Genomic DNA, 56,690 nt, shown 5'->3' with positions numbered 1-56,690 from the left:
CGTACACGTCGCTCAAGGCGCCGCCTCGCTGCGGGTGCCGCTCGACCCGCCCGCCTCCGCGCGCCTGCGTCCGGTCGACGGCCGCACCGGGCACCCCATCCCCCGGCCGACGACTTCTACGAGATGACCGAACCCTGTCGCAGCGCGTCGTCCAGGTCGGCGTAGACCTCGAACGCGTGCCGCAGCCCCGTGATGAACAGCACCCGCCCCATGACCCCCTGGACCCCGCCCAGCAGCAGCCGTGTCTCCCTGGCCTCGCACCGCTGCAGGACCTCGACGAGCTCGTTCATCCCCAGGGAGTCGCAGAAGGTGATCTCCCGCAGATCCATGATCAGGAAGGGTTTCACCGGTAGTGCCCAGATGCGCGCCATGTGCTCCCGGAAGGCCGGCACCGCAGAGGCGTCGAGATCGCCGCTCAGCCGGGTGATGATGGCGTTTCCCGAGAGGCCGGAGGTGACGACGAACGTCGATTTTCCCGTGGCCCCAGATGACATGGGTGAAGTCCTTCTGTATTTCCCAAGGCAGCCATCGTCTGGTGTTGCCGGTTCCGCTGGTTGTCTAACGATAGGACACGGCGGTGTGACCAAACGCGTAGAGGGGGCCAGAGCATGACGATCTCTGGATCGGCGTCCGGCGTGGCCGTGAGCAGGCTCTTCGCTGCCGTGTCCTAACCGTGACACTTCTCGGGCTCAACGGCCACCCGAACGCCAAGATTTCAGTCGGCCGCCCGGCGATGGAACCGGGCGGCTTCGCTAACGTCGCTGGGTGGCCCACTGGCGGATCTTGTCGATCCGCTCCTGGATCTGGACCGCGGTGGCCTGGGCGATGGGCGGCCCGCCGCAGGCCCGGCGCAGGTCCGAGTGGATGACGCCGTGGGGCTGGCCGGTGCGGTGGTTCCAGGCGCCCACGAGGCCGTTGAGCTCTCGCCGGAGCTCGGCGATCTGCTCGTGCGCCGCCGGCGCGGGCTGGCCGGTCTCGGGCTTCTTCGCCTTGGCCGCCTGCTGGTCCGACTGCCGCTTGCGCAGCAGCGTGGCCACCTGGTCGGGCTCCAGCAGGCCGGGCAGTCCGAGGAAGTCCTCCTCCTCCGCCGAGCCGACCTCCGCGCCGGTGCCGAACTCGCCGCCGTCGTAGAGCACCCGGTCGAACGTCGCCGACGTCTCCATCATCTCGAACGGCAGCTCGTCACCTAGGACGTCCGGATTGTCCTTCTTCCTGTTGGCCTGCTCCAGCAGGCTGTCGTCCAGCCCGTCCTCCGGCGGACGGCGGTTGAGCACGTGGTCGCGCTCCACCTCCATCTCGTTGGCCAGGCCCATGAGGGTCGGCACCGAGGGCAGGAACACCGAGGCCATCTCGCCGCGCTTGCGGGCCCGCACGAAGCGGCCGACCGCCTGGGCGAAGAACAGCGGGGTGGAGGTCGAGGTGGCGTAGACGCCCACGCACAACCGCGGGATGTCGACGCCTTCGGACACCATCCGGACCGCCACCAGCCAGCGGTCACCGGACGCGGCGAACTGCTTGATCTTCTTGGAGGCGCCCGGGTCGTCGGAGAGCACGACGGTGGCGCCCTCGCCGGAGATGTTGCGCAGGTGGCGGGCGTAGGCGCGGGCCGTCTCGTGGTCGGTCGCGATGACCAGGCCGCCGGCGTCGGGGACGCCGCGGCGCACCTCCGTCAGCCGCCGGTCGGCGGCCTCCATGACCTGGCGGATCCAGTCGCCCTTGGGATCGAGCGCGGCGCGCCAGGCCTGGGAGAGCTGGTCCTTGGTGAGCGGCGTGCCCAGCGTGGCGGCGAGCTCGTCGCCCGCGCGGGTGCGCCACTTCATCTCGCCGGAGTAGGCCAGGAAGATGACCGGCCGGACGACCCCGTCGTCGAGGGCCGGGCCGTAGCCGTAGGAGAAGTCGGAGACGCTGCGCTTGAGCCCCTCGGCGTCCTCCTCGTAGCCGACGAACGGGATCGGGTTGTCGTCGGACCTGAACGGCGTGCCGGTCAGCTGGAGCCTGCGGACGGCGGGCTCGAACGCCTCGCGGATGCCGTCGCCCCACGACTTGGCGTCGCCCGCGTGGTGGATCTCGTCGAAGATGATGAGTGTCTTGCGGGCCTCGGTGCGCGCCCTGTGGAGGGCGGGGTGCATGGCGACCGCCGCGTACGTCACGGCCACGCCGACATAGTCGCTGGAGGTGGCGCCCTGGCTGTTCTTGAACTCGGGGTCGATGCTGATGCCGACCTTGCTCGCGGCGTCGGCCCACTGGCGCTTGAGGTGCTCGGTGGGGGTGACGATGGTGATCGCCCGGATCACCCCGTTGGCGAGCAGCTCGCTGGCGATGCGCAGGGCATAGGTCGTCTTGCCCGCGCCCGGCGTCGCCACGGTGAGGAAGTCACGCGGCTCGCGCCTGAAATACAGGTCGAACGCCTCCTGCTGCCAGGCGCGCAGCTTGGGCGCGGTGCCCCACGCGGCGCGGTCGGGATAGGAAGGCGAAAGGTGGGATGCGGCGAAGGTGCTCACCGCATCACCTCTGGGGTTCGTGTGCTTCGCTGTCTCACAGTGACCCAAGAGTAATCGGGCCCACCGACAAGACGTGCCGTGCACCGTGGATCCTGGCCAAGCTCATCCTCGCGTGCTAAGGGGCGTACGGGGCTTATCGCACACTCGACATCACCGCGTCGAGTGCCTGCTTTCGGGTTGTTTCTTCGGGTTGGAGCAGCCCGACCAGCAGTACTGCCTTGCCGCCCCGGTTGAGGAGTGTGACACGTAGGTAGGCGGGTCTGTTCACCACATCCTGGTATTGCGCTCGTAGCGCACGCGTGTGCCCCTGGGGGAGGTCTTTGTCCTCGACGACGTCGACCTTGTCGCCTTTGAGCAGCAGCGTGGAGTACAGCTCCGCCGCGTCCTTGGTGGCCTTCGTCACATCGGCCACCGGATCGGGGATCGGCCTGGCCATGACGAGCGCGCCGTCGCTTCTGGCGACCGAGGTGAATCCGGTCACAGGCGGCACCGCGCCCTCCTGCCACCCGGCCGGCAGCGTGATCGTCACTCCCGCCAGCGAGTCGCTCAACCGCGCCGTCGCGGGCTTCGGGACGGCGAGCCGCAGCACGACCATGACCAGCGCCGCGACCAGCCCGGCGGACAGGAGCAGCGCGATCACCGCCTCGGCGGGCCGTCCCCACCGCCGCACCGATACCCGCCTCGACAGGCCTGGATCGGCGGGCGCCCCGTAGTGACGGGCGGACGGGGGCAGCGACTCCCACGGCACCTGCGGATCGCCGTCATCCCGCTCAAGCCCCCGCTCGGTGGTGCGCCGCGGCCGTGGATTCCACAGATCCTCCGGCTCGTCCCGCTCATCCCCCTCCGGGCCGCTCCTCCCATGCCACGAGAGCCTGTCATCACCACCCACAGACCCACGCCGCACCCGCCCGAGCCCGGCTACGGGATCTGGCCCACTCCCGGAGTCCCGCCCGGTCACCGGATCTCGTCCACTCACGGGATCTCGTCCACTCACGGGATCTCGCCCGCTCACGGAGTCTCGCCCAGTCACGGAGTCTCGCCCGGTTACCGGATCTCGTCCGCTCACGGAGTCGCGCCCGGTCACGGGATCTCGGCGGGCCAGGGGATCCCGCCGGGTCAGGGCCTCTCGCCGCACTTGGCCGGGGCCGTCATCGACGGCCGCCGGCTCGCGCCGCGCCGTCCCGGACGGCCGCGCCTGTGCCTCCCCGTCCCGCCGTCCACCCCGCGGATACGGATCTCCGCCCCTGCGCACCCGGCCCGGCGCCCCATCAGCCGGAGGCTCAGGAGTGTCGGGAGGGTCGGGAGGGTCGGGAGGGTCGGGAGGTGTCCGGCGGTGCCTGGCTCCGGAACTCGGCGGCCACACGCGGCGATCGTCCTCCATGACACCTCCTTGTCCGCTGTCCTATCACTCCTTCTCCCGCGGATCCGGCGTTCCGTGATCGCTGTGACAGGAGGGACAGGAATCGCCCCTGACAGGAGATCAATCGGAGCGAGTACGAGAGGCGAGGAGAGTGGCGGCGAGGGCGACGGCCGACATCAGACAGCAGATGACCACGAAGCCGCGCGCGATCATCCCCGGGCTGTGCCCGATGACGTTGACCAGCGCACCCCCCGCGCCCACCGCCAGCGCCGACCCCAGCATGTCCGTCACCGAGAGTGCGGCGGAGTTGGCCCCCTGCTCGTTGACCGGCGACTGCTTGAGCGCGGTGATGCTGACCGTGGTCATGCCGATGCCCATCCCGAACCCCGCCACGATCCACGCCGGCACCGCGACCCAGCCGGTGATCCCGGGCAGGACCGACAGCAGCCCGAGCAGCACCCCCGCCATGACGCAGGCGGCCCCCAGCCGGATCCGCCGATACGGCTCGACCGAGCGCCTGCTCTGCAGGTAGGAGCCGGTGGACCAGCCGAGGGCGCCGGTCGTGAGCGCGATGCCCGCCGCCGCGGGGCCGAACTCCTTGACCTGTTGGAGGGCGAGGGGAATGAACGAGTTCACGCCGAAGAAGGCGGCCGAGAACATGCCGCGCATCATGATCGTGGTCGGCAGGCCCTGCCTGAAGCGCAGCGCGCCCGGCGGCAGCAGCTTGGACAGGCCGTAACCGAGGCAGGCCAGCCCGGCCAGGACCGCGACGGCGCTCGGCACCGGTGAGATGTGCAGCTTGTCCACGCCGTACAGCAGCACGCCCGCCCCACCGGCGGAGGCGGTGGCGGCCACGGTCATCGCGAACGGCCTGGACCGCGCGCCCTGCGACGACCCCCCGCCCTCGTCAGACGCCGCCCCGTCGGCGCGCTTCTTCAAGGCGGGGACCAACATCACCAGGGCCGGCACCACGAGCGGGATGATCCCGAAGAACACCCACCGCCACCCCCATGCGGACGCCACGAACCCGGCCACCGCCGGACCGACCATGGCGGGCACCACCCAGGCCGCCGACAGCCCCGCGAATATCCTGGGCCGCAGGGCCGCCGGATAGACCCGGGCGATCATCACGTACACGGCGACGATCGTGCATCCCGCGCCCAGCCCCTGCACGGCCCGCGCGGCCAGGAACAGCACCTTGGTCGCCGCCGCCCCCGCCAACCCCATCCCGATCACGAACAGCACCACCCCGAGCAGGAACGGCATCGTGTAGCCACGCCGGTCCGACCAGAGCCCGGACACCACGTTCGCGAACAGGCTGGCGATGAGGAAGGCCGAGAAGCTCAGGCCGTAGAGGTCGAGCGCGTCGAGCTGCCGGGAGACGATCGGCATCACCACGCTCACCGACATGCCCTCGAAGGCGATCAGTGTGATCACCAGCAGGATGCCGATGGTCGCCGCCCGGTAGGCCGAACCGAAGATGCGAGGTTGATCGTATGGAGTGTCGAGTGCCTTCGGTGCTGTCACTCACACATCCTAGTTGTGCCGTTATTTCAGGGTGCGGCCAGCAGGCCCCGGCCCCGGTAGACGGCCCACATCTGGTGCATGCGCTTCGCCTGATCAGGCGTGAACTCCCACATGCACCGGTCATGCGCGTAGTCCATGTAGTTGTGGATGGGATCGCCGCCCTGCTCCGCGCAGGTCTCCTTGGCATCGGGACAGCCTTCCGTGGGCTTGGCCTCGGGCGGGGTGTCGGCGATGCCGTCGCCCGGGCTGGCGCAGCCGTTCTCGAAGGTGTGGAAGAGGCCGAGCCAGTGGCCGATCTCGTGTACGGCGGTGTAGCCGCGGTCGTAGTTGACCATCGAGCCGCCGGGCAGGCTGCGCCAGTCGATGACGACGCCGTCGAGGGCGGGGCTGCCGTTGTACCAGTACGGGTAGGCGGAGTAGCCGAGGACGAGGTCGCCCAGCTGGCCGATGTAGAGGTTGAGGGTCTCGGGACCGCCCTTGCGCAGGGCGGTCTTCATGGCGCCCTCATTGGCGATCGGATCGACGAACCACGTGGCGTTCTCCTTGACCGAGATGCCGTCGAGGCGGAAGCGCACCCCGCTTGGGGCACCGCCCAGCGCGCCGCTGTAGGCGGCGTTGAGCGTGTCGATCTGCGCCTTGACAGCCGCGTCCGAGGCCCGCCGGACGCCGTCGGTCAGCACGTGCACCCAGGTGGGAACGGTGACCGTGTCCGGGACCGTCACCCCGGCGAGCCGCTGGTCGAGCTCGGCCAGCACCTGCTGCACGTCCCGCGGCTTGGGCTCCCGAGGCCCCGGCGACCGCGGATCATCGCCCAGCCCCGAGGCCCCCGTACCCGACGCCCCGTCACGAGCCGTGTGCGGACCAGCCGCACTCGACACGTCGTCGTAGGCCGTGCGTAGACCTGCCGCGCTCGGCACGTCGTCGTGGGCCGTGCGTAGACCAGCCGCACTCGATGCGTCACCGCGGGCCATGCGCGGACCCGCCGCACTTGGCGCGCCGTCGCGGGCCGTGCGCGGGCCCGCCTCGCGCCGCGCGGCGCGGCAGTCGGCCGCGGCCCAGGCCGTGGCGGCAGGGCGGAGCGGCGGTGTGAGCCCGGCCGCGAGCAGGCATGCCAAAGAGACGGCGGTCGCGCGCCGGGCCATGCAATCCCCCGTTACGGTATGAGTACGTCTGCATGCAGACGGTAGCTCTCCCGTAGGTGATCACATGTGATCAACACTCACTCGTTCTTGTCGTCGTCTCCGCCCGACGGCAGCCCCTCGTAGATCTCCTTGCACTCGGGGCACACCGGATATTTCTTGGGATCGCGGCTGGGCACCCAGACCTTGCCACACAGGGCCCGGATCGGCGTGCCGGTGACCATGCTCTCGGTGATCTTGTGCTTGTCCGCGTAGTGCGAGAACCGCTCGTGATCGCCGTCGCCATGCGATGTCCGCGGGGTGGTCTCCTGCTCAGGGAGGATCTTCGTACTCACCCCCCCGAGTCTATGCCCGCCTCCGACCGAGTCTTCCCGGCCGAGACGGCCGAGCCCACCCCTTGGACACGCGTACGGCCCCCGCCACCAGGCGAGGGCCGTACGGACTGCGAAAAGGGTCAGCCGATGTGAACCGGCGCGCCCTCGCTCTTGCGGCCGGCCTGGACGAACAGCGTCAGAATCGCGGTCAGGATCGCGATGCCGGTGCTGACCAGGAAGGCCAGGTGCATGCCGTCCATGAACGCGTTGTGCACGGCACCGCCCACCAGCTGCTGGAGCTGCTGCGGAGTGCCGGCCGGGAGCCCGCCGAAGGCGGCGGCCTTCTCCAGCAGGGACAGCTGCTCCGCCGGGATCGCCTTGGCCGCCGGGCCGAGGTAGCCGGGCAGCTTGCTGGAGATCTCGGAGGCCATGACGGCGCCCAGGATGGCGGTGCCGAGCGCGCCGCCGACCTGCATGGCCGACTGCTGCAGACCGCCCGCGACACCGCTGAGCTGGATCGGGGCGTTGCCCACGATGATCTCGGTGGCGCCGACGAAGACCGGCGAGAGGCCGAACGCCAGCAGCACGAACGGGATGGCGCTCTCGACGAACGAGGCGTCGATGCTCAACTGCGACATGAGGAACATCGAGCTCGCGGTGATCAGCAGACCGGCGGCCATCGTGAACTTCGCGCCGATCTTGCCGATCAGCATGCCGGCCAGCGGCGAGGCCACGATCATGCCGGCGCTCATCGGCAGCATGCGCAGGCCCGCGTCCAGCGGGGACAGGCCGTGCACGCCCTGGAAGAAGAAGCCCAGGAAGAACATCGCCCCGAACATGGCGAACGCCACCATCATCATCAGCACGGTGCCGATGGAGACGGACCGGTTCTTGAACAGTGACAGCGGGACCAGCGGCTGCTTGGCCTTGCTCTGCCAGAAGACGAAGGCGGCGATGAGCACGACGAACCCGGCGATGAAGCTGAGCGTCGTACTGTCGCCCCAGCCCCACTCGGGGGCCTTGATGATCGTCCAGACGAGCGAGAACATCGCGCCCGACAGCAGCACCACGCCGAGCCAGTCGATCCTGGCCAGCGACGGGACGCGGTTCTCCTTGATGAGGAAGATGCCCATGATCAGGGCGATGATCCCCACCGGCGCGTTGATGAAGAAGACGGACTGCCAGCTGACGTTCTCGACCAGGACACCGCCCACGATCGGGCCGGCCGCGCTGGACAGGCCGATGATGGCGCCCCAGGCGCCCATGGCCTGGTTCAGCTTCTCACCGGGGAAGGCACCGCGCAGCAGGGCCAGGGCGGCGGGCTGGAGCAGGGCGCCGAACAGGCCCTGCAGCACGCGCAGGCCGATCAGCGCGCCGATCGGCGACACGCCCGGGATGATGTCCGCCAGCTCCTGGCTGAGGCCGATGCCGATCGAGGACAGCGCGAACCCGGCGACACCGATCAGGAAGACCCGCTTGTGCCCGAAAAGGTCCCCCAGCTTGCCCGCCGTGATCAGGAACACCGCCAGCGCCAACAGGTAACCACTGGTCACCCACTGCAGGTCGGACAGCGATGCGCCCAGGTCGTGCTGGATGGACGGATTGGCGATGCCGACCACGGTGCCGTCGAGCATCACCATGATGACGCCCAGGCAGACCGCCAGCAGCACCAACCACGGATTGCCGCCGGACCCCGTCTCCCCGGGGCCGGGCGACGACGGCGCCTCGACCGTCCTCGCGTTAGCCATGAGATCCCCCTCAGTACGTACCGCCCCACACCGGGGCATAAGTCACTTAAGCCTCAGGTAATCTATGGCAGTCGCTGACAGATGACAAACGGGTTTTATTTGACGGCGTATGACTTATGACACACCATGACAGGAAAGTTTCTAGGGAGTGACGCGTGTGGGTCTAAGGGAACGCAAGAAGGAGAAGACGCGCCTGGCGATCCTCGACGCCGCGCTCGACCTGTTCCTCGAACAAGGGTACGACTCGACCACGGTGGACCAGATAGCGGGGTCGGTCGAGATCTCCCCTCGGACGTTCTTCCGCTACTTCACCAGCAAGGACCATCTCGTGCTGTGGTTCCACGACCACGGCGAGGAGATCATGCTGGAGACCCTCCGGAACCGCCCCGCCGACGAGCCCTCCTTCACGGCGCTGATCCACGGGTTGCGCGGGGTCGTCCGCGACATGGAGGGATCAACACCCGAGGACACGACAAGATTCCTGAAGTTGCGGCGACTCATGGAGGAAAATCCCCATCTAGTGGGTCTGTCCGTCGCCAGGGGCGCGGCGACCGAGCGCCGCCTGGCCGTCGAGATCGCCGCCCGCAGGAACGTCGACGTGACCACCGACCAGCGCACCCACCTCATCGTCGCGTTCGCGATGTCGATCCTGCGGGTCGGGTTCGAATGCCCGCACCGCGAGGTGACGGATGTGCGGATCCTCGTGGAGCGCATGGAGGAGACCCTCGAACTCGCCCAGAACGCCTTCCGCCCCGGCTGGGACGTCTAGTTCAGCGTCGAATCTAGTTCAGCGTCGGATCGTCCGGGCAGGTCGCCACGAAGGCCAGTTCGCCTGGTTGCCGCCGCAGGACGTTGCGCCACAGGGAACCGGGGTCGGTGTGGAAGGTGTCGCCCGCCTCCGAGTCGACGACGTACCAGGCCCCTTCGGCGATCTCGCTCTCCAGTTGCCCGGATGTCCAGCCCGCGTATCCGGCGAAGATCCGCATCTGCGCGATCTCGCCCTGAAGGATCTCGGGCGGCGCGTCCAGATCGACCGTGCCCAGCCGGGAGACCGCGGGCGTGCCCGCGTGCAGCCTGCGCCAGCCCAGCGGCTCCTGACCGCTCGGCACCGCCGCCAGTGCCAGCGCGCTGTCGGTCTGCACAGGACCGCCCTCGAACAGCACCGATGGCCCGGTCACCAGGGGATCCCACACCGGCAGCACCTGCGTCACCGAGATGTCGCTCGGCCGATTCAGGACCACACCGAGAGTGCCGCCGTCGAGGTCGTGTTCGAGGATGAGCACGACGCTACGCCGGAAGTTGGGGTCGTCAAGAAGCGGCGTCGCCACCAGTAAACCGCCGACGTAGATCGCTTCCGCCATACCTCCATCATGAAGGGTCAACCCCGCATCTCGCTCCCCCACCACCCTGTTGTTACTTTATGCAGTAATATAGGCACTAGACGTCACTCTGCGAACGCGCCATTGCGAGCCGCCACCAGAGCGCGCGCCACCGACCGTTCGGCCACCTCCTTGTCCACCGGCTCCTTCGTGACCAGCAGGCGGTAGTACAGCGGGGCCGAGATCGCCCGGATGACCTCTTGGCCGTCGGTGCCCCCCGGGAGCTCGCCGCGCCGGACCGCCAGGTCGATCGACTTGGCCCACTCCCTGATCCGCCGGTCGTAGAAGGCGCTCAGGGCGGCCGCCGCCTCGTCGTCGCAGGTGGCGGCCGCGATGACCGCCTGGAGCGTGGGGCCGAGGCGTTCGTCCGTGATGGCGTTCAGGACGCTCAGGGCGTTGGCGCGCAGGTCCTCCTCGATGGTGCCGGTGTTCGCGTGCGCGGCGGACTGGTCGGCCAACTCCGTCATGAGGTCGGCCACCAAGCCCGCCGTACTGGCCCAGCGGCGGTAGACCGTGGTCTTGCCGACGCCCGCGCGGGCGGCCACCGCGTCCATGGTGAGGCCGTGGAAGCCATGGAGCACCAGCTCGTCCTGAGCGGCCTCCAGAACCGCCGCCCTGACCCTTGCCGTACGGCCGCCGGGCCGCACCGTTCCAGCCAAACGGGAATCCTGTTCCATTAATTCTCCCTAGCGTGCTACCGTCATCCTCATCTTAACGGAACAAGAGACCCATTAAGGGGATGACATGACCGTGACCTCGCAAGCCGTCCGGATGACGGGGCGGCAGCGGCTGGTCCTGGTGCTGTTGCTCGGATCCCAGTTCATGCTCGCCGTCGACTTCTCCATCCTGAACGTCGCACTGCCGGTGATCGGCGCCGGGCTCGGGTTCGAGCTGGCCGACCTGCAGTGGGTGGCGACCGCGTTCGCGCTCGCGGCGGCCGGGTTCACGCTGCTGTTCGGCCGGATCGCGGACCTGTTCGGGCGGCGCCGGCTGTTCCTGGGCGGGATGGCGTTGCTCGGGCTCTCCTCACTGGCCGGCGGACTGGCGACGTCGCCCGGCCTGCTTCTGGTCGCCAGGGTGGCCCAGGGGCTGGCCACGGCCGCTGTCACCCCGGCCGGGCTGTCACTGCTGACCACCACGTTCCCCGAGGGGCCGCTGCGGGCGCGCGCGCTGGGGCTGAACGGGGCGCTGATGTCGGCCGGTTTCACCTCCGGTGCCATCCTGGGCGGACTGCTGACCGACCTGCTGAGCTGGCGGTCGGCGTTCTTCGTGAACGTTCCGGTCGCGCTCGCCGTCCTGGCCGCCGCCCCGGTCCTGCCCGCCGAGAGCCGCCCCGCGGACCGGCCCAGGATGGATCTGCCGGGCGCGGTGACGGTGACCGCGGGCCTGCTGGCCCTGGTGTTCGGGCTCACCCGCGCCGGCGAGCGCGGCTTCACCGACCCGGCCGGGATCGGCGCGCTGCTGGCGGGGGCCGCCCTGCTGGTGACGTTCTGGTTCGTCGAACGGCAGGCGCCCGCACCGCTCGTACCGGTGACGATCCTGGCCAGGCCCACCGTGAAGTGGGGCAACCTGGCGGGGCTGGTCGCGTTCGCCACGGAGACGTCGCTGGTCTTCCTCATGACGCTCTACCTGCAGAAGGTCCTCGGCTACTCGGCCCTGGCCACGGGACTGGCCTTCGGTGTGCTCGGCCTCGGCACGGTGCTCGGCGGGATCGCGGCCCCGCGCGTGCTGTCCCGCCTCGGCAACCGCCGGACGCTGGCGGCGGGCTTCCTGGTGCAGGCGGCGGCGACGGCGGGGTTGACCCTCCTCGGCCCGGAGGCGGGCTGGATCTGGCTCCTCCTGGTGGCCACCTTCATCGGCGGTGTCGGCAACATGCTGGCGATCGTCGCCTTCATGGTGACCGCCACCTCGGGCCTGCCCAGTTCCGAACAGGGCCTGGCCACGGGCCTCGCCACGATGACGCAGCAGATCGGCATCACCATGGGCATCCCGGTCATGAGCGCGATAGTCACGGCCGCCATGGGCACGATCCTCCAGGGAGTGACGACCGCGGTACTGATCAACGCGGCCCTGGTCCTGGCCATCGCCGCCCACACCGCGATCAGAAGAGAAGACCGCTCATGACCACCTCGCCGCACGAGGCCTCGCTACGCCACCTCCGGGACCGCACCCGCGGACAGGCGGGTTCTCTGGGCCGACCGGCAGGCAACACAGAGAGCCGAAGACGCTGACTACCGCATCGTCCCGGCGGTCACGAAAGAGTCGCCACCGGCCCAGAAGACGCCGTAACGGCGCCCCGCCACCATCCGGTCAGCGGCCGTCTTCCTGGAGGCCCTCAGCCCTGGTCGGCGGGTGGCGGTGGGGGCGGCTGTGCCGTAAAAGAAAATCGGTTTTGTGCTGTTAAAAAATCACGCCTCAGTAAATCCCCTCGCCCGCCCGCCCGCCGAGTCGCGGACGGCGGCGGCGACGGCGGTCGCCACGTCCGGGTGGAACACGCTCGGCACGATGTAGTTGGGGCCGAGCTCCTCCGGAGCCACCACGGCGGCGAGCGCGTGCGCCGCGGCCAGCAGCATCTGCTGGCTCACCTCGGTCGCCTGGGCGTCGAGCAGGCCGCGGAACACGCCCGGGAACGCCAGCACGTTGTTGATCTGGTTGGGATAGTCGGACCGCCCGGTCGCCACCACGGCGGCGTGCTCGCGAGCGTCGTCGGGCGACACCTCGGGCTCCGGGTTGGCGAGGGCGAACACCACCGCGTCGTCGGCCATCGTGGCGATGTCCGCGCCGGTCAGGATGCCCGGAGCGGACACCCCGATGAACACGTCGGCGCCCTTGAGCGACCCGCGCAGGTCACCCGCGTAGCCTTCGGCGTTGGTGTGGTCGGCGATCCAGCGCAGCGACTCGTCGAGGTCGTCGCGGCCCTTGTGCACGGCGCCGAGGTAGTCGCAGACGACGACGTTGCGCGCGCCCGCCGCCAGCAGCAGGCGCAGCACCGCGTTGCCGGCCGCGCCCGCGCCCGCCATGGCGATCTTGACGCCCTCGATGGGCTTGCCCACCACGCGCAGCGCGTTGGTGAGCGCGGCCAGCACGCAGATGGCGGTGCCGTGCTGGTCGTCGTGGAAGACCGGGATGTCGAGCAGCTCGCGCAGCCGCCGCTCGACCTCGAAGCAGCGCGGCGCGCCGATGTCCTCGAGGTTGATGCCGCCGAAGCCCGGCGCGATGACCTGGACCGTACGGACGATCTCGTCGACATCTTGCGTGTCGAGGCAGATCGGCCAGGCGTCGATGCCCGCGAAGCGTTTGAACAGGGCCGCCTTGCCCTCCATGACCGGCAGCGCCGCCTCCGGGCCGATGTTGCCCAGCCCGAGCACGGCGGAGCCGTCGGTGACGACGGCGACCGTGTTGCGCTTGATGGTCAGCCGCCGCGCGTCCTCCTTGTTGCGCGCGATGGCCATCGACACGCGCGCCACACCGGGGGTGTAGGCCATGGACAGCTCGTCGCGGTTGCGCAACGGCACCTTCGACACCATCTCGATCTTGCCACCGAGGTGCATGAGGAAGGTGCGGTCGGAGACCTTGTGGATGACGACGCCGTCGACGGATTCGAGCTGGTCGACGATCGCCTGCGCGTGGTCGGTGTCCCGGGCCGCGCAGGTGACGTCGATGCGCAGCTTCTCATGGCCCGCGTTGGTGACGTCGAGCGCGGTGACCACACCACCCGCCGACTCTACGGCGTGGGTGAGCTGGCTGACGGCCTTGCCGCCTGCGGGCACCTCAAGTCGCACGGTGATGGAGTACGACACACTGGGGACGGTCGCCACGTCAAATGCTCCTTCGGGACTGACCAAGAAGTTCTCCCATGGTAGGGGGAGTTCGGTCAGTCGAGTGCCTCGGCTGCGATGGCTATCAAATCCACGCAGGTCGACACAGGAATACTCGTACTATCGATGACCAGGTGATATAGGGAGGGATCCGCCGGGTCGGCGCGGTAGAAGTGGCGCACATAGGCGGTGCGCGCGCGGTCGTTGTCCTCCACGATCTTGCGGGCCTCGCGCTCGCCGATCTCGCCCAGCGTGGCGGTCTGGCGCACCCGGCGTTTCAGCGGGGCGTCGAGCCGGACGTGCAGCGCGCCGGGATGGTCGGCGAGCACGACGGCCCCCGCCCGGCCCAGGAAGACCCCGCCCTGAGCGCGCGCCGTGTCCTTGAGCAGGCGTTCGGTGCGGCGGACGAACTCCTCCTGCGCGATCGGCATCGCACCGGGGACGTACATGTCGACGCCGCCGAAGGTGACCGTCGGCAGGCGCATCGCGCCGGAGAGCAACCGGCCGAGGCCGTGTTCGGCCCGGTCGTCGTGGGCCAGCGCCTCCTCCAGCGTGCAGCCCAGCTCCTGGGCGACGGTGCTGGGGATGGCGCGGTCGACGAAGGGCACGCCCAGGCGCTCGGCCACGGCCGGGCCGATGTGGCTGCCGGCCGTGCCATACGTCGCCGAGATCGTGACGACCCGCATAGGTCCAGGTTAGAACAGCGCGCTGGACAAAGCTCTACGTGCCTTGGCCAAAGAAGGGTCTTCTGCGGGTAGCGCGTCGAACAGGCCGAGCAGGTGGCGCCGGGCCTTGTCGCGGTCGTCGCCCGAGGTGCGCTTGACCACACCGATGATCCGGTCGAACGCCTCGTCGATCGCGCCCGACAGCATCTCCAGGTCGGCCGCCAGCAACTGGGCGTCGATGTCGGCCGGGTCCTGCATGCGACGCTGCACGTCAGCGGGGTCGACGTCGGCCGTCCGCTTGATCAGGCCGACACCCGCCAGCCCCATCTTCGCGTCCTCGTTGCCGGGCGAGCGGGCCAGCAGCCGCTGGTAGGCCGCCTCGGCCGCGTCGAGGTCGCCCTTGTCGACGGCCTCCTCGGCGGCCAGCAGGTCGGGATCGGCGGGCGGCCCTGCGGGCTCGTCCTGCTGCTCCCCCGCCTCCGCCGGCCGGGCGTCGGGGTTGGCCTGGTAGAACTGCTCGACCGCGCCCATCAGCTCGTCGAGCCAGCGGCGCACCTCCTGCTCGGGCAGCACCTGCTGGAAGCCGGTGACGGCCTGCCCCTGGAAGATGGCCAGCACGGTCGGCACCGCCTGCACCCGCAGCGCCTGCGCGATCTGAGGACTGGCGTCAACGTTGACCTTGGCCAGGATCGCCCGGCCGCCCAGCTCGCGGACCACCTTCTCCAGCACCGGGCTGAGCTGCGCGCTGCCGGGCGCGCGCGGAGACCAGAGGTCGAGGACGACCGGCACGCTCATCGAGCGGTCAATGACATCGGTAGTGAACGTCTCCTCGGTCACGTCGACGATCGAGCCCGACGTGGCCGCCTGGGGACCCCCGGCCTCCCGCCGGGCCTGTGCCTCGAGTGCCTGCTTACGCGCGCCCAGGTCTATGGCTCCGTAGAGCGACCCGGGCCTAGAGAAGTCCGCCATGCTCATCATCTTGCCGCATCGACGCCGTGGAGAAGTCACCCGCCGCCACCCGCAGCGTGCGCAACCCGTCGAAGAGCTGCCGCAGCTCGTCCTCGCCGTACATGGTGAGGCCGAAGTCGGCCGCCATCAGATCGGCCGTGGCCCGCCGTACGACGTCGCGCCCCGCGTCGGTGATCTCGGCGAGCACCCCGCGGCCGTCCTGCGGGTTGGGCATCCGGCAGACGAAACCCGACTTCTCCAGCCGGTCGATGGTGTTGGTCACACTCGTCGGGTGCACCATGAGCCGCTCTCCGATCTTCCACAGCGGAAGGGCTCCGGTCCTGCTGAAGGTCAGCAGCACCAGGGCCTCGTACCTGGCGAAGGTCAGGTCGTACGGCTTGAGCAGCGAGTCGAGTTGCGACAGCAGGATCTGGTGCGCTCTCATGATCGAGGTGACGGCGGCCATCGCGGAAGAAGCCCCGAAGTGAGCGCGCCACGACTCCGCGGCGCGGTCGATGGGGTCGAAGGGCAGATTGAGCGGCTTCGGCTGCGACACAGCGCTACGGTAGCGCGCCGCTCGTCCTGATTAGTATGATTACGGAGAGCGATCGGACTCACGGCTTGACCAAGAATCCGGACGCCAATCATCACGCTCCGTTATGGTTCTCACATCGAATGGTGACGCGGAAGCCAAGTTCACTCGCCGTGGGGACCGGCCCGGACTTGCCTCGCTTCCGCCGCACCGACGGGGCACGGGGGGTGCTTGGTGAACTTCAATGGAAAAACGGGTGCGTGAGCACGCGGGCGTTTCACGTGAAGAGTTGAAGCAGAGCGCGGCCGTAACGGTCGCCGTGCTCCTTGCTCTCGGCTTGGTCGCGGCGTGGAGCGTCCTGATACCTGGCGTGGACGCGTGGGAAAATATCGTGGCCGCGGTCATCGGTTCGCTCCGGCTGACCGGGCCCGTGGCCGCCGCCTTCGCCGCGTGGGTGGCGATGCGCAAGCGCAGAGCGCTGCGTGGCCGCTCACTGACGACCTGGCGGGCGCTGAAGGCGCCGCTGGCGATCGTCGTGGTGGTGCTGGGCTCGTTCGGCGCGACCGTGCTGGTCCTGGCCGTCAAGACGGTGCTCACCGAGCAGTCGGGACGGCTGAGCCTGGCCGGGCTCGGCGTGGGCATGGCCGGGCTGGCGCTCTACTCGGTGATCGGCTGGATCGCGGGCTGGCTGCTGCCCAAGGCCTGCACACCGCCGCTGGCCGGGCTGGGCTGCTATGGCCTGTTCACCTGGCTGGCCGGCGGCAACGGCTGGGCCGACAAACTGGCGCCCGGCACGGGCGAGCCCTATGACCTGTTCCAGGGGCTCGGCGGCGCGGCGTTCCTCGACCAGACGCTCTGGTTGCTGGGCATCACGGCCGCGCTGCTGCTCGGCTGGGCGGCGGTGGTCACCAGGCAGGCCCTGGTGCTGGCGTGCGCGCTGCTGGCCGTGCTCGCGGCGGGCACGGGGGTGGCACGGCTGCTGGCCGCGACCAAGCCCGCCGCCGCCCAGGAGATCGCCTACAGCTGCCAGGACTGGCCGATCACGGTCTGCCTGCATCCGGGCATGCGCGCGGGCCTGGCCGAGCTCGGCGCGGCCTTCACCCAGATCGCGTCCCGCCTGGCGGGCACGCCCGCCGCCTTCACCCGGGTCGAACAGCGGCCGCTGGAAGAACCCTTGCAGCCGTCCACCGGACTCGCGCAGATCCACGTGCCCGACCTGTCGGCGGGCTTCGCCGACGAGGCCGTCTACGAGTACGTCGAGTCGCTGGCCGCCCAATGCCCCGACACGCCCGGCGACGGTTACCGCGAGATCGTGGTGGCCTGGCTGCGCGGCGAGCCGCTGCCGGGCGGGCCGCTGCCGGAGCACCAGTACGCGGCGGCCTGGTTCTCCGGGCTGAGCGAGCATCAGCGACGCGAGTGGCTGCGCATGTTCTTCAGCGATTTCCAGGCGTGCAAGCTGTCGAGCACCCACTTCGGCGGCGGGCCGGCGGGGGCGGCGGCGGCCCCGGTGGCGGCCTCGACCGGCTCGCCACAGGTCTATCCGGTCTATCCGAATCCCAGCGACGAAGAGCGGTCTGCCGACTGGGGATCGGAGATGTCACCAAAAAGCTGGCAATGATGATCCACGGTCGGGTAGTCACACTCGCATGACGACTTCCCAAACGGCGCCCCCCGCGGTCACCCCGCGGCGGCGCCGCAGGTGGCGATATCTGGCCGGTTTCCTGGTCGTGGCGGTTCTGCTCGTGGTCGGCGGCCGGCTGGCCTGGACCTGGCTCAACCCGTTCGGCGAGCAGACCATCGACCGCAGCCAGCCGGTGCTCCTGCAGTCCATCAAGGACCTGAGCCGGTTCGAGGCGGCCACCGGCAACTTCCAGGTGGTGGTCGACCTGGAGAAGGACGCCCGGTTCCTGCCCGACGCGGTCAAGGGCACCCGCACGCTGTTCGTGGGGGCGGGCAACGTGGACGCCTACGTCGACTTCTCCGCCATGGGGGCCAACGGCGTGACGGTCTCCAAGGACCGTACGGAGGCCACGATCCGCCTGCCCCGCGCGCAACTGGAGAAGCCGAACCTCGACAACCGGCGCTCCTACGTCTTCGCGCAGCAGCGCGGGCTGCTGGACCGCGTGCAGGGCTTCCTGTCGTCGTCCCCGAACGACCAGCGGGAGCTGTACGTGCTGGCGGAGACCAAGATCGCCGAGGCCGCGGCGTCCAGTGACCTGCGCGCCCGCGCCGACACCAACACCAAGGCCATGCTCGAAGGGATGCTCAAGTCGCTCGGGTTCGCCAAGGTGACGGTGAAGTTCGCCGACCAGCCCTAGGTGCCTTAGGTCCTGCGACCGGCGCCCTAGGTAGCTCCGCACATCGGCCTACTGCCACAGATAGGGCATCCGCCCGATGTGGCGGCAGGGGCCTTAGGAGCAACCTGGAAAGTGCCAGGGAAGAAGACCGAAAGAAACCGGGAGCACTCGGATGAACGCCGAACTCGAATACGTCGTCATGAAGAACCACGCGGAGGAGCTCCGCGAGGCCGCGGCCCAGCACCGCCGGGCCCGCGAGGCGCAGAAGGGACAGAAGGCCGAGCGTCGTCACCGCTCGGTGTTCGCCAAGCTCCTCTCCTCATGACCACCGCAAGAAAGCCCGGCCGCAACCTCCCTCGCGGCCGGGCTCACCAACCTCCATAGACGCACATCAGGGGTGAGAGCCGAGCTCTCACCCCTGATGCGTTACGCGGGTACGCGGATGATGAGCGCGTCGCCCTGACCGCCGCCGCCGCACAGCCCGGCCGCGCCCAGGCCGCCGCCCCGGCGCCTGAGCTCGTGGGCCAGCGTGAGCACGATGCGCGCGCCCGAGGCGCCGATCGGGTGGCCGAGCGCGATGCCGCCGCCGTTGACGTTGACCTGGTCGAGCGGCACGCCCAGCTCCTTCGCCGACTGGAGCACCACGCTGGCGAACGCCTCGTTGATCTCCACCAGGTCGAGGTCGCCGACGCTCAGGCCCTGCTTGGCCAGCGCCTGCTTGATGGCGTTGGCCGGCTGCGACTGCAGCGAGGTGTCGGGCCCGGCCACGTTGCCGTGCCTGCCGATCTCCGCCAGCCAGGGCAGACCCAGCTCCTCGGCCTTGGCCTTGGACATCACGACCACCGCGCAGGCGCCGTCGGAGATCTGCGAGGCCGAGCCGGCCGTGATCGTGCCGTCGGCGGCGAACGCCGGCCGCAGCCGGGCCAGCGTGTCCACGGTGGTGTCGCCGCGGATGCCCTCGTCCTCCTTGACGACCACCGGCTCGCCGCGCCGCTGCGGGAGCTCCACCGGCACGATCTCGTCCTCGAAGACGCCGTTCTTGGTGGCCGCGGCGGCCAGCTGGTGGGAGCGGGCGGACAGCGCGTCCTGCTCCTCGCGACCGATGCCCAGCCGGGCGTTGTAGCGCTCGGTGGACTCGCCCATCGCGCACTGGTCGAACGCGCAGAACAGGCCGTCGTGCGCCATCGAGTCGAGCACCTGGGCGCCGCCGTACTTGACGCCCTTGCGCAGGCCGGGCAGCAGGTGCGGCGCGTTCGTCATCGACTCCATGCCGCCCGCGACCACGATGTCGAACTCACCCGCGCGGATGAGCTGGTCGGCCAGGGCGATGGCGTCCAGCCCCGACAGGCAGACCTTGTTGATGGTGATCGAAGGGACGGTCATCGGGATGCCCGCCTTGACCGCGGCCTGGCGGGAGGGGATCTGGCCCGCGCCCGCCTGGAGCACCTGGCCCATGATCACGTACTCGACGGCCTCCGGAGCGACTCCGGCACGTTCCAAGGCGGCCTTGATGGCGATGCCGCCGAGCTCCACGGCGGGCAACTCGGACAGGGCGCCGAGCAGCCTGCCGATGGGCGTACGAGCTCCGGCTACGATGACGGACCCAGACATGGCGACGGCCTCCTGTGCGCGCGAGGGGTTCTTTGACACCATACCCACGAGTAGGTGCACGCTCGCTATGGAGGCAGGCCACACATGTTCATGCGGATCGACCACATCGGGATCGCCTGTCACGACCTTGAGGCGAAGATCGCGCTATTCTCGGAAACGTTCGAGTTGACCGTCGTGGCGCGCGAGGTGAACGAGGAGCAAGGGGTCCGGGAGGCCATGCTCCACATCGCCGACGGCGAGGGCGGGAGCTCCTACATTCAGTTGCTGGAGCCACTGTCGCCCGACACGCCGGTGGGAAAGTTCCTGGCCAAGCGCGGCGAGGGCGTGCACCACGTGGCGTTCGGGGTGCCGGACGTGGCCGAGGCGATGGAACGGTTGGCGGGTAAGGGCGTGCGGCTGCTCGACGAGCACCCGCGACACGGCTCGATGGGGTCGGAGATCGCGTTTGCGCACCCCAAGGACGTGGGAGGGATGCTCACTGAGCTGGTGCAGGCAGCCGGAGCTCCGGCAAACGTCAAAACCGATCGTATGTAACTAGTCACGCAGATAGTCCGACGGGGCTTCTCAGGCGGGGCTGGCGGAGTACGCTGGCTTTCCACCGGACAAGGCGCCTGCCGCGAGGCACAGGCTCCTGGCTCGGCTGTCCCGAACCCCCCGTCCGGCCCGTGTAGCCGTCTCGACAACCCAGGATCGAGCCTCCATGCAGTCCGACATCGACGCCCAGCTCAACAACTTCTTCGAGGATGCCCCAGCACGCGAGTTCGACGTCGTGCTCCGCGGTTACGACCGCCATCAGGTTCACGATCATCTGAAGCAGCTCGACGGTGAGCTTCGCCAGTCCCGCGAGCAGGTGACGTCCCTGCAGCGCGATCTATCCGACTCCCAGCGCCAGTTGCAGGAGCAGGAGCGCCCGACCTACTCCGGTCTCGGCGCCCGCATCGAGCAGCTGTTGCGCCTCGCCGAGGAGCAGGCCACCGAGCTCGTCCAGGCCGCGAGGTCCGAGGCCAACGAGATCAAGGCCGCCGCCAAGGTCGAGGCCGCCGATGTCCGGGCCGCCGCCGAGGCCGAGGCCGCCGACAAGCGGGCGCAGGCGACGCGCGAGACCGACGAGATGCGCACCAGCGCCGAGCGCGACGCGGAGGAGACCCGCTCGACCGCTCGCCGTCTGGCCGACGAGCTGACCAACACCACCGAGCGCGAGGTCGCCAAGCTGCGGGCCACCGCCGACCACGAGGTGGCGGAGAAGCGGGCCGACGCCGAGCGCGAGATCGCCAAGCTGCGCACGACGACCGAGCGCGAGGTGGCGCAGCTACGCGCCTCGACCAAGCGCGAGCGCGACGAGGTGCTGACCACCGCGAAGCGACAGGCCGACGAGATGCGCGCGCAGGCTCAGCGGGTGCTGGAGGAGTCCGAGGCCAAGCGGGCGCAGGACGAGGCCGAGTTCGAGATCCAGCTCGCCTCCCGCCGCGAGGAGGCCGAGCGCCAGGAGGCCGAGCGCCACGCCACCGCGCAGGCCAACACGCAGAAGCTGGTCGCCGAGGCCGAGCAGCGCGCGGCCACGGCCGAGTCGCGGGCCACGAAGGCCACCCAGCAGGCCGACCAGACCAGGCGCGAGGCCGACCTGCACGCCAAGCAGCTGGTCGCCAACGCTCGCAAGAGCTCCGAGACGATCGTCTCCGAGGCCAAGTCCAGCGCCGAGACCATCGTCACCGAGGCCAAGAGCGACGCCGAGCGCACCCGCACGGCGATGCAGCGCCAGGTCGACGAGCTCACCCGCCAGCGCGACAGCATCACCAGCCACCTGGCGCAGCTGCGCCAGCTGCTCGGTGGCGCCGCTCTGCCGGGCATGGAGCCCGAGCCCGCGGTCACGGCGGCCCCGCCGAAGCCGGCTATCGCCGCACCGGTCAACGACAAGCCCGCCCCGGCCGCCGCACCGGCACCGGCGCCGGCCAAGGCCGAGACCAAGGGTGAAGACGACGCGGAGTGGTGGCAGGAGTAGCCGCCGGAGTCGACTACACGGGGGTTGGCTGACGGTTGAAGAGAGCCTGGTGACCTTGGGGTCGCTAGGCTCTCTTTGTCGTTCCGTAGGGCATATGTCAAAAACTGCCGTGGTTTGTCGTGATCTTCCAGGAGCCCCCGTGTCCGCAGAAGCCGAATCCCCTGCCGTGGAGGATGTCGCCAAGCCGCCGTCGTACACGCCGCCGCTCACCCGGGGGCCGTTCATGTTCGGGCTGGTCGGCGGGCTGGGCGTGCTGACCGCGATCGCGCTCGCGCAGATGGTCGTCCGCTCTCTGAGCGTGATCGTCCTGGTCGTGGTGGCGATGTTCCTGGCGGTCGGGCTGAACCCGGCCGTGGAGGCGCTGCAACGGCGCGGGCTGGCCAGGCGTGGGGCGATCTCGATCGTGTTCGCCGGGGTCATCGTGGCGTTCGTGCTGTTCGGGCTGGCCGTGGTGCCGCCGGTGAGCAAGCAGCTGAGCGAGTTCATCGCGGCCGTGCCCGGTTATGTGACCGAGCTCAGCAACCATCCGACGCTCCGGCAGCTCGACGCCGACTACCAGATCCTGCCGAAGGTGGCCACGTTCGTCACCAGCCAGCTGGGGCCCTCGCTGGCCAGTGGGGTCGTGGGGGCGGGGCTGGTGGTGCTCGACGGCGTGTTCACCACGGTGACGCTGCTGGTGCTCATGCTCTACTTCCTCGGCTCCCTGCACACGATCAAGGCGTACCTGCTCAAGCTGGTGCCGGTCTCCCGGCGGGAGCGGACCAGGGAGATCAGCGAGCAGATCCTCGACGGCATCGGCGGCTATGTCGCGGGCAACGTCCTCATCTCGGTCATCGCGGGCGTGCTGACCTGGATCTTCCTGTCGGTCATGGGCGTGAAGTACGCGCTGGCGCTGGCGCTGGTGGTCGCACTCACGGACCTGATCCCGCTCGTGGGCGCCACCATCGGAGCGGTGCTCGTGACGGGGGTCGGGCTGCTTCAGTCGCTGCCCGTGGGACTCGCGTGCGCGGTGTTCTTCGTGATCTACCAGCAGGTCGAGAACTACCTGATCTACCCGCGCGTCATGAAACGCTCCGTGGATGTGACGCCGGCGGTGACGGTGATCGCCGCGCTGTTCGGCGGCGCGCTGCTCGGCATCGTGGGCGCGCTGGTGGCCATCCCGGTCGCGGCCGCCATCGCGCTGATCATCCGGGAGTTCGTCCTCCCCCGCCAGGCACAGGCCTGACTTCTCGTCAGCGAGGTCGTGCCGCGCCGCCGAGTTCGCTGTTGAGGAACTCCGCCACGGCCGCGTTGAACGCCTCCGGCTGCTCGACCGCCGACAGGTGACCGGCCTTCGGAATGATCTCCAGCCGGCCGTCGGGTACGGCTCGCGCCATCGCCTCCGCGTCGGCCACGGTCGCCAGCTCGTCCTCCTCCCCCACCACGACGAGCAGCGGCACCTTGAGGGCGGCCAGCGTGTCGAAGGAGTCGGGCCGCCCGGCCATGGCCCGCTGCGCCCAGGCCACCGCACCGGGCGGAGCCGACTGCACGAGCCCCTTGACCCGCCCGAACACCATGGCCCTGCGCTCCTTGGTGGTGGGCCCGATCAGCGCGGGCAGCACCTCGGACACGAGCACCGCGCTGCCGCCGGACAGGACCGCGTTGGCGATGCGCTCCCTGTTCTCACGGGCGGGCTCAGGGTCGGGAGTGGCCTTCGTGTCGGCGAGTATGACGCCCAGCAGCCGGTCGGGATGGCGGCGGCAGAACGCCATCGTCACGTAGCCGCCCATCGACAGCCCGCCGACGACCGCGCGATCGACCCCCTCGCCGTCGAGCATCCTGGCGACGTCGTCGGCCATGACCTCGACCGACGGCTCTTCCTCCCCCAGCCGCGACCCACCGAAGCCGCGCAGGTCAGGTGTGATCACGCGGCACGACCTGGCCAGCCCCTCTCGCTGCGCCAGCCACATGGCCGACGAGAGCGGAAACGCGTGAAGCAGTACGACCGGGAGTCCCGTTCCGGCTGATCTCGTGTAAAGCTGCACGCACGATACGGTAGACCTCTTTTGTGATTCCATCACTTCTCGGCTTATGCCGATATTGCCTCGTGTGCTGACCGCTTTCTGTGACACCAGTCTTTTTTACGGCCGGCAGTGGCCGGCCCCAACCGCCGCACCTGGCCGAGGCCTGTCCAGGGACACGCTCCTCCGGCTCCCGGGCGAGGCGCCGTGACGTGCGCATTCTTCACCATTGCCACCTATCTGATGGCCGTCGCGCCCCCATCTATGAAGAGCACCTGGCCCGTCATATAGGCGGATGCGCCGCTAGCCAGGAAAACCGCTGGATGGGCCATTTCCTCAGGTGTTCCCCAGCGACGCATCGGGACACTGGACACCGTCGCCTCGTTCGACGCTTCGTCTTCCCACAGGTTGCGGTTGAGATCCGTGGCGGTCCAGCCGGGACATAGAGCGTTGACCCGCACACCGGCTCGCGCCCATTCCACGGCCAGGGTTTTGGTCAACGCCACGACGGCCGCCTTCGCCGCCGCGTAAGGGGCCAGGAAAGGCGCGCCCAATGCCGCTGCGGACGCCACGTTGATGACCGAGCCGGTGCCCCTGTCCAGGAGGTGAGGTGCCACCGCGTGGCAGACCGCCATGGTCGAGTCGAGGTTGAGCCGGAGGAGTTTGTCCCAGCCGGACAGCCGGAGATCCTTGAACTCGACGAGGAAATTCGACCCGCCGGCGTTGTTGACCACGATGTCGAGGTGGCCGAGCCCGTCGATCGCCGCCGCCACGGCGCCCGTGGCGGCGTCGCGGTCGGTGAGGTCGGCGGGCAGGACGACCGCGCGCCGGCCCAGCGCCTCGATCTCCTTGGCCACCTCGGCCAGGGGTTCGGCCGAGCGGGACACGAGTGCCACGTCGGCCCCGGCCTCGGCGTACGCGAGCGCGATGGCCCGCCCGATCCCCTTCGACGCCCCGGTGACCAGAGCCTGCTTACCGCTGAGATCGAACGCGCCCACGGGATGCCTCCTCGCATCGGAACCGAACAAGATTCTATGGACTGGGGGCCTGGAAACGCCACCGGCGCGGAGCTGCGAGAGCCCCGCGCCGGTCCGTCATCGGCAGGAGAGAGGTGCTATCCCAGCCCGCCCAACAGAGTGTCGATGGTGTCGACGATGTTGTCCACGATCTTCTGACTTCGGGCGCCCAGTTCGGCGATCGCGCCAGACCTCTTGGTCAGCTCGATCTCCTCATTCTTCCAGAGCTGTTTCTCCGCACTTCCGGAGCCGGCGCGATCTGGGAGGCGCGTCGGGGGTCTCCCTTCGGGGTACATCCGGCCGTTGCCGTAGACGGTGTAGGACTGGGTCTGCTGCGTGCTGCCGTCGTTGCGGTAGACCTGGCTCGGTCTTGGCTGTGCCGGCTGCCGGCTCGCCTTGGGCGGCGACTGCCGCTGTACCGCTCTTTGGCTGGTCGGCCGGTGTGCCGGGCGCTGCCGCGCCTGCTGGATGCCGCGTGGGAGCCGGCCGGCCCGGTGGTTGCGTGCCCTGGCCGCCGCCGCGGCCCGCCTCTTCGCCGCCGCCTCAGCGGCCTTCCTCCTGGCTTCCCTTCTCGCCGCCGCGGCGGCCCGTCGTTTCGCCGCAGCAGCCGCGGCCTTTCTGATCTTCTCCGCGGCCTTCTTCTTGGCCGCCGCCAAGGCCCTCTTCTTGGCCGCCTCAGCCGCCTTCTTCTTGGCCAGTTCCAAGGCCTTCTTCCTGGCCAGTGCCGCAGCCCTGCGCTTGGCCGCCGCGATGGCCGCGCGCCTTGCCGCCGCCCGTGCCGCCGCCAACGCCGCCCGCCTGGCGGCCGCCTGCGCCAGCTTCCTGGCGATGATCCGCGCCGCGATCCTGGCCGCGATGCCGACGACGATCCAGAACAGCTGCCCGTCGGGGTCACTCATGCTGACGGGGCTGTTGTTGGCGTAGGCATAGGCGTTGAGCTGCTGCGGGTCCTCCTCGTCGATGATGGGGTCGACCGACATGAAGCGGCCGTTCTTGGGGTCGTACTCACGGGCGCCGAGGTGGACCAGCCCGGTCGTCGGGTCGTTCCCGCCGCCGACGAACCCGCGCTGTCCTGGCCACCACTGTGGCGGCGATCCCCGGTCCTCGCCGAACGGCGTCATCCTCCTGATGGCCACCGCCGCGGTCCCGGCGTTCACCGCGGCCTGCGCGGTGCCCTGGTGGTCGTTGGCCAGGAAGTAGACCTGGTTGTCCGGCGTGCGGACCGCGATGGCCTCGCCGTTGATGGTGTAGTAGCGGGTCTGCTCGACCGCGTCCTTGGCGAAGTCGAAGCGCAGCTCCATGTCGTCGACGTACAGGGTGGCGTCGGTCGTGGTCTTGCGCAGCAGCCGCTCGCCGTCCGCGTCGTACACGAACGAGGTGCTCTTGCCCGCCTCCGTCACCGACTCCAGGTTGCCCTCGGCGTCCCAAACCAGGGTCTGGTCTGAATTGCCGACCTTGCGCCTGGTGGTGTTGCCGGCCTCGTCGTAGGCGAACACGTCCGCCCCGACGGCCTGCAGCGCGTGCGGCTGCTTGGCGCCCGCCGCCGGGAAGGTGGAGGTGCGGGTGGATTCGGGTGCGCCGCCCCAGGCGTGCTTGGTCTCCTTGATCCGGTTGCCGGTGGCGTCGTAGTTGTAGCTGACCGCGTAGGGGGCCACGCCGCCGATCTTGTCGGACTGCGGGGTGCCGGCGGCGCAGCCGTCGGTGGCCGTCCAGGCCGAGGTCATGCGGCGCAGATGGTCATACTTGAAGCACTGCGTGTCCTGGCCGCTCGCCTGCTCGGCGATCTTGGTGATGTTGCCCACCGCGTCGTAGGTGTAGTTGAGGTCGAGGTCGGCCGCGGTGGCGCTCTCCCTGTCCAGCCGCATCCTGGTCAGCCTGCGGGTGGACTCGTCGTGGGTGTAGGTGAGCCAGGTCTTCTTGCCTCCGGCGCCCAGCTCGTACTGCAGGGTCTCGCCCAGCTTGGAGTAGCGGGTCGCGGTCACGTACGACGACAGGCCGGTGACCTTGGTCGGCTGGCTGAGCTCGTCGTAGGAGTAGACGACCGACTCCTCCGCCAGGCCGCCGCCGGCGGGGAAGCTGACGGACTGGACCTGGTCGTCGAGCGTGTAGCGGGTGTTGAGCTGGTACGAACCGGCCAGCTTGCCCTCCCGCTCGGGGACGGTGACGGTCTGGCGCAGCGTGCGGTAGCTGGTGTCGATGGCGTTGATCTCCGCCTTGTACGCCTGCCCGCCCACGTAGCGGATGCTGGCGTTCAGGTGGCCCTTGGCCAGCGCGTCGTACTTCCACTCGGCCAGCAGCGTGCCGGTCGCGGAGTCCGCCCGCATCTCCTTCTTGCGGCCCAGCTCGTCGTAGACGTACCACAGGGTCTTGCCGCGGGCGTCAGTGGTGCTGAGCAGCTCGTCGGCGTCGTTGTAGGTCATCGTGGTGACGCCCTTGTCGGGGTCCTCGGTTTTGATCTCCCGCCCGCGCAGATCGTAGTGGTGGCGCCACACGTTGCCCGCCGGGTCCGTCACCGTGGACAGCTGTCCCGCGTGGTCGTAGGTGTACTTGGTGGACTCGTACTCGCCGGTCGGGGTCGCGCCCTTGTACTGGCGCAGCTCGATGAGGCGGTCCTCGGCGTCGCCGATGCGGGTCGTCGCGGTGCCGCCCGGCGGCGGCGTCACGTGGATCCGGTCGCCCTCCTGTGTGGAGGACACCCGGAACTTCTCCACGCCCTTCGCCTTGAGGGCCTGGGCGCTGACGTCTCCGGTGCCGTCGAACGTCGACACGACCTGGGTCGGCACGTCGGCGTCGGCCACCGCGAGCAGCTCGGTGGAGGGCGCCCCGGTGGCGAAGTAGCCGGTGTTGGACTTGACCGTCTCACCGAGCGAGTTGTAGATGGTGTCGGTGATCGTGCGTCCCTCACGCAGCGCGGGGTCCTGCGTCTGGGTGTCGAGGGGCGCGGGTTCCTGGGTCTGCCGCTCGCGCAGCAGGCCGTCGTACAGCTCGTAGCTGGTGGTGTAGGAGCCGTCCGCGCGCAGCGTCTTCGTGGTGACGACGCTGGGACCGTCGTTGCGCATCTGGTAGGAGTACTCGGTGCTGGGCGACTGCCCCGCCGACTTGCTCCGGTCGGGCTGCCAGACCTTGACCAGGCGGCCGATCGCGTCGTGCTCCATGTCGACGCGGCGGTTGTTCGCGTCGACCTCGGCGATGGGCTCGCCCCAGGCCGGTTCGAGCAGGGTGCGGTCGACGTGGCCGAGCTGGTTGGTCTCGACGATCTCCGTCGCGGGGGCGCCCGCGGCCGGGGTGTAGGTGGTGACGGACTTGGTGCCGACCGCGTCGGTCTCGCTGGTCTCGCGGCCGTAGGTGTCGTAGGTGTGGGTGCTGTCGGTGCTCGCCGTGCCGTCCCCGGTGACGAGCTGGACCGCGGTCACGTCGCCCTTGCTCGGGGCCTGGCCGTACGCCTTGTTGTCGTACTGGACCCGCTGGTCGGAGATCACCTCTTCGGCGGCCAGCTTGGCCACGCCGGTGCCGCAGCCCGCGGCGACCTTCTGGATCCTGCTGGTGTAGTCGATCAGCCAGGCCGTGTCGTCACGGGCGTAGGTGTAGCGGGTGCACTGGTCGTCGTCGGTGCTGGCCAGGTCGCCCTTCTCCTCCACCTGGGTGAGCAGGCCCTTGGTGTCGTACGCGCGCTCCTCGCCGGTACGCCGCCACTTGCCGCCGCTCAACGCGGTGCGGGTGACCATGGACTTGGGCTCGACCACGTACGCGGCCTTGGTGACGCCGCCCTGCGTGGACTCGGCGGTCTTGAGCGACCACGGCTCCTCGGCGGTCGCGGTCAGGATGGACCCGCCGTCACCGTCGTAGAGGATCTCCTCGCGTTCGAACCCGGACAACTGGTCGAGGTCGGCCAGCTTGACGCCCTCGGTGTCCACCACCTCGGCCGTACGCTTGGTGCCGTCGGCCTGCTTGTCGCCGTCCATGCCCCGGAAGTACCTGAACTCCGTGAGCGTGCGCTTGGTGTCCTGGCCGTCGCCCTCGCGCACCCGTACCCGGCCGAACCCGCGCCAGTCCGACCACGTCCGGTGCTCGGGCTTGACGAGGATGTTCTCGGCGTAGCGCCAGGCGCCGCCGTCCAGGTACTCGTAGTCGGTAACCACGTTCGGCGAGCCCGCGACCCGGTCGGCCTCCACCGTCTGCGTCACCACGTACTTGTGGAACCAGTCGGTGACCTCGGCCTCGTTCGCCGGGGCCCAGCGCTGCGGGAAGCAGCGCCGGTTGTTCTTGTCGGCGGCCGGCAGGTCGCCCGGCTTGCAGTCGGCCGGCGCGTAGTTGACGCGCAGCTCGCCGCCGCTCTCGTTGTTCACCGCCTGAACGCGCCACTTGACGAGCGGGGCGCGACCCTCGTTGGCGTCCACCCTGTTGGGCAGCTGGACACCGGTGAAGGTGACCTTGGGCAGCGTGATCGTGCCGCCGACCAGGCCGCTCTGCTGGATCGACGCCAGCCACAGCGACGGGCTGAGGCCGTCACCCGTGGCGGGGAACTGGTGCGTCAGCGTCCAGGAGTCCACCGGGCAGTACTGCGCGCCCGCGCACTTGGCGGTGTCGGTGTTGAGCACCTGGGTGGTGACCTTGGCCAGCCGCTTACGCGTGAAGAACGTCGGCGACAGGCGGTCGGTGCACTTCACGCCGGAGTCGCAGATCTGGTCGAACGGGACGTCCGGCCAGCTGCTCGCGGTCTCCTTCTTGAGCTCGGCGGCGGCGCAGGTGATCGTTCCGCTGGGGAGGCAGCGCTCGGCCACGTCGAAGACCACGCGGGCCGCGGGCGCCTTGGTGAACAGCTCGCCCTTGAGGTAGCCGTAGTCGATGCGGGTGAGGTAGCCGCTTCGCGCGTACAGGGTGCCCAGTTCGGGCTTCATGTTGCGGCCGTAGTAGTTGTTCTCGAGCGCGTACCAATACGTGGTGGCGTTGCCGTGGGTGTCCACCGCGTAGTCGAGGTTCCACCGGTAGGCCTGCTGGCACCAGGCGTTGGCCGGGGTGCTGTTGTAGCAGGGCTCGCCGCTGTTGTTGCCGAAGACCGGCACCGTCTGGACCGACTTCGTCTCCGGCTTGCCGGTGACCCAGCCGGGCAGGCGGTTCAGGCCGAAGGTGAACTGGGTGCCGTCGGCCGCGGTGACGCGCCAGTACTCACCGTTGTTGTCGCCGTTCACGGCGCCGGTGAGGTATTCGATCCGGGTGCCGTCGTCGCGCTTGGGGCGCCACTGCTTGGTGGTGGCGTCCTTGACCAGCTCGACGGCCGAGTTGCCGAGGGACAGGGTGGCGTTCTCCTGGTCCCAGCACAGGTCGCCGGTCTTCTTGCCGTCGATCATGCAGGACTTGTAACGGCGCTCGACGTAGCCGCTGGGGTTCAGCTCGAAGCCCTCACCCGCCCAGGACGGCTGGTTGTTGGTGGAGGCGGTGCGGCCGTCCACGCTCTGGGAGGAGTAGTCGATCGACAGGTCCGGCTCGTCACCGCCCAGCGCGGGCGGCGCTCGCAGCTCGTATCCCCAGCTGAAGTCACCCGACTGGGCGCCGACGCTCCACTGGGCCGAGGGGGCGAGCGAGGTGGCTCCATGGTCGCCGGACGACCCGGAAGGCGCCGCCGCCAGCGCGTACAGCGCGGGCATGTCCACGTCGGCGGTCAGGGTGCCCGCCTTCGTGTCGTTGTCGCCGGGCACCGGCTCCGGCCGCGGGCAGCCGGTCGCGGTGGCGGTCAGGACGCATTCGTCCAGCCGGACGAGCCGCAGCCGGGCGCCGTAGTCGCCGCCGTAGGCGTAGCGGAAGCCGGAGTAGTCGATCGCCAGGCGGGTCTTCCCGCTCTTGGCCGTCAGTCCCTGCCCAGGTGAGACCCGCAGGGCTAGGCCGAGCAGTCCGGCCTTCTGCGTCTGAGCGGGGTCCAGCAGCTCGACGCGGGCCGGGTCGGGGGTGGCCGCCTTGGCCGTCTTCGTCCCCGCCTTGGGCGCGGCCAGGCGGATCGGGAAGGTGGTGGCGCCCAGCGTCTTGGCCTGCGCGTCGCCGGTCACGGTCAGCTCGACCGTCTGCGCTTTCGGCCAGGTGATGCCTGGTGGCGCCTTCCACGCCTGTTTCTGGGCCGGATCAGCCTGGGCGGGCAGCACCGGGACCTTCTGCCCGCGTACCGGGGTCTCCTTCTGCACGGTCGGGGCGGAGCGGCCCGCGGCCTGCGCGGGCATCGCCGACACCAGCGTGCTGACCATGACGACGGACAGGGTGGCTGCCAGCCGCCGGGGCCATGACGACCGTTTCAGTGGTTGCTGTAAACGATTCCAGTACGAATCCGGCAGGTCTAACCCACTCGGCTGATCCATTTTTTCCGACCTCTCCCGGTCTTTTGGGGGGTTATTGGGCGGCTAGTTGGGAGATTTGCTCGGCGTTCAGCACACCGTCGTAGGTGCGGACGTCGTCCACGGTCCCCGGCCAGTAGCCGGCGAAGACGCCCGCGGTCTTGGCCCGGCCGAGCTGCAGCGGGCCGGTGGCGTTCCACGCGCTCACGTGGTCGGTGATGGTGCTGTCGGACAGGCGGCCGTTGACGTAGACACGCAGCTCACCCGCGAGCGGGTCGTAGACCCCGGCCACGTGGGTCCACTCCAGCGGCGCGGGTACGGCGTCGGACCGCGTACGCACCAGCGCGGCGGTGTCGGTGTCGGCGGCGGCCATGCCGAGGACCCAGCGCCCCTGCTCCTTGTCGAAACCGAGCTGGAAACCGCTGGCCCTGGTCCCGGACTGGGAGACGGCGGCGGCGTCGCGGGTGGGCAGGTAGTCGAGCTGGGTCCACATGGCGACGGTGAACCCGGCCTTGGTGTTGACGGCGGGCGCGCCGGCCTGTGCGTGGCCGTTGACGCCGTCGAGCGCGAGCGCGCCGTCCAGCCAGCCTTCGCCCCAGGTGGCGGCGCCGGCCAGCGTCGCGGCGGTGGCCCGGCCCGAGGAGTCGGCGGCGAGCGTGCCGGACTCCTCGTCGAGCTTCCAGTGCCCGACCAGCGTCGCGGCGCTGTTCACCAGGTCGGCGACCTCGTCGGCGAACATCGCCCGGCCGTAGACGCGGACCTCGTCGAGGTCACCGGGCCAGAACTCCGCCCCGGCCCCGTTGACCTTCCCCCGGCCGATCGCCAGTGACCCGGTCGCGTCCCACGGCTGGGTGAAGGGGGCCGTCGACTCCAGCCTGCCGTTGACGTACAGCGACAGCTCCTTGGCGGCCGAGTCGTAGACGCCGGTGAGGTGGGTCCACTCACCGAGCCGCGGCGCCGCCGCCGACAGCGCGCGCACGCTCTGCGCCCCGTCGGCGTCCGCGACCGTACGGCTCAGGGCCCAGCGGTCGTCGGCCTTGGAGTACTGCAGCGCGAAGCCGCCGGCCCGCGCGCCGTCCTGGCTGACCACGGTCGCGGTGGCGTTCGTGCTGGTCAGCCGCGCCCAGGCGGTGACGGTGAAGTTGCGCTGGGTGGACACGGCGGGGCCGTTGGTCAGCGCGTGCGCGCCTGTCCCGTCGAGGCGCAGCCCCAGCCCGGTCCGGCCCGTGGTCCAGGTGGCCTGGCCGGACAGGGTGGCGTGGTGGGCGCCCGTGCCGTCGGCGGCGACGGTGCCCTGGCCCTCGTCCAGGGTCCAGTGGCCGTCGGGGCCGGTGCCCGCGTTGACGTTGAACAGGTAGGTGCGGATCGGGCCCTGCTGTCCCGCGCGGTCCTTGCTGCGTACCGACAGCACGTTGGGGCCGTCATGACGTGGAGTGAGCTGGATCGTCGCCGTCCCGCCCGACTGGTCGGCCGCGACCTCCGTCTTCGGCGTGGTGTCGAGGCCGTAGACGTAGGTGACGACGTCGGAGACGCCGTTGGCGGTGAAGGTGAAGGAGCCGGCCCGGCCGACGCCGTCGTTCCAGCCGCCCTCGGGGTACTGCGGGGACGTCACAACCGGTTCCTTGCCGGGCGCGGAGGCGTCGACCGTGGCCTCGCACCAGGGGCCCCACGCGCTGTCGGCCTTGCCGTCCTCGGCGCGGACCCGCCAGCGGATCAGCGAGCCGTCGGCGTAGGCGCCCGCGGGGATCTGCGCGTAGAAGGCGCTACCCGTGCTCGCCAGCCCGGTGACGTACTCGCCCACCTTGACGCCGGCCGCGTTCCACCACTCGAACCGGCCTCTGACCGAGTTGTCGACGTCACGCAGCTTGGCCCACAGCTTCGGCGCCGCACCGCTGATGACCGGCCGCGCGTCACCGGACAGGCAGCCGCCTCCCGGGTCCGACCACGCGTCGGCGGCGACGGGCGCGGACGGCAGCGAGTTGTACTCGATCACCAGGCTGGGGTTGTTCTTGAACTTCTTCCAGCCGTAGCTGTCCGTCTCGCTCGTCGCCCGGATCCCGATCGTCATCGTGGACCACTTCTTGGCGGCCGCCTCGACCGCCATGGACGTGACGTCGAACTCCACGCCGCCGGGCAGGCAGGCCGATCCCCAGCCCTTCGCCACATTCACCGTGGACAGGATCCTGTTCCAGGCCGGTTGGACCTTCCAGGTGGTGGTCTTGCTGATCGCGCCGGTGGACCAGGCTTCGACCTGCCGCTTGGTGCACGAGTAGGACCAGGTCTCGTACGTACGCAGCGTCGCCTTGATGATCTGCTTGCCGTGGATGGTCGTGCCGGTGGCCATCTGGAAGAAGGACCGGTTGGTCTGCCCGGAGACGTGTCCCGCCCTGGCGACGTCGTTGGCGTTCAGGAAGTTGGAGGTGGGGTTGTTGCTCCAGACGGACGTCCACGCGCCGCGAGCCGCCGAGAAGAACGGGTCGAGGTAGATCGGATAGCGGGTCGCCGGGTCCTCGATCATGCCCCGGTGCGGCTTGAGCACCAGCTTCTTGCCGACCAGCTTGAGGCCCATCACCTCGTGCCGGGCGTCCGCGGGCGAGCCTTCCCCGGCGGCGAGCGTGTGCGCGGCCGAGGATCCGGAGGAGTCCCACATCATCGGCGGCGAGGCGGTGAAGATCGTGCCGCCGTTCGCGTCGTTCGCTTCGAGGTTGCCGCCCTGGGTGGACTTCATCGACAGCCCGCTGGTCTTGATCGGGAAGCTCAGCTCGGCCAGGGCCGGGTTCTCGGCCGCCGCCCGCGACTTGACCACGAGGAGATGTGAGAAGCCGTCGACGTCCGCCTTCACCTGGAGATCCACGCCGGGCAGGACCTCGGGGTAGGTCGCGGTGTCACCGCTCAGCGCCGGCTTCGGCAGTTGCCCGGGCCAGGCGAGCTCCAGTGTCTTGCCGCCGCGGTTCATCCGGGCGAGCGGCGCGGTCCCACCGCCCGAGAAGCTGAGTCCCACCGCTGTGGCGACCGGGGCGAGCGACCCGTCGGGCTGTAACCGGAGCGTGGCGTCCGCGGCCACCCATGCGCCCGCCCGGCGGACCCGCACCGGCCGGGTGTACTGCTCCAGGGTGAAAGTGCCGTCCGGCTTGGCGAAGACCTGGCGGGTCTCGGTGCGCATCGCCTCCACCTCGACCGGCTTGCCGGTCCGGCGGGCGAGAGCGAGCGCGGGCTCCTCCCCCGGTGCCGCGTTCTTGCTCTGTTGTCGAAGGCCGGCGTCCGTACTCTTCTGCCGCGCACTGGCGACGGCGTCCAGATGATCAAGGGGCGCTGCCGCTACCGCCCCTGCCAACATCACCACGACCAGCCCACGAACTACGCGCATTCACCCTCGCCGGTACCGAGCTGGGGACACCGCGCAGGTCAAGCTCGCCCGGCGTCTCCACGATCTTCAATTGACGATCGGATTGTCACCCGGGAGAAGCGGTTCGTCTAGATCTCTGCCGAATTTCGTCAAATATTGCGCTATGTCTGAAAAAAATCGCCAGGTCAGACGTTGACGGGCAGCGGAGCGGCGGACGGGTTCACCCGACGGACGATCTCGTCCAGGACGATGCGTACGTACGGCTCGCCCACCCACAGGTGCTTGGCCCCGTCGACCCCGATGACCTCGGCCTGCGGCACCCGCGCGAACCGCCGCTTGGCCTCCTCGGGCCGCAGGTAGTCGTCGAACTCCGGCACCAGGGCCACCAGCGGCCGGCCGAACCCGGCCCACGCGTCCAGGTCCTCGTCCGTGGCCCGGTGCAGCGGCGGCGAGAGGAGGATGGCGCCCTCGACGAGCGGGTCGCGGGCCCACTTCAGCGTCAGCTCGGTGCCGAACGACCAGCCGACCACCCACACGTGCGGCAGATCGTGGTATTCGGCGTACTCCAGCGCCGCCGCCACGTCGAACCGCTCCCCTTCCCCGCCGTCGAAGGTGCCGGAGGAGGTGCCGCGATCGGAGGAGGTGCCGCGCGTGTTGAAGCGGAGCACGGCCAGGTCGGCCAGGGCGGGCAGGCGGTTGGCGGCCTTCTTGAAGACGTGGCTGTCCATGAACCCGCCGTGCGTCGGCAGCGGGTGGAAGGTGACCAGCGTCGCCACAGGTGGCCGGTCGAGGGGCAGGGCCAGCTCTCCGACCAGGATCTGGCCGTCGGCCGTGTGCAACTCGATCGGCTCTCGCCGGGCGGGCAGCACGGTCGCCGCGCGAATCTCCAACGTCGGTCCCTTCAGAGTGGTCAAATCACGGGGGTCATGTTCGGGGGCGTGTCGCGGGGAGGCTTGCGGCGGGGGGCTTGCCGCGACGGTTTCAGTAGCGGGTGCGGCCGGGGCCGCGATCCAGTCTCTTGCGCCAGCACGCCGGGTGCCAGTGGCGGCGCTCGTCGTCACCGCCGCTCCAGGCCGGCCAGGACACCAGGTGCGGCTGCCCGGCGCGGATCTCCTGGTCGCAGCCGGGGCAACGGTAGATCTTGGTCGAGGTGGAGCCGGTGAGCATGCGTACCTTCCACTCCCCGTCCGGCCATTCCTCGACCCGGTCCACGCCCCCGGGAAGGCCCAGCGGACGGGAGGACTCCCTGCGGCGGGCGCGGCGCGGGCTCACGGCTCGGCCCGCGCCGGCCTCTCCGCGCCTCCCGCCCCCGTCATGCCGAAGCCGGCCACTCCCACCATCTCGAACGCCATGCGTCCAGTTTTCCAGAGCCGGTAGGGTTGGCCGTCATGCGGCTGGTCATCGCGCGATGCAGCGTGGATTACATCGGACGGCTCACGGCTCACCTGCCGATGGCGCCAAGGCTCATTCTCATCAAGGCGGACGGCAGCGTGTCCATCCACGCCGACGATCGCGCCTTCAAGCCGCTCAACTGGATGAACCCGCCGTGCAAGCTCAAGGAAGACGGCGAGACCTGGACCGTCACCCACGGCAAGTCCGGCGAGAAGCTGGTCCTGACGATGGAGGAGATCCTCCACGACTTCAGCCACGAGCTCGGTGTCGACCCCGGCCTGATCAAGGACGGCGTCGAGGCGCACCTGCAGGAGCTGCTCGCCGAGCACATCACGACGCTGGGCCCCGGCTATTCGCTGATCCGCCGCGAGTACATGACGGCGATCGGCCCGGTCGACATCCTCTGCCGTGACGCGCTCGGCGCGACGGTGGCGGTCGAGATCAAGCGCCGCGGCGAGATCGACGGCGTCGAGCAGCTGACCCGCTACCTGGACCTGCTCAACCGCGACCCGCTGCTGACCCCGGTCCGCGGCGTCTTCGCCGCCCAGGAGATCAAGCCCCAGGCCCGCGTGCTGGCCGCCGACCGGGGCATTCACTGCGTCACCCTCGACTACGACACGCTGCGTGGAATCGAACCGGAGAACCCCACGCTCTTCTGATACGCGGACGACGTTCCTGTGTTGACATGTCACGGCTAGACATTCTAGTTTTGACATATCAAGATTGGAGCGTGATATGACGACGCCTTTCTACCTGAGCGGCAACCTCGCCCCCGTCTCCGACGAGACCGAGGCGTACGACCTGCCCGTCTCCGGCGCCCTGCCCGCCGAGCTGACCGGGCGATACTTCCGCAACGGCCCCAACCCGAGGCCGGGCGAGGACCCCGGCCACTGGTTCGCCGGCCACGGGATGCTGCACGGCGTACGGCTCGACCGGGGGCGGGCCGAGTGGTACCGCAACCGGTGGGTACGCACCAAGAAGTTCACCGACAACGCGCCCTTCATCGGCGAGAGCGGCCTCGACAGGGCCGCCGTCTCGGCCAACACCTCCGTGATCAGGCACGCCGACCGCATCTTCGCGCTCGTCGAGAACGGCCTGCCGCACGAGCTGACGCCGGAGCTGGCCACGGTCGGCCCGTACGACTTCGGCGGGCGGCTGGCCACGGCGATGACCGCGCATCCCAAGGAGGACCCGGCCACCGGGGAGCTGCACTTCTTCGGTTACGGATACTTCCCGCCGTTCGTCACCTACCACCGCCTGTCGGCGGACGGCGAGCTGGTGGAGAGCCGGGAGATCGAGGTGCCGAAGTCGACGATGATGCATGACTTCGCCGTCACCGAGCACTACCTGATCTGGCTCGACCTGCCCTTCGTGTTCGAGGCCGGGCGCACGGGCATGCCGTACGCCTGGGACGACGGATACGGCGCGCGGATCGGCGTGACGCCCCGGCAGGGCGGCCCGACCCGCTGGTTCGACGTCGACCCGTGCTACGTCTTCCATGTCGGCAACGCCTGGGAGGACGCGGACGGCCGGATCGTGCTCAACGCCGCCCGCTACGCGCAAGCCGACTTCACCGGGCTGTGGGCGCGCATCGGCAACACCGGGGACCCGGCCAGGCACGCGGCCACGATCGCCACCGCGACGCTGCACCGGTGGACGCTCGACCCGGCGTCCGGCTCGGTCAAGGAGGAGGCGCAGGACGATCGGGGCATCGAGTTCCCCACGTTCAACGACGCCCTGCTCGGCCGGGCCAGTCGCTACCTCTACACGGTGGGCGAGAACTCCCGCTCCATCGTCAAGTACGACCACCGGACCGGCGCGGCCCAGGCGAGGGAGACCGGCGACGACACGGGTGAGGCGGTGTTCGTGGCGGCCGAGGGGGCGCGGGCCGAGGACGAGGGCTGGCTGCTGTCGGTGGTCACCACGGGCGAGAGCTCCGAGCTGCTCGTACTCGACGCCACCGACCTGTCGGACGTGGCGTCGGTCCGGCTGCCCCGGCGGGTTCCGGCCGGCTTCCACGGGACGTGGCTGGCGGACGTCCCACGCTAGTAAGCGATGGCTTACCGGTCTATGGTGACGCCATGACCACGCTGACGTTCGACTCACTGAACCCGGCGACCGGCGAGGTCGTCGGGAGTCACCCCAAGCAGTCCGCCGACGCCGTGCGCGAGGCCGTCGGCCGGGCCGAGCAGGCCGCGACCTGGTGGGCCGGGCTGGCCCCCGCCGAACGCCGGCGCCGCCTGCTCGACTACAAGGCCGTGCTCACCCAGCACCTCAAGGAGCTGGCCGGGCTCGTGCACGACGAGACGGGCAAGCCGGTCGGCGACGCCACGCTGGAGATCGTGCTGGCGATCACGCACCTCGACTGGGCGGCCCGCAACGCGGTCAAGGTCCTGGGGCGGCGCCGCGTCTCGACCGGGATGATCGGTCTCAACCTGGCCGCCACGCTCGAATACCTGCCGCTGGGCGTGGTCGGCGTGATCGGTCCGTGGAACTACCCGGTCTTCACGCCGATGGGCTCGATCGCGTACGCGCTCGCGGCCGGCAACGCGGTCGTGTTCAAGCCCAGCGAGCTCACCCCCGGCGTCGGGGTGCGGCTGGCGGAGCTGTTCGCCGAGTCGGTGCCGGAGCAGCCGGTGTTCCAGACCGTGACCGGGCTCGGGGAGACGGGCGCGCTGCTGGCGAAGGACCCGCGGGTCAAGAAGGTGGCGTTCACCGGCTCGACGGCCACGGCCAAGCGGGTCATGGCGGCCTGCGCCGAGAACCTGACGCCGATCGTGGCCGAGTGCGGCGGCAAGGACGCGTTCATCGTCGACGCCGACGCCGATGTGAAGGCCGCCGCCGACGCCTGCCTGTGGGGAGCGATGTCCAACGCCGGGCAGACGTGCGTGGGTGTCGAGCGGGTGTACGTCGTGGACGCCGTCTATGAAACTTTCATGCGCGAGCTGTCGGCCCGGGTCGCCACGGTCAAGGCGGGCGAGGACTACGGCCCGATCACCATGCCGGGCCAGCTGGACATCATCCGGCGCCACATCGACGACGCCACCAAGTCCGGAAAAGTCGTGACAGGTGGCCCAGACTCGGTGCGCGCGCCGTACGTGGACCCGGTGATCGTCGAGGACGTCCCGGAGGACTCCCCCGCGGTGCGCGAGGAGACGTTCGGCCCGACCATCACCGTACGGCGCACCCGCGACGCGCAGCAGGCGCTGGAGCTGGCCAACGCCTCGGCGTACGGGCTGGCAGGCACCGTATTCTCCGGCAACGCGCGCCGGGCCATGGAACTGGCCCGGCTGATGCGCACCGGGATGACGGCCGTCAACTCGGTCATTTCATTCGCCGGAGTGCCCGCGCTGCCGTTCGGCGGGATCGGCGATTCGGGCTTCGGGCGCATCCACGGAGCCGACGGGTTGCGGGAGTTCGCCAGGCCCAAAGCGATCAGCCGACAGCGGTTCGCCATGCCCGGCATGAACCTGACCTCGTTCAGCAGAGGGCCCGCGGAGCTTGAGCGGCTGATCAGGCTTGTCACGTTCTTGCACGGGCGACGTAAGAGATAAAGTATATGCTCTTTCCCAAAACGGATCATCCGTCCATAATTGTGTGCTCTGGGGGCCACGATCATGTTGGACGGGTGGAATGTGAACCGGTCTTACCGGGGAATGTCGGCTGAGCAAAGGCTGGCAGACAGACGCGAGCGGCTGATGACAGCCGCCTACACGCTATACGCGAAGCCAGGTTTCGCGGCGACGACGATCGAAAGACTGTGCTCGGAGGCCCGGATCTCGAACCGCGCCTTCTACGAATGTTTCGGTGGCCGAGAGGAACTTCTTCAGGCGCTGCACGAGCGATGCGTGGAGGAAAGCCTCGCAGTTGTTGCCAAGGCGTTACAAGAGGCGCCCGCGACCCTGGAGGACAGGGTGCGGGCGGGGATTCGCGCGTATATCGAGTTCGCCACCGCCGACTGGCGTCGCGCTCGCATCATGCACCTGGAGGTGCGCAGGTCGGGCGACGTTCTGACGGCTTCTCGCCAGCGTGCCGTCGACTCCTTCGCCCGTCTTGTCGAAGACGCGGCGGCGGAATTCCCGCAGTCGGGCCAGCCGAATCGACGGCTGGTGGCGCTCGGAGCTATTGGAGCGCTACAAGAGCTGCTCATCGAATGGCTGCTGGCGGAGGAGCCGCCGCCCATCGACGAACTGGTCGGCGTCGCCGTACACATCTTCGGCAGAACCCTCGGTACGTCGTGAGGCCCTGATTACGGATCGTGTTTATTTGGCAATGTGGTATGGCGAATAATCGCCGCGCTAATCAGCATATCTGCCGTTCTTAGAACTACTACCGCCTGTGGGAGTATGGGCCACGAAAAGCGGCGAGCAGCGGCTGATCGCTGCTCGCCCTATATATCGCGACATCCGGCGTACTCCCGTGCACCGCCGGCCACCGCTTCAGGCCACCGCGACCTCCGAAGCCTCCACAGGCAGCACCCGATTCAGCCGGGTCACCGCCAGGATCCGCATGATCCGCGGCGGCACCCCCCGAAGAACGAGGCGGCGTTGCACGCTGATCGCGCGCCGATGCGTGCCCACGAGCACTCCAAGACCGGTGGCGTCGATCATCTCCAGCTTGGAGAGGTCGAGGATCAGGTCTCCCTCGCCGGAGTCGACCGCGTCGTGCAGACGCGTCCGCACCCGCGCCGACGTCCCGGCGTCGAGTCTCGTCCCGATCCGCACCACCTGGGCCCTTGGATCGCCCCGGACGCGCATGCCACCTCCTCAAGTCACGCCACATGTCTCACGCGGCGTAGTCGTACCCTTTCGCAGGGCGCTTGCCGGGGTGGACCCGGCACTTGTCCACTACCCACAGATCGGGAGTGACACAACCGCCCGCAGCAGGAACTCTCCATCGCCCGTGGGACGCGCCGTGACCTTGCCACCGACGCTCGCCAGCCGCTCCCCCATGCCCATCAGGCCACTGCCCAGGTCGGAGACCTGCCGACGGACCACTCCGTCGTTGCGCACCCGCAGCTCCGCCTCCTCGTCGGTGAAGCGGAGCGTGATCTCGCAGAACGACGCCGTGCTGTGCTTGAGCACGTTCGTGGCCGCCTCGCGCACGGCGTAGGCGAACGCGGGCGCCACGCCGCCCGGCGGCTCACGGTAGGGCAACTGCAGCTCGCAGCGGATGCCGGCCGCTTCGAGCACGCCTTTCACGCTGTCCAGCTCGGCGTTCAGGTCGAGCTCGCGGTAGCCGCGCACGGCCTGGCGCAGCTCCCGCAGCGCCGTCCTGGTCAGTGCGTTCACCTCGGTCATCTCCGCCTTCGCGGCGACGGTGTCGGCCTCCGACAGCCGTACGGCCAGCTCGGTCTTGACCGCGATGGCCGAGAGCTGGTGCCCCACGAGATCGTGCAGGTCCCTGGCGAAGCGCAGCCGCTCCTCCGCGATCGCCAGCTGGGTGTGCGCCTCCCTGCCTTCATGAGCTTGTACGGCGAGCGTGTAGATCCACGCCCAGAACCGGTTGCTCGGCGGCAGCAGGGCGCACATCACCGCGTAGAGGACTCCCATGAAGGTGATCGCCCCCCGGTCGTACGGGACCGGGACCGACAGCATGTTCTGTCCGGAAAGGACCGCGATGGCACCCAGTCCGGCGCCGGCCACGAACGTCCCCACCGCCATGCCCACGGCCGTCCACGCGCGGACCCCGATCGTCGCCACGGACGCCCACGCGAGCAGGGCGAAGCCCCACCCGAACGGGTCTCCTCCGCCCAGAGCGGCGGCGAACAAGGCGAGAGCGCCGGCCGCCGCGACCTCTCTTGTGGGATAGCGACGCTCGAGGACGGCGCGGGTGATGCGCAGGAAGAACCAGGTGAAGCCGATGCTGGCGATCAGCGCGGGCACGACGCGCAGCCACGAGGCCGTACCGCCGACGACCGTCATGGCGATGGCGAACCACATCATCACGACTGCCGCGTTCAGCACGCACAGAGAGATCCGCCGTGCCCGCTTGATCGCGTCCATCTATTTCACACGCAACACATCGCCGAGCTTGACCCTGGCCCCGGTACGCAGCACGGCCCGCTCGTACACTTTCGCGCCGAAGGACAGTACGCCGACCACGGCCAGCATCATCAGCACCATGGACAGCCCGACCTCCCAGAACGGCACGTCGGCGGCGGCCATCCGCACGGGCATGACCATCGAGGAGAACGGCGGCACGAGCGAGGCCACCCTGGCCAGCGTGCCGGTGGGGTCGGTGGTGACGTAGAAGGCCCCGAAGTAGGTCACCATGATCAGCATGGTCAGCGGGGTCATCACGTTGCCCACCTCTTCCTGCCGCGAGACCAGGGAGCTGAGCGCGGCCGCGAGCGTGGCGAAGAAGGCGTAGCCGAGCACGAACCAGACCAGCACCCCCGCCACGATGCCCGGCAGGCCGGGCGGGAAGTCCACCGCGATGCCCGAGACGAGCGAGGCCGAGATGCCGACCACGAGGATCGTGCCCAGGTTGATCAGACCGAGCGCGCCCAGACCGATGATCTTACCGGCGAGCAGTTGCCACGGCCGCACCGAGGTGAGCAGGATCTCCACGATCCGGCTGCCCTTCTCCTCCACCACGCCCATGGCGACCATCATGACCTGTCCGATGATCAGCATGAAGAGCACGAGGACGAGCACCACGGCGATCCCGGTCCTGGCGGCCTGGTAACGGGTGTCGGCGCCCACGGAGACCATCTGGAGCGGCGGGATCGACACGCCCGCCGCGCCCAGCTTGAACTCCCGGTTGGTGCTCTGCAGCAGCACGCCGAGCTCGGTGCCGATCTCGCCGTCGGTGAGGACCTTCTTGTTGTCGATCAGCGCCGCGTCCACGTCGCCGGCGAGCACCGCCTTCTTGGCCGCCGCCTCGTCGGGGAACGTCCGCCACTCGAACTCCGCGTCCGGCGCCGCCGCCTTCAGCGGCAGCTCCTGGGAGTGCACGGCGCCGATCTTGTACGAGTCGGGGGTGTCCAGGACCTTCGGCGCGAACGCCACCCCGCCCACCAGCACGGCGGTGATGAGCAGCCCGATCACAAAGGCCTTCGTCCGGATATGGGTGGCGACCTCACGCCGCGCCACCAGCATCACACTGCTCATGCCGCCGTTCATGCCACGGCCTCCTTGAAGATCTCGGTAAGGGTCGGCCGGTCGGTGCCGAAGTGCTCGACCTGCCCGGCCTTCATGGCGCGGCGCAGGATCTCCTGGTCGTCACCGTCGGTGGTGAGCAGCACGTGCCGGTCGCCCGTGACGGTGACGGTGCCGGGCAGGCCGTCGGCCCATCCGGGCGCCGGGTCGCGCACCACGACGCGGAGCGTACCGCTCTCCACCGCCCGCAGGTCGCTGACCGTGCCGCTGGCCACCATCCGGCCGGCCGACACGATGCCGACCGAGTCGCACAGCCGCTCCACCAGCTCCAGCTGATGGCTGGAGAAGATCACCGGTACGCCTCCGCGGCAGCGCTCCTGCAGCACCGTGGCCAGCGCGTCGACCGCGATCGGGTCGAGCCCGGAGAACGGCTCGTCGAGCACCAGCACCTCGGGGTCGTGCACCAGCGCCACGGCGAGCTGCACACGCTGCTGGTTGCCCAGCGACAGCGCCTCGACCGCGTCGCCCCTGCGCTCGGTCAGCCCCAGCCGCTCCAGCAGGTCGCCGGCCGCCGCCCTGGCCGCCGCGGCGTCCATCCCGTGCAGCCGGCCGAAGTACTCCACCTGCTCGGCGACGCGCATCTTCTGGTACAGCCCACGTTCCTCGGGCATGTAGCCGAACCGCCGCCGGTCGGTGTACGCCAGCGGTCTGCTCTGCCAGCTCACCGAGCCCGCGTCGGGCTGCAGCACGCCCATGACGATCCGCATGGTGGTCGTCTTGCCGGCGCCGTTCGCGCCGACGAATCCGAACATCTCGCCCGGCCGTACGACGAAGCTGATCCCGTCGAGGGCCACCTTGCCCTCCGGTGCGTCCGGCCCACCGGCGAAGCGCTTGCGCAGTTCGCTGATCTCGAGCATCAGATCCTCTCCTTCATCATGGATCCATCGTCGCGGGTAGCGATCGGCGCTGGTAGTCGAGGAAATCACCGGCGCGGTATGCGCCCCGCGTCCGTTCCGGGTGACTTTTGTCATTACGCTGGCCCCATGACGCGCGCCGACAAGGACAAGCCGGTCGTCCTCTCCCGCATCTACACCCGCACCGGGGACGACGGCACCACCGCCCTGAGCGACATGAGCCGCGCCGCCAAGACCGACCCGCGCCTGGCGGCCTACGCGGACGTGGAGGAGGCGAACGCGCACCTGGGCCTGGCCATGTCGCACGGCACGCTGCCGGTGGAGCTGACGGCGGTGCTGATCCGCATCCAGAACGAGCTCTTCGACGTGGGCGCCGACCTGGCGACGCCGGTCACCGACAATCCGGAGTTCCCGCCGCTCAGGGTCGAACCGTCCTACATCGAGTGGCTGGAGGCGAGGTGCGATGAGTTCAATGAGCAGCTCAAGCCGCTCCGCAGCTTCATCCTCCCCGGCGGCGACCCGGCCATAGCCGGACTGCACGTGGCGAGGGTCACGGTCCGGCGCGCCGAACGTACGACGTGGGCGGCTCTGCACGCGCACCAGGACATGAACCCGCTGACGGCCCAATACCTCAACCGCCTGTCAGACCTGCTGTTCATCCTGTGCAGGGTCGCGCACGCGGGTGGCGAGATCCTCTGGAAGCCGGGCGGCACCCGCTAGGCGACGTCCAGATACGCGCTCGGCGGCGCCGACTCGAGCCAGGCGAGGAAGCCGGTCAGGGCGTCGGCGCTCATGGCCAGCGACATGTCGCGCGTGGTGCCGGAACAGTCCACCGCGTAGAAACCGCTGTCCAGCTCGCGCCGGGAGGAAACGACGAGGCCCCGCCTCGCGATCGCGTGGCGGGGCCTGAGGCGTACACCTATGAGCGGGATCCAATGGAGCTCTCCGTCGGCGTAGCGGGCTACCCCGCGCTGCCAGCCCTGGTCGCCTACTCGCAGGCGGCAGGGCACACTCCCCCGGGAGCGCGCCAGCACGAGTCCGCGCAACGCCACCAGGACGGCGACCAGTAGCACACAGATGAGAACCGTCGCCACCAAGCCGCCCCCTTGCCCTAAACCCACATCAAAGAACTAGACCTCAAGAACTACACCTCTTCGCCGGCCGCACGCAGCCGGGCCTTGGCGCGCTTGGCCTCGATGGCCGCGTCGGCGTCTTCCTGACTGGCCTCGATCGCGGCCTGTGCCCGTTCGAGAGCGTCACGGGCAGCCGCGACGTCGACCTCGGAACCGAGCTCGGCCACCTCGGCGAGCACGGACACCTCGTCGTCGGCCACGGAGATGAACCCACCGTGCACCGCCGCGACCAGGTCGCCCTTGCCCTCCCGCTTCACGCGCAGCACGCCGCCCTCGACGAGGACGCCGAGCACAGGTGCGTGTTGCGGCATAATACCGATCTCGCCGTCCACGGTCTTGGCAATCACCATGTCGGCCTCGCCCGACCAGATCTCACGCTCGGGCGAGACAACGCCTACTCGTAGCTTGGCCACGTAGGCTCCTTTCCGGACAGGAGTGGGGGCACGGCTCGCGCCATGCCCCCACTACGGGCGTCAGCGCTCGAGTTCCTTGGCCTTGGCGATGGCCTGGTCGATGCCGCCGACCATGAAGAACGCCTGCTCGGGCAGGTGGTCGTACTCACCCGCGCAGAGGCCCTTGAAGGAGGCGATGGTCTCGTCCAGCGGCACGTTCTCGCCGGGCTGACCGGTGAACGCCTCGGCGGCGTACATCGGGTGCGACAGGAACCGCTCGATACGGCGGGCCCGCTGAACGATGACCTTGTCCTCTTCCGACAGCTCGTCGATGCCGAGGATGGCGATGATGTCCTGGAGCTCGCGGTACTTCTGCAGGATCCGCTTGGTCTCCTGGGCCACCGCGTAGTGCTCCTCGCCCACGATCTGCGGGTCGAGGATGCGGGAGCTGGAGTCGAGCGGGTCCACCGCGGGGTAGATGCCCTTCTCCGAGATCGGCCGGGAGAGCACGGTCTGCGCGTCGAGGTGCGCGAACGCGTTGTGCGGCGCCGGGTCGGTGATGTCGTCGGCGGGCACGTAGATCGCCTGCATCGAGGTGATCGAGTGACCGCGCGTCGAGGTGATGCGCTCCTGGAGCACACCCATCTCGTCGGCCAGCGTGGGCTGGTAACCCACCGCCGACGGCATGCGGCCGAGGAGCGTGGACACCTCGGAACCGGCCTGCGTGAAGCGGAAGATGTTGTCGATGAAGAGCAGCACGTCCTGCTTCTGCACGTCGCGGAAATACTCCGCCATCGTCAGAGCCGACAGGGCGACCCGCAGACGGGTGCCCGGCGGCTCGTCCATCTGGCCGAAGACGAGCGCGGTGTCCTTGAGGACGTCCGCCTCCTCCATCTCCAGCCAGAGGTCGTTGCCCTCACGGGTGCGCTCGCCGACACCGGCGAACACCGAGGTGCCACCGAAGTTGCGGGCGACCCGGCGGATCATCTCCTGGATGAGGACGGTCTTGCCCACACCCGCGCCGCCGAACAGGCCGATCTTCCCACCCTGCACGTACGGCATGAGCAGGTCGATGACCTTGATGCCCGTGACGAGCATCTCGGTGCGCGACTCGAGCTGGTCGAACGCCGGCGACGGCCGGTGGATGCCCCACTTCTCGTTGATCTTGAGAGAAGCGGTCGGCACGTCCAGCGCCTCGCCGAGCGTGTTCCACACGTGACCCTTGACGACGTCGCCGACGGGCACCGAGATCGGCACGCCGGTGTCGGTGACGGCCGCACCGCGGACCACACCGTCGGTGGGCTGCATGGAGATGGCCCGGACGATGTTGTCACCGAGGTGCTGGGCGACCTCGAGGGTCAGCAGCTTGGTGTCCTCCCCGAGGGTCACCTCGAGGTTAAGCGCGTTGTAGATGTCGGGCATCGCCTCGACGGGGAACTCCACGTCGACGACGGGCCCTGTGACCCGAGCCACGCGGCCGACACCGGCCGCGGGGGTCTCTACGGTCTCAACAGCCTCTGCAGTCATTTCACTCTTTCCCCGCTGCGGCGTCAGCGAGCGCGTTGGCGCCACCGACGATCTCGCTGATTTCCTGGGTGATCTCGGCCTGACGAGCCTGGTTCATCTGCATGGTGAACACGCGGATCAGCTCGTTGGCGTTGTCCGTGGCGGACTTCATCGCGCGGCGACGCGCGGCCTCCTCTGAAGCCGCCGACTCCAGCAGCGCCGTGAAGATGCGGGACTCCACGTAGCGCGGCAACAGCGACTCGAGCACGTCGGCCGCGGTGGGCTCGAACTCGAAGTAAGGAGGGATCACATCGCTCTCGCTCGCCTCGGTCTCCTCGACCTCCAGCGGCAGGATGCGCTTGACCACGACGTTCTGGGTGAGCATCGAGACGAACTCGGTCGAGACGATGTGGATCTCGTCGATCCCGTTCTCGTCCTTGAACGACTCGATCAGCAGCTCGGCGATCTCCTTGGCGTCGCCGTAGGCGGGCTTCCTGGAGAAGCCGACCCACTGCCCGCCCATCGTCCGGTTACGGAAGGAGTGCCAGGTGACACCCTTACGGCCGGTGACGAACGGGATGGCGTCCAGGCCGCGGCTCTTCAGCAGTCCGCGCAGGGCCTCGGCCTCGCGCAGGACGTTGGCGTTGAAGCCGCCACAGAACCCGCTGTCGCTGGTGACGATGAGCACGCCCGCCTTGGTGGGGTTCTCCTTCGCCACGGTCAGCGGATGGTCGACGCTCGAGGCGTTGCTGACGACGCCGGTGACGGCGCGAGTGATCTCACGCTCGTACGGCAGCGCCGCCTGCATCCGCATCTGCGCCTTCACGATCCGCGAAGAGGCGATGAGCTCCTGGGCACGGGTGATCTTGGCGGTCGACTTGACCGACTTGATCCGCCGTCGCAGCAGCCTTAGCTGGGCACCCATGGGCTACTTCTTCTCCGCCGAGCGGACGACCTTGCGGATCTTCTCCTGGCCGACCTCTCCCTCTTCGAGCGGCGCGACCGGCTCATCCTTAACCAGCAGCTCACCGGAGAAGGTGGTGAAGCCCTTCTTGAACTCCGTGACGGCGTCCTTGAGGGTGGTCACCGTGTCGTCCAGCAGATCCTTGGTCTCACGGATGCTGTCGAAGACGCTCTTGTGGCTGGTCTGCAGGTAGTCGAGGAACTCCGTCTCGAAGCGCCGGATGTCCTCGACCGGCACCTCGTCGAGCTCGCCGGTGGTGCCCGCCCAGACGGACACGACCTCGCGCTCGACCGAGAACGGCGAGTATTGGGCCTGCTTGAGCAGCTCGGTCAGTCGCTGACCGCGCTCCAGCTGAGCCTTGGACGCCGCGTCGAGGTCGGACGCGAAGGCCGCGAAGGCCTCCAGGTCGCGATACTGCGACAGCGACAGCCGCAGCGTGCCCGCGACCTTCCGCATCGCCTTGATCTGCGCCGAGCCACCGACTCGCGAGACCGAGACACCGACGTTGATGGCGGGGCGGATACCGGCGTTGAAGTAGTCGGTCTCCAGGAAGCACTGCCCGTCGGTGATGGAGATGACGTTGGTCGGGATGAACGCCGAGACGTCGTTGCCCTTGGTCTCGATGATCGGCAGGCCGGTCATCGACCCCGCGCCCATGTCGTCGGAGAGCTTGGCGCAGCGCTCCAGCAGGCGGGAGTGAAGGTAGAAGACGTCGCCCGGGAAGGCCTCACGGCCCGGCGGGCGGCGCAGCAGCAGCGAGACCGCGCGGTAGGCGTCGGCCTGCTTGGTCAGGTCGTCGAAGACGATGAGAACGTGCTTGCCCTGGTACATCCAGTGCTGCCCGATGGCGGAACCGGTGTAGGGCGAAATGTACTTGTAGCCCGCGGGGTCGGACGCCGGAGCGGCGACGATCGTGGTGTACTCGAGCGCGCCCGCCTCCTCAAGGCGAGCCCGCACCTGGGCGATCGTCGAGCCCTTCTGGCCGACCGCGACGTAGACGCAGCGCACCTGCTTCTCCGGGTCACCGGAGGCCCAGTTGTCGCGCTGGTTGATGATGGTGTCCACGGCGATCGCGGTCTTGCCGGTGCCACGGTCACCGATGATCAGCTGACGCTGGCCACGGCCGATCGGCGTCATGGCGTCGATCGCCTTGATGCCGGTCTGCAGCGGCTGCTTCACCGGCTGACGCTGGACGACCGACGGCGCCTGGAGCTCGAGGGCGCGCAGGCCCTCGGACTCGATGGCGCCCTTGCCGTCGAGCGGGTTGCCGAGGGGGTCGACAACGCGGCCGAGGAAGTTGTCGCCGACGGGCACGGACAGGACCTCGCCCGTCCGGCGGACCGTCTGGCCCTCCTCGATGCTGCTGAAGTCGCCCAGGACCACGACACCGATCTCGCGGGTGTCGAGGTTGAGTGCCAGGCCGCGCGTGCCGTCCTCGAACTCGAGCAGCTCGTTCGCCATCGCCGAGGGAAGGCCGGAGACATGGGCGATGCCGTCGCCACAGTCGACGACGGTCCCGATCTCCTCGCGCGCGGCGCCTTCCGGTTCGTACGCCTGGACGAAGCGCTCAAGCGCGTCCCGGATCTCGTCCGGCCGGATCGTAAGCTCCGCCATCTCTTCTCTGTCTCCTCTATCGCCCTAGCCGGCCAACCGGCGGCGGACTTCTTCGATTCGTCCCACAATGGTGGTGTCGATGATCTCGTCGCCGATGCGGACCGAGAAACCACCGAGCACTCGGGGATCCACTTCGACGTTGATGTGCACATCGCGACCGTAGGAGGTGCGCAGCCACGTGGTGATGCGCTGCTTCTGCTCCTCGGTCAGCTCGACCGCACTGCGCACCGTCGCCACGAGGCGCTGGCGCTGCTGTGCCACCAGCCGGCCGAGCTCCTCCAGACCTGCCTCCAGGCTACGCCCACGAGGATGCACGACCAATTGCGTGATGAGACGCAGGCTGGTGGGGGCGACACGGCTACCGAGCAGGTCCTGCAGCAGTTGCCGCTTGCCCTCCTCGGCAGCGCTCTGGTCGGTCAGGGCGCGGCGGAGCTCGGGGTTGGCGGCGACGATCCGGCCGAAGCGGAAGAGCTCGTCCTCCACGTCGTCCAGCTTGCCCTGCGCCTCGGCCTCCGCGGCCGCGGCGATGACGCCGAGCCGTTCGAGCACGTCGGCCAGGTCACCGGCGCGCGACCACTTGGCCTCGACCGCCGCCTCAGCGGTGGCGATCGCGGCCTCGGCGACCTTGCCGTCGAGCAGACCCCGGACAACCTGAGCCTTCTGAGCGGCGGGCCTGGCCGGGTCCGACAGGGCCCGGCGCAGTCCGTGCTCACGGTCCAGCAGATCGGCGATCGAGTTGAGGTCCTCGGCCAGCCGGCCCAGGTCCGCCGAGCCCGCCGCAGCGTTGAACCGCTCCTCGACCACGGCGAGAGAGTTCTTGCTGAGGCCTCTCATGTGGTCGCTCACCGCACCGCCTGCGCGTCCGAGCTCTCCAACTCGTCGAGGAACCGGTCGACAACGCGACTCTGCCGGGCCTCGTCCTCCAGGGACTCGCCGACGATGCGGCTGGCCAGGTCGGTCGACAGACGGCCGATCTCGGTACGGAGCTGAGCGAAGGCCGCCTGCCGGTCCGCCTCGATCTGCGCGTGCGCCGCCTCGACGAGGCGGCGGGCCTCGGCCTGCGCGTCCTCGCGGAGCTCTGCCCTGATCTGCGCGGCCTGCTCGCGAGCTTCCTCACGGAGACGAGCCGCTTCGTGCCTGGCCTCGGCCAGTTGGTCGCGGTACTGCTTCTGCAGGTTCAGTGCCTCGGCCTGAGCTTCTTCCGCTCTCTTTATGCCGCCTTCGATAGCGTCAGTCCGCTCGGCCAGCGTCTTCTGGATCCGGGGGACGAGCAGCTTACCGACGAAGAAGAGGACGACGAAGAACGAGAAGATACCGACGACGAGCTCGAATGTGTGCGGGATGAGGGGGTTGGACCCCTCCTCCGCGGCGATGAGCGTAGCTGCCGTGATCATGGATGCAGCCTTTCGTCAGGGATTCTTCTGGCCGTCAGATGTTCTGGAAGATGAACGGCGCGACCAGACCGAGCAGGGCGAGGGCCTCGGTGAGGACGAAGCCGAGGAGCATGTTCTGGCGGATCAGGCCGTAGGCCTCGGGCTGGCGCGCGATGGCCTGCACGCCCTGACCGAAGATGATGCCGACGCCGATGCCGGGGCCGATGGCGGCGAGACCGTAACCGATGGCGGTGACGTTGCCGGAGACCTCAGCGAGAACGCTCATTGCTGTATTCCTTTACTGGACGGCCGGTGAAGCGTGTCTTCACCGGTCATGGATATTCCGGTATGGGATGGTTCTCAGTGCTCTGCGTGAAGCGCGCCGCCGATGTACATCGACGCCAGCATGGCGAACAGGAACGCCTGCAGGAACTGGATGAACATCTCGAAGGCGGTGAAGATGATGGTCATGACCACGCCGATGACACCCACGGACGCGCCGAGCGGGGTCAGCTTCTCGAACAGGAACCAGAAGCCCACCATGCTGAAGAACGCGAGCAGCATGTGGCCGGCGAACATGTTGGCGAACAGTCGGACCGCGTGCGTGAACGGCGCGATGATCATGTTCGACAGGAACTCGATCGGGGCCAGCAGGATGTAGATCGCCTTGGGCAGTCCCGGCGGGAACATCATGTTCTTGAAGTAGCCGATCGGACCCTGGTGCTTGACGCCCAGGTAGACCTTGAGCACGTAGATCGAGATCGCGAGCACGGCCGGGAAGGCGATGTGCGAGGCCACCGGGAACTGCAGCAACGGGATGACGCCCATGATGTTCCACAGGAACACCACGAAGAACAGCGTCAGCAGCAGGCCCATCCACCGGTCGGCGTCCTTGCCCAGGAAGGGCCGGGCGACCTGGTCGCGGACGAACATGTAGCCGTATTCGGCGACGTTCTGGACTCCCCGTGGCACGATCTTCGGGTTGGCGAAGGCCGCCCAGCAGAACCCGATCACGACGACCGAGGTGAGGAGCGCGAGAAGAACCGGCTTCGTGAACCAGTCCACCCCGGGAATAATGGGGGCAAAATTGAACAGTTCATCAGGCGACGGAGCCTTGAACTGATCGTCGGCGAGGACCGTCAGCGCACTCACGCGGCGTTCCCTTCAACGTCGTAGCGGATCACAAGGGTTTCCTCAGCGAAGTGGTCGCGCCGTGCGGCTAGCGACCGTACTTGCGGTAGACCAGGTACACGGACAGCACGATCCCCAGGACGACACCTATAGGGAAGAACGCGGACGTGTCGAGCCAACGGTCCAGCAACCAGCCGCCACCGCCATAGATCGCCATCCCGGCGAGCAGGTAGCTGGGGATCGACCAAGCGGCGTTGGCGAAGTCCTGACCGTCGTCTTCCGGTCGGCGTTCCTGTTCGCTCATCGCGGGGCCGACGATAGCAGGCCAGTAGAGGACTAGTCATATCGGACCCCATCCCTTTACCAGCCTCATGCGCCACCGTTCCCGGGGACCTTGGCTTCGGGGTCGACATAAAGCATTTTTGTCTTCATGAACGCCCGCACCTCGGCGGCCGTCCAGACGAGCGTCCCTACCACGACGGACCAGGCGAAAGCCTTGGAGTTCCACGCCGTGGTGTCGCCGAAGGCCGCCAGCATCACCATGATGACGACGACTTTGACGAGATAGCTCACCATCGCGGCGATAGCCATGAGCTGTGGGGAGATTCGGGCGGCATAGGAGACCGCTACCACGCTGATACTGAAGAAAACACCGACGAGCAGAGTGCCGATGGCCGCGCCCAGCGCGCCCTTCGCTCCCGCCAGGAGCAGGGCCACGACCACGGCGACCACCCCAACCACAAGGGTGGGGATCGCGGCACTCTTGAGTACGCGCACGTCGTTGGCCTGCATCGGTGCTCCAGTAAGCATGTTATCAAGCGAGCGTTTGCTACCCCCAAAGCCGGTGCATCGGGGGCCCCTGCTCGTGAAAGATATCACAAGCTCACGGAAGACCGCTTTTACCTGCCGTTTCTAGTTCGCGATCATGAACGACCCGGAACGGCAGGAATGACCGGTTTTCCTGCGGCGCTAGCGCGTTCCTGCGACGGGCCGGCAGGCGGCGGGACCTGCCGCCCGACCTCGGTCTGCGGCAGGATCGGCGGCATGGGGCCGGTGGGCGGGCCGTCGTCGTCGGACTTGCCGCGGGAGTGGAGGCCGCCCCTGCCCCGCCAGCGCGGCGCGGCCATCAGCACCAGCACGCCCAGCGCGAGCAGGATGACCACCGGGAACAGCAGGATGGGCACGCCGATGGTGGACAGCGCGACGATGCCGAACGCGAACAGGAACGTCCACGCGTACATGATCAGCACGGTGCGGCGGTGGGAGTGGCCGATGTCGAGCAGGCGGTGGTGCAGGTGGCCGCGGTCGGGCGCGAACGGTGACATGCCGTGTGAGGTGCGCCGCACGACGGCGGTTATCAGGTCGATGAGCGGGAGCACCAGCACCGCGGCGGGCACGAGCAGCGGCAGCAGCACCGGCACCCGGTTCATGCCTTCGATGACCGAGGGGTCGACCGGCGTCACGGTGACGATCGAGGAGGCGAGCACGAGCCCGATGAGCATCGCCCCGGTGTCACCCATGAAGATCTTCGCGGGGTGGAAGTTGTGCGGCAGGAAGCCCAGGCAGCAGCCGATGAGGATGGCGGCGATGGCCGCCGTGGTCGCGATGCGCTCGCCGCTGATGCTCTGCTTGAGGAAGATCGAGTAGGCCCACGTGGCCATGCCCGCGATGCAGACGATGCCCGCCGCCAAGCCGTCGAGACCGTCGACGAAGTTGACCGCGTTGATGGCCACCACCACGACCAGGATCGTGATGATGGTGCTCAGCGTGTAGTCGAGGCTGGTGGAGCCACCCCAGTCCTTCGGCAGCGGGATGTAGGTGAGGCGGAGGCCGAACCAGACGAGCACGCCGGCGGCCGCGATCTGGCCGGCCAGCTTGATGAAGGCGTCCATGCCCCACCAGTCGTCGAGGAACCCCGTCAACGTGATGAGGCCGCCCGCGATGATCAACGCCATCACCGGACTGCCTTCGGCGTCGTGCAGCACCTTGCCGGTGTTGGTCAGCTCGCTGGCCACCAGCAGCCCGACGACCAGCCCGCCGTACATGGCCAGACCGCCCAGTCTCGGCGTCGGCGTGGTGTGCACGTCGCGGTCGCGGACCTCGGGCACGGCCCCGATGCGGATGGCGAAGCGGCGCACCAGCGGGACGAGCAGATACGTCACCGCTGCCGCAATGAGCGCCATGAACAGGTATTCGCGCACGGACCTAGTTTCCTGGATGCTCCGACCGACTGTGACCGGAAATCGACACACACCAGCTTAATATTCGCTCTTAATATTCGCTGTCATACGGTTGGAAGGCCGCCAACAGAGCCGACACCCGCTCCCTGACCTCGGCCGCGGCACCCGGATGGCGCACGGCCCGCACGACCAGGGTCCCCACTTCCTTCAATTCCTGGGGCCCCATGCCCTGTGTGGTGAGGCACGGGGTGCCGACGCGTATCCCCGACGTCACGGCCGGAGGCTCCGGATCATACGGGATCACGTTGCGGTTCAGCGTGATCCCCGCCGCGGCGCACCGTCGCTCCGCCTCGGCGCCCGATACACCCAGTTCGCGCAGGTCAATGAGCATCAGATGCGTGTCCGTACCGTCCGACACCGGCCGCATCCCCTCGGCCGCCAGCGAGTCGCACAGGACTTGCGCGTTGGCGACCACCTGCTTGGCGTACTCGCCGAACTCGGGCCGCAGCGCCTCGCCGAACGCCACCGCCTTGGCGGCCACGGCGTGCATGAGCGGACCGCTCTGGATGAACGGGTACACCGCCCGGTCGATCCGCGCGGCGAGCTCCGCCGTGCACAGGATCCCGCCCCCGCGCGGTCCGCGCAGTGCCTTGTGCGTCGTGTACGTGACCACGTCCGCGTACGGCACGGCGGACGGGATGGCGCCACCCGCCATCAGCCCGATCGGGTGCGCCACGTCGGCGAGCAGCCAGGCGCCCACCTCGTCCGAGATGCCGCGGAAGACGGCGAAGTCGATCAGCCGGGCGTAGGAGGTGGCCCCGCAGACGATCACCTTCGGCCGGTGCCGCACCGCCAGGTCCCGGACCTCGTCGTAGTCGATGAGTTCGGTGTCACGTCGCACGCCGTACGACACGACGTCGAACCATCTTCCGGAGAAGTTCACCTTCGAGCCGTGAGTGAGGTGACCGCCGTGCAAGAGATCCATGGCCAGCATGGTGTCGCCGGGCTGCAGCAGCGCCGCGTACGCCGCCAGGTTCGCCGAGGCCCCCGAGTGGGGCTGCACGTTGGCGTGATCGGCGCCGAACAACCGGCGCGCCCGCTCGATCGCCAGCCGCTCCGCCCGGTCCACGACCTCGCAGCCGCCGTAGTAGCGACTGCCCGGGTAGCCTTCGGCGTACTTGTTGGTGAGGGTGGAGCCCAGGGCAGCCAGAACCGCTGGGGAGGCGAGGTTCTCACTCGCGATCAGCTGGAGACCACCGCGGACCCGGTCCAGCTCGTCGAGCAGCACTTGAGCCAGCTCGGGATCTTGCCGCTGGAGCTGGCCGAAGTCGGGGCCATAGTAGGGCGGTACACCCATTGCTCCACTGTACGGCTATTTGTCCGTTTTTCCCATCTTCCTCGGGTCTCTCGAGCTTTCAGGCGCGCGTCCGCGAGGCGGGAGACCCGTACGTCTCGTACGCTCCGTCACCGTTCGCCGCCGTCCGTCCCTGCCATCCTTCGCTGTCATCACGCGCTGGCGCCCTTCGCTGGCGGCCCGTGCTGGCGTCCGTCCCTGGTGTCACGCGCTGGCGCCCGTTCCTGGCCGCCCTCGCTGGCGGACGTCAGGAGAACGCGTGGGGGGCGCCGATCGCGCTGGGCACCCAGCGCGGCGTGTCGGCGGCCTGCTCACTGATCGACGTCAGCACAGCCTGGCGGTACAGGGCGAGCCTGGACCGCCACGCCCCGATGTCCTCGACGTAGCGCGTCCCCACAGGCGCGTCCCAGGTCTGGGGGCTCCTAGCCAGCTGGTACGCCTTGTCAAGGGCCGTTGTGAGGCCCTCCAGCAGGGGTAGGACGGTCTGCCAGGCGGTGACCAGGCGCTGGTACTCGGGATTGAACTCCCAGGCCCTTGGCTGGGCTTCCAGGGGGTTTCCGTTGCCGTTGAGAGGCGGGTTCTCGCCCGGTTGACGGGGTTGAGGGGCGGGCGGGTCCACGTACATCACACGCTCCTCTCGCGGGCCCCCGGCTCGATCGTGCCAGGTGGCCCATCAGGCTGGATGTCTCTGAGCGCCCATTGACCCTCGCCGTACTCACCCGGCGGGACCTCCACACCCGGCATGTCGAGCGGCTGAACGTCACGGTGGTGTTGGACCAGGGCTCTGAGCGCGTCGGAGTCCATGGACCTGGCCTCAACGGAGACGACGTCACGACCATCACCGCCCCACGCAGCGGCATCAACCCCGGCCGCCGCGTAGACAGTCGAAGCGTGGGTCGGCCGGGCGGAGGTGTCGGCAACCGGGGCCGTCGCGGCATCGGTGGCAGGCGGCGTGACCGCCCCACTCTGGTCCACCGACGGCTGAGTGGGCCCCACCACCACCGGCTCACCCACGGTGGGCGCCGAGGCGTCCGCAGCCCGCTGCCCAGATGGCTCGGTCGGGGTGACGTGACCCGTTCCGTTGTCGGGAACCTGCTGTATCGGCGGATCCGTC

At 69.1% G+C, this 56,690-nt stretch carries 53 protein-coding genes and 1 pseudogene (1 of these 54 running past the window's edge); 14 read left to right on the top strand and 40 right to left on the bottom strand.

What is annotated here, in order from left to right; all coding sequences use genetic code 11:
* A protein-coding gene (locus AB0B91_RS07700) for a hypothetical protein (protein ID WP_358317182.1) crosses the window boundary here: on the top strand, positions 1-127 show its end. It extends 398 nt beyond the left edge of the window; 127 of the gene's 525 nt are visible here — the last part of the coding sequence; its start codon lies beyond the left edge, outside the window; the stop codon is at positions 125-127.
* On the opposite strand, the gene AB0B91_RS07695 is transcribed toward AB0B91_RS07700, so the two are convergent.
* From AB0B91_RS07695 to AB0B91_RS07660, 8 genes and pseudogenes are all read right to left on the bottom strand, one after another.
* Positions 117-494: an STAS domain-containing protein gene (locus AB0B91_RS07695; RefSeq protein ID WP_358317180.1), complete on the bottom strand. Its 378-nt coding sequence runs from the start codon at positions 492-494 to the stop codon at positions 117-119. The two genes, AB0B91_RS07700 and AB0B91_RS07695, sit on opposite strands and share 11 nt — an antisense overlap.
* A gap of 258 nt (positions 495-752) precedes the next feature.
* A complete protein-coding gene (locus tag AB0B91_RS07690) occupies positions 753-2,501 on the bottom strand; it encodes a DEAD/DEAH box helicase (RefSeq protein ID WP_358317178.1) in 1,749 nt (582 codons plus the stop codon).
* Between the two features lie 133 nt (positions 2,502-2,634).
* The gene (locus AB0B91_RS07685) at positions 2,635-3,390 is read right to left on the bottom strand and encodes a hypothetical protein (RefSeq protein ID WP_358317176.1); all 756 of its coding nucleotides are present in this window, start codon (positions 3,388-3,390) and stop codon (positions 2,635-2,637) included.
* A 516-nt stretch (positions 3,391-3,906) separates the two neighbouring features.
* Positions 3,907-3,978 (bottom strand): annotated as a pseudogene (locus tag AB0B91_RS07680) (cytochrome c3 family protein); the annotation flags it as partial.
* 3 nt (positions 3,979-3,981) lie between these two features.
* Positions 3,982-5,388, bottom strand: a complete 1,407-nt coding sequence (locus tag AB0B91_RS07675) for an MFS transporter (RefSeq protein ID WP_358317174.1) — start codon at positions 5,386-5,388, stop codon at positions 3,982-3,984.
* 26 nt (positions 5,389-5,414) lie between these two features.
* Positions 5,415-6,530: a zinc metalloprotease gene (locus AB0B91_RS07670; RefSeq protein ID WP_358317172.1), complete on the bottom strand. Its 1,116-nt coding sequence runs from the start codon at positions 6,528-6,530 to the stop codon at positions 5,415-5,417.
* 77 nt (positions 6,531-6,607) lie between these two features.
* Complete coding sequence (locus AB0B91_RS07665) at positions 6,608-6,862, bottom strand: DUF3039 domain-containing protein (protein ID WP_214641663.1); 255 nt, start codon at positions 6,860-6,862, stop codon at positions 6,608-6,610.
* A gap of 119 nt (positions 6,863-6,981) precedes the next feature.
* Positions 6,982-8,589, bottom strand: coding sequence for an MFS transporter (locus AB0B91_RS07660; protein ID WP_358317170.1), 1,608 nt, complete (start codon positions 8,587-8,589; stop codon positions 6,982-6,984).
* A 157-nt stretch (positions 8,590-8,746) separates the two neighbouring features.
* Between AB0B91_RS07660 and AB0B91_RS07655 the strand changes: the two genes are divergently transcribed.
* Positions 8,747-9,358: a TetR family transcriptional regulator gene (locus AB0B91_RS07655; protein ID WP_358317168.1), complete on the top strand. Its 612-nt coding sequence runs from the start codon at positions 8,747-8,749 to the stop codon at positions 9,356-9,358.
* Positions 9,359-9,371: 13 nt separating this feature from the next.
* Here AB0B91_RS07655 and AB0B91_RS07650 read toward each other — a convergent pair whose 3' ends face one another.
* Positions 9,372-9,950: a YqgE/AlgH family protein gene (locus AB0B91_RS07650; protein WP_358317166.1), complete on the bottom strand. Its 579-nt coding sequence runs from the start codon at positions 9,948-9,950 to the stop codon at positions 9,372-9,374.
* 83 nt (positions 9,951-10,033) lie between these two features.
* Positions 10,034-10,645 carry a TetR/AcrR family transcriptional regulator gene (locus AB0B91_RS07645; RefSeq protein WP_358317164.1) on the bottom strand — a complete coding sequence of 204 codons (612 nt, stop codon included), beginning with the start codon at positions 10,643-10,645 and terminating at the stop codon, positions 10,034-10,036.
* A gap of 67 nt (positions 10,646-10,712) precedes the next feature.
* Here AB0B91_RS07645 and AB0B91_RS07640 point away from each other — a divergent pair, with 67 nt between their 5' ends.
* Positions 10,713-12,092, top strand: coding sequence for an MFS transporter (locus tag AB0B91_RS07640; RefSeq protein ID WP_358317162.1), 1,380 nt, complete (start codon positions 10,713-10,715; stop codon positions 12,090-12,092).
* 284 nt (positions 12,093-12,376) lie between these two features.
* On the opposite strand, the gene AB0B91_RS07635 is transcribed toward AB0B91_RS07640, so the two are convergent.
* The 4 genes from AB0B91_RS07635 to AB0B91_RS07620 are packed head-to-tail and all read right to left on the bottom strand — an operon-like array spanning position 12,377 to position 15,955.
* Positions 12,377-13,786: an NAD-dependent malic enzyme gene (locus tag AB0B91_RS07635; protein WP_358317160.1), complete on the bottom strand. Its 1,410-nt coding sequence runs from the start codon at positions 13,784-13,786 to the stop codon at positions 12,377-12,379.
* Between the two features lie 56 nt (positions 13,787-13,842).
* The gene (locus AB0B91_RS07630; RefSeq protein ID WP_358317159.1) at positions 13,843-14,472 is read right to left on the bottom strand and encodes a cytidylate kinase-like family protein; all 630 of its coding nucleotides are present in this window, start codon (positions 14,470-14,472) and stop codon (positions 13,843-13,845) included.
* A 9-nt stretch (positions 14,473-14,481) separates the two neighbouring features.
* Complete coding sequence (locus tag AB0B91_RS07625; RefSeq protein WP_358317157.1) at positions 14,482-15,420, bottom strand: tetratricopeptide repeat protein; 939 nt, start codon at positions 15,418-15,420, stop codon at positions 14,482-14,484.
* Positions 15,404-15,955 carry a MarR family transcriptional regulator gene (locus AB0B91_RS07620; protein WP_358033561.1) on the bottom strand — a complete coding sequence of 184 codons (552 nt, stop codon included), beginning with the start codon at positions 15,953-15,955 and terminating at the stop codon, positions 15,404-15,406. Before AB0B91_RS07620 ends, AB0B91_RS07625 begins: the two co-directional genes overlap by 17 nt.
* A 232-nt stretch (positions 15,956-16,187) precedes the next feature.
* Here AB0B91_RS07620 and AB0B91_RS07615 point away from each other — a divergent pair, with 232 nt between their 5' ends.
* The 3 genes from AB0B91_RS07615 to AB0B91_RS07605 all read left to right on the top strand — a co-directional run bounded on the left by AB0B91_RS07615 (position 16,188) and on the right by AB0B91_RS07605 (position 18,553).
* On the top strand, positions 16,188-17,549 hold the full coding sequence (locus AB0B91_RS07615; protein WP_358317155.1) for a hypothetical protein: 1,362 nt from the start codon (positions 16,188-16,190) through the stop codon (positions 17,547-17,549).
* 28 nt (positions 17,550-17,577) lie between these two features.
* Positions 17,578-18,249, top strand: coding sequence for a DUF4230 domain-containing protein (locus AB0B91_RS07610; RefSeq protein ID WP_358317153.1), 672 nt, complete (start codon positions 17,578-17,580; stop codon positions 18,247-18,249).
* Between the two features lie 151 nt (positions 18,250-18,400).
* Positions 18,401-18,553, top strand: coding sequence for a hypothetical protein (locus AB0B91_RS07605; protein WP_219526770.1), 153 nt, complete (start codon positions 18,401-18,403; stop codon positions 18,551-18,553).
* A 101-nt stretch (positions 18,554-18,654) separates the two neighbouring features.
* Here AB0B91_RS07605 and AB0B91_RS07600 read toward each other — a convergent pair whose 3' ends face one another.
* Positions 18,655-19,839 carry an acetyl-CoA C-acetyltransferase gene (locus tag AB0B91_RS07600; RefSeq protein WP_358317151.1) on the bottom strand — a complete coding sequence of 395 codons (1,185 nt, stop codon included), beginning with the start codon at positions 19,837-19,839 and terminating at the stop codon, positions 18,655-18,657.
* An 84-nt stretch (positions 19,840-19,923) separates the two neighbouring features.
* Here AB0B91_RS07600 and mce point away from each other — a divergent pair, with 84 nt between their 5' ends.
* From mce to AB0B91_RS07585, 3 genes are all read left to right on the top strand, one after another.
* The gene (gene mce / locus AB0B91_RS07595) at positions 19,924-20,373 is read left to right on the top strand and encodes a methylmalonyl-CoA epimerase (RefSeq protein ID WP_358317149.1); all 450 of its coding nucleotides are present in this window, start codon (positions 19,924-19,926) and stop codon (positions 20,371-20,373) included.
* A gap of 166 nt (positions 20,374-20,539) precedes the next feature.
* Complete coding sequence (locus AB0B91_RS07590; RefSeq protein WP_358317147.1) at positions 20,540-21,838, top strand: DivIVA domain-containing protein; 1,299 nt, start codon at positions 20,540-20,542, stop codon at positions 21,836-21,838.
* A 139-nt stretch (positions 21,839-21,977) separates the two neighbouring features.
* Positions 21,978-23,063, top strand: a complete 1,086-nt coding sequence (locus AB0B91_RS07585) for an AI-2E family transporter (RefSeq protein WP_358317145.1) — start codon at positions 21,978-21,980, stop codon at positions 23,061-23,063.
* Positions 23,064-23,070: 7 nt separating this feature from the next.
* On the opposite strand, the gene AB0B91_RS07580 is transcribed toward AB0B91_RS07585, so the two are convergent.
* From AB0B91_RS07580 to AB0B91_RS07555, 6 genes are all read right to left on the bottom strand, one after another.
* Positions 23,071-23,895: an alpha/beta fold hydrolase gene (locus tag AB0B91_RS07580; RefSeq protein WP_358317143.1), complete on the bottom strand. Its 825-nt coding sequence runs from the start codon at positions 23,893-23,895 to the stop codon at positions 23,071-23,073.
* A gap of 179 nt (positions 23,896-24,074) precedes the next feature.
* The gene (locus tag AB0B91_RS07575) at positions 24,075-24,836 is read right to left on the bottom strand and encodes an SDR family NAD(P)-dependent oxidoreductase (RefSeq protein WP_358317141.1); all 762 of its coding nucleotides are present in this window, start codon (positions 24,834-24,836) and stop codon (positions 24,075-24,077) included.
* Between the two features lie 116 nt (positions 24,837-24,952).
* Positions 24,953-31,087 carry an RHS repeat-associated core domain-containing protein gene (locus tag AB0B91_RS07570; protein WP_358317139.1) on the bottom strand — a complete coding sequence of 2,045 codons (6,135 nt, stop codon included), beginning with the start codon at positions 31,085-31,087 and terminating at the stop codon, positions 24,953-24,955.
* A gap of 142 nt (positions 31,088-31,229) precedes the next feature.
* Positions 31,230-34,541, bottom strand: a complete 3,312-nt coding sequence (locus AB0B91_RS07565; protein WP_358317137.1) for a LamG-like jellyroll fold domain-containing protein — start codon at positions 34,539-34,541, stop codon at positions 31,230-31,232.
* Positions 34,542-34,705: 164 nt separating this feature from the next.
* Positions 34,706-35,410 (bottom strand): alpha/beta fold hydrolase, encoded by a 705-nt coding sequence (locus AB0B91_RS07560; RefSeq protein WP_358317135.1) that lies wholly within the window; start codon positions 35,408-35,410, stop codon positions 34,706-34,708.
* Between the two features lie 91 nt (positions 35,411-35,501).
* Entirely contained in the window at positions 35,502-35,792 is a 291-nt protein-coding gene (locus tag AB0B91_RS07555) for an ATP/GTP-binding protein (RefSeq protein WP_358317133.1), read from the bottom strand.
* A 116-nt stretch (positions 35,793-35,908) separates the two neighbouring features.
* Here AB0B91_RS07555 and nucS point away from each other — a divergent pair, with 116 nt between their 5' ends.
* The 4 genes from nucS (at position 35,909) to AB0B91_RS07535 (ending at position 40,153) form a co-directional block, all read left to right on the top strand.
* Positions 35,909-36,571, top strand: a complete 663-nt coding sequence (nucS, locus tag AB0B91_RS07550) for an endonuclease NucS (protein ID WP_358317131.1) — start codon at positions 35,909-35,911, stop codon at positions 36,569-36,571.
* Positions 36,572-36,647: 76 nt separating this feature from the next.
* Positions 36,648-37,961, top strand: coding sequence for a carotenoid oxygenase family protein (locus AB0B91_RS07545; protein WP_358317129.1), 1,314 nt, complete (start codon positions 36,648-36,650; stop codon positions 37,959-37,961).
* Between the two features lie 32 nt (positions 37,962-37,993).
* The gene (locus AB0B91_RS07540) at positions 37,994-39,466 is read left to right on the top strand and encodes an aldehyde dehydrogenase family protein (protein ID WP_358317127.1); all 1,473 of its coding nucleotides are present in this window, start codon (positions 37,994-37,996) and stop codon (positions 39,464-39,466) included.
* A 144-nt stretch (positions 39,467-39,610) separates the two neighbouring features.
* Positions 39,611-40,153, top strand: coding sequence for a TetR/AcrR family transcriptional regulator (locus AB0B91_RS07535; RefSeq protein ID WP_358317125.1), 543 nt, complete (start codon positions 39,611-39,613; stop codon positions 40,151-40,153).
* Positions 40,154-40,351: 198 nt separating this feature from the next.
* On the opposite strand, the gene AB0B91_RS07530 is transcribed toward AB0B91_RS07535, so the two are convergent.
* The 4 genes from AB0B91_RS07530 to AB0B91_RS07515 all read right to left on the bottom strand — a co-directional run bounded on the left by AB0B91_RS07530 (position 40,352) and on the right by AB0B91_RS07515 (position 43,932).
* On the bottom strand, positions 40,352-40,669 hold the full coding sequence (locus AB0B91_RS07530) for an STAS domain-containing protein (RefSeq protein WP_358317123.1): 318 nt from the start codon (positions 40,667-40,669) through the stop codon (positions 40,352-40,354).
* 90 nt (positions 40,670-40,759) lie between these two features.
* Entirely contained in the window at positions 40,760-41,917 is a 1,158-nt protein-coding gene (locus tag AB0B91_RS07525) for a histidine kinase (RefSeq protein ID WP_358317121.1), read from the bottom strand.
* Positions 41,918-43,039 carry an ABC transporter permease gene (locus tag AB0B91_RS07520; RefSeq protein WP_358317119.1) on the bottom strand — a complete coding sequence of 374 codons (1,122 nt, stop codon included), beginning with the start codon at positions 43,037-43,039 and terminating at the stop codon, positions 41,918-41,920. It abuts the gene before it with no gap.
* Positions 43,036-43,932, bottom strand: a complete 897-nt coding sequence (locus AB0B91_RS07515; RefSeq protein ID WP_358317117.1) for an ATP-binding cassette domain-containing protein — start codon at positions 43,930-43,932, stop codon at positions 43,036-43,038. The genes AB0B91_RS07520 and AB0B91_RS07515 overlap by 4 nt, the downstream gene beginning before the upstream one ends.
* Positions 43,933-44,058: 126 nt before the next feature.
* On the opposite strand from AB0B91_RS07515, the gene AB0B91_RS07510 reads away from it, so the two are divergent.
* Entirely contained in the window at positions 44,059-44,649 is a 591-nt protein-coding gene (locus AB0B91_RS07510) for a cob(I)yrinic acid a,c-diamide adenosyltransferase (protein WP_358317115.1), read from the top strand.
* Here AB0B91_RS07510 and AB0B91_RS07505 read toward each other — a convergent pair.
* The 15 genes from AB0B91_RS07505 to AB0B91_RS07435 all read right to left on the bottom strand — a co-directional run.
* Entirely contained in the window at positions 44,646-45,023 is a 378-nt protein-coding gene (locus AB0B91_RS07505) for a DUF2550 domain-containing protein (RefSeq protein WP_358317113.1), read from the bottom strand. The two genes, AB0B91_RS07510 and AB0B91_RS07505, sit on opposite strands and share 4 nt — an antisense overlap.
* A gap of 50 nt (positions 45,024-45,073) precedes the next feature.
* Positions 45,074-45,475 (bottom strand): F0F1 ATP synthase subunit epsilon, encoded by a 402-nt coding sequence (locus tag AB0B91_RS07500; RefSeq protein WP_219526789.1) that lies wholly within the window; start codon positions 45,473-45,475, stop codon positions 45,074-45,076.
* A 60-nt stretch (positions 45,476-45,535) separates the two neighbouring features.
* Positions 45,536-46,981 carry a F0F1 ATP synthase subunit beta gene (gene atpD, locus AB0B91_RS07495; protein WP_214641696.1) on the bottom strand — a complete coding sequence of 482 codons (1,446 nt, stop codon included), beginning with the start codon at positions 46,979-46,981 and terminating at the stop codon, positions 45,536-45,538.
* Position 46,982: 1 nt separating this feature from the next.
* Positions 46,983-47,885: a F0F1 ATP synthase subunit gamma gene (locus AB0B91_RS07490; RefSeq protein ID WP_214641697.1), complete on the bottom strand. Its 903-nt coding sequence runs from the start codon at positions 47,883-47,885 to the stop codon at positions 46,983-46,985.
* 3 nt (positions 47,886-47,888) lie between these two features.
* The gene (gene atpA, locus AB0B91_RS07485) at positions 47,889-49,538 is read right to left on the bottom strand and encodes a F0F1 ATP synthase subunit alpha (protein ID WP_358317110.1); all 1,650 of its coding nucleotides are present in this window, start codon (positions 49,536-49,538) and stop codon (positions 47,889-47,891) included.
* Positions 49,539-49,562: 24 nt separating this feature from the next.
* Complete coding sequence (locus AB0B91_RS07480; protein WP_358317108.1) at positions 49,563-50,372, bottom strand: F0F1 ATP synthase subunit delta; 810 nt, start codon at positions 50,370-50,372, stop codon at positions 49,563-49,565.
* 8 nt (positions 50,373-50,380) lie between these two features.
* On the bottom strand, positions 50,381-50,932 hold the full coding sequence (locus AB0B91_RS07475) for a F0F1 ATP synthase subunit B (protein WP_358317106.1): 552 nt from the start codon (positions 50,930-50,932) through the stop codon (positions 50,381-50,383).
* A 34-nt stretch (positions 50,933-50,966) separates the two neighbouring features.
* Complete coding sequence (atpE, locus tag AB0B91_RS07470) at positions 50,967-51,197, bottom strand: ATP synthase F0 subunit C (RefSeq protein WP_225290366.1); 231 nt, start codon at positions 51,195-51,197, stop codon at positions 50,967-50,969.
* 74 nt (positions 51,198-51,271) lie between these two features.
* A complete protein-coding gene (atpB, locus tag AB0B91_RS07465) occupies positions 51,272-51,976 on the bottom strand; it encodes a F0F1 ATP synthase subunit A (RefSeq protein WP_358317104.1) in 705 nt (234 codons plus the stop codon).
* A 154-nt stretch (positions 51,977-52,130) separates the two neighbouring features.
* Positions 52,131-52,346 (bottom strand): AtpZ/AtpI family protein, encoded by a 216-nt coding sequence (locus AB0B91_RS07460; protein ID WP_214641702.1) that lies wholly within the window; start codon positions 52,344-52,346, stop codon positions 52,131-52,133.
* A 65-nt stretch (positions 52,347-52,411) separates the two neighbouring features.
* Positions 52,412-52,834 (bottom strand): hypothetical protein, encoded by a 423-nt coding sequence (locus tag AB0B91_RS07455; RefSeq protein WP_358317102.1) that lies wholly within the window; start codon positions 52,832-52,834, stop codon positions 52,412-52,414.
* A 131-nt stretch (positions 52,835-52,965) separates the two neighbouring features.
* Positions 52,966-54,243: an undecaprenyl/decaprenyl-phosphate alpha-N-acetylglucosaminyl 1-phosphate transferase gene (locus AB0B91_RS07450; RefSeq protein WP_358317100.1), complete on the bottom strand. Its 1,278-nt coding sequence runs from the start codon at positions 54,241-54,243 to the stop codon at positions 52,966-52,968.
* 70 nt (positions 54,244-54,313) lie between these two features.
* On the bottom strand, positions 54,314-55,579 hold the full coding sequence (gene glyA, locus AB0B91_RS07445; protein ID WP_358317098.1) for a serine hydroxymethyltransferase: 1,266 nt from the start codon (positions 55,577-55,579) through the stop codon (positions 54,314-54,316).
* A gap of 244 nt (positions 55,580-55,823) precedes the next feature.
* Positions 55,824-56,201, bottom strand: a complete 378-nt coding sequence (locus tag AB0B91_RS07440; RefSeq protein WP_358317096.1) for a hypothetical protein — start codon at positions 56,199-56,201, stop codon at positions 55,824-55,826.
* Positions 56,201-56,690 (bottom strand): hypothetical protein (locus tag AB0B91_RS07435; protein WP_358317094.1); only part of this gene is annotated, 490 nt, incomplete at its 5' end. The genes AB0B91_RS07440 and AB0B91_RS07435, both read right to left, overlap by 1 nt.

The organism is Nonomuraea sp. NPDC049141, assembly GCF_040648415.1.
Lineage (GTDB): Bacteria > Actinomycetota > Actinomycetes > Streptosporangiales > Streptosporangiaceae > Nonomuraea.
The sequence above is the reverse complement of the archived record's forward strand: the minus strand, read 5'-3'. Positions and strand labels throughout refer to the sequence as shown.

Coding starts and splice junctions, on each gene's coding strand:
- glyA (WP_358317098.1), bottom strand. CDS start 55,579: ATGGGTGTACCGCCCTACTATGGCCCCGACTTCGGCCAGCTCCAGCGG.
- AB0B91_RS07650 (WP_358317166.1), bottom strand. CDS start 9,950: ATGGCGGAAGCGATCTACGTCGGCGGTTTACTGGTGGCGACGCCGCTT.
- AB0B91_RS07590 (WP_358317147.1), top strand. CDS start 20,540: ATGCAGTCCGACATCGACGCCCAGCTCAACAACTTCTTCGAGGATGCC.
- AB0B91_RS07440 (WP_358317096.1), bottom strand. CDS start 56,201: ATGTACGTGGACCCGCCCGCCCCTCAACCCCGTCAACCGGGCGAGAAC.
- AB0B91_RS07660 (WP_358317170.1), bottom strand. CDS start 8,589: ATGGCTAACGCGAGGACGGTCGAGGCGCCGTCGTCGCCCGGCCCCGGG.
- AB0B91_RS07520 (WP_358317119.1), bottom strand. CDS start 43,039: ATGAACGGCGGCATGAGCAGTGTGATGCTGGTGGCGCGGCGTGAGGTC.
- AB0B91_RS07515 (WP_358317117.1), bottom strand. CDS start 43,932: ATGCTCGAGATCAGCGAACTGCGCAAGCGCTTCGCCGGTGGGCCGGAC.
- nucS (WP_358317131.1), top strand. CDS start 35,909: ATGCGGCTGGTCATCGCGCGATGCAGCGTGGATTACATCGGACGGCTC.
- AB0B91_RS07605 (WP_219526770.1), top strand. CDS start 18,401: ATGAACGCCGAACTCGAATACGTCGTCATGAAGAACCACGCGGAGGAG.
- AB0B91_RS07545 (WP_358317129.1), top strand. CDS start 36,648: ATGACGACGCCTTTCTACCTGAGCGGCAACCTCGCCCCCGTCTCCGAC.
- AB0B91_RS07490 (WP_214641697.1), bottom strand. CDS start 47,885: ATGGGTGCCCAGCTAAGGCTGCTGCGACGGCGGATCAAGTCGGTCAAG.
- AB0B91_RS07640 (WP_358317162.1), top strand. CDS start 10,713: ATGACCGTGACCTCGCAAGCCGTCCGGATGACGGGGCGGCAGCGGCTG.
- AB0B91_RS07625 (WP_358317157.1), bottom strand. CDS start 15,420: ATGGCGGACTTCTCTAGGCCCGGGTCGCTCTACGGAGCCATAGACCTG.
- AB0B91_RS07670 (WP_358317172.1), bottom strand. CDS start 6,530: ATGGCCCGGCGCGCGACCGCCGTCTCTTTGGCATGCCTGCTCGCGGCC.
- AB0B91_RS07540 (WP_358317127.1), top strand. CDS start 37,994: ATGACCACGCTGACGTTCGACTCACTGAACCCGGCGACCGGCGAGGTC.
- AB0B91_RS07530 (WP_358317123.1), bottom strand. CDS start 40,669: ATGCGCGTCCGGGGCGATCCAAGGGCCCAGGTGGTGCGGATCGGGACG.
- AB0B91_RS07510 (WP_358317115.1), top strand. CDS start 44,059: ATGACGCGCGCCGACAAGGACAAGCCGGTCGTCCTCTCCCGCATCTAC.
- AB0B91_RS07570 (WP_358317139.1), bottom strand. CDS start 31,087: ATGGTCAGCACGCTGGTGTCGGCGATGCCCGCGCAGGCCGCGGGCCGC.
- AB0B91_RS07565 (WP_358317137.1), bottom strand. CDS start 34,541: ATGCGCGTAGTTCGTGGGCTGGTCGTGGTGATGTTGGCAGGGGCGGTA.
- AB0B91_RS07475 (WP_358317106.1), bottom strand. CDS start 50,932: ATGATCACGGCAGCTACGCTCATCGCCGCGGAGGAGGGGTCCAACCCC.
- AB0B91_RS07645 (WP_358317164.1), bottom strand. CDS start 10,645: ATGGAACAGGATTCCCGTTTGGCTGGAACGGTGCGGCCCGGCGGCCGT.
- AB0B91_RS07535 (WP_358317125.1), top strand. CDS start 39,611: ATGACAGCCGCCTACACGCTATACGCGAAGCCAGGTTTCGCGGCGACG.
- mce (WP_358317149.1), top strand. CDS start 19,924: ATGTTCATGCGGATCGACCACATCGGGATCGCCTGTCACGACCTTGAG.
- AB0B91_RS07580 (WP_358317143.1), bottom strand. CDS start 23,895: ATGGAATCACAAAAGAGGTCTACCGTATCGTGCGTGCAGCTTTACACG.
- atpE (WP_225290366.1), bottom strand. CDS start 51,197: ATGAGCGTTCTCGCTGAGGTCTCCGGCAACGTCACCGCCATCGGTTAC.
- atpA (WP_358317110.1), bottom strand. CDS start 49,538: ATGGCGGAGCTTACGATCCGGCCGGACGAGATCCGGGACGCGCTTGAG.
- AB0B91_RS07610 (WP_358317153.1), top strand. CDS start 17,578: ATGACGACTTCCCAAACGGCGCCCCCCGCGGTCACCCCGCGGCGGCGC.
- AB0B91_RS07480 (WP_358317108.1), bottom strand. CDS start 50,372: ATGAGAGGCCTCAGCAAGAACTCTCTCGCCGTGGTCGAGGAGCGGTTC.
- AB0B91_RS07600 (WP_358317151.1), bottom strand. CDS start 19,839: ATGTCTGGGTCCGTCATCGTAGCCGGAGCTCGTACGCCCATCGGCAGG.
- AB0B91_RS07460 (WP_214641702.1), bottom strand. CDS start 52,346: ATGAGCGAACAGGAACGCCGACCGGAAGACGACGGTCAGGACTTCGCC.
- AB0B91_RS07695 (WP_358317180.1), bottom strand. CDS start 494: ATGTCATCTGGGGCCACGGGAAAATCGACGTTCGTCGTCACCTCCGGC.
- atpD (WP_214641696.1), bottom strand. CDS start 46,981: ATGACTGCAGAGGCTGTTGAGACCGTAGAGACCCCCGCGGCCGGTGTC.
- AB0B91_RS07455 (WP_358317102.1), bottom strand. CDS start 52,834: ATGCAGGCCAACGACGTGCGCGTACTCAAGAGTGCCGCGATCCCCACC.
- AB0B91_RS07630 (WP_358317159.1), bottom strand. CDS start 14,472: ATGCGGGTCGTCACGATCTCGGCGACGTATGGCACGGCCGGCAGCCAC.
- AB0B91_RS07525 (WP_358317121.1), bottom strand. CDS start 41,917: ATGGACGCGATCAAGCGGGCACGGCGGATCTCTCTGTGCGTGCTGAAC.